Annotated in this window: 46 protein-coding genes (1 of these 46 cut by a window edge); 26 read left to right on the plus strand and 20 right to left on the minus strand. The window is 61.3% G+C overall.

What is annotated here, in order from left to right; all coding sequences use genetic code 11:
* The 3 genes in view from exbD to ACQ4V8_RS01320 are tightly spaced (at most 51 nt apart) and all read left to right on the plus strand, a layout consistent with a single transcriptional unit that may run on beyond the window.
* A protein-coding gene (exbD, locus tag ACQ4V8_RS01310; protein ID WP_010400541.1) for a TonB system transport protein ExbD crosses the window boundary here: on the plus strand, window positions 1–420 show its 3' portion. It extends 6 nt beyond the left edge of the window; 420 of the gene's 426 nt are visible here — the last part of the coding sequence; the start codon falls outside the window, past its left edge; it ends in the stop codon at window positions 418–420.
* Window positions 417–1,211 (plus strand): energy transducer TonB family protein, encoded by a 795-nt coding sequence (locus tag ACQ4V8_RS01315; RefSeq protein WP_436570768.1) that lies wholly within the window; start codon window positions 417–419, stop codon window positions 1,209–1,211. The genes exbD and ACQ4V8_RS01315 overlap by 4 nt, the downstream gene beginning before the upstream one ends.
* A gap of 51 nt (window positions 1,212–1,262) precedes the next feature.
* Window positions 1,263–3,518: a TonB-dependent receptor domain-containing protein gene (locus ACQ4V8_RS01320; protein ID WP_436570769.1), complete on the plus strand. Its 2,256-nt coding sequence runs from the start codon at window positions 1,263–1,265 to the stop codon at window positions 3,516–3,518.
* 68 nt (window positions 3,519–3,586) lie between these two features.
* Here the strand turns inward: ACQ4V8_RS01320 and ACQ4V8_RS01325 are convergent, their stop codons facing one another.
* Window positions 3,587–3,994, minus strand: a complete 408-nt coding sequence (locus ACQ4V8_RS01325; protein WP_010400538.1) for a PRC-barrel domain-containing protein — start codon at window positions 3,992–3,994, stop codon at window positions 3,587–3,589.
* Between the two features lie 246 nt (window positions 3,995–4,240).
* Between ACQ4V8_RS01325 and pyrG the strand changes: the two genes are divergently transcribed.
* The 3 genes from pyrG (at window position 4,241) to ftsB (ending at window position 7,703) form a co-directional block, all read left to right on the plus strand.
* Window positions 4,241–5,893 carry a CTP synthase gene (gene pyrG, locus ACQ4V8_RS01330; RefSeq protein WP_010400537.1) on the plus strand — a complete coding sequence of 551 codons (1,653 nt, stop codon included), beginning with the start codon at window positions 4,241–4,243 and terminating at the stop codon, window positions 5,891–5,893.
* A gap of 141 nt (window positions 5,894–6,034) precedes the next feature.
* Window positions 6,035–7,318, plus strand: a complete 1,284-nt coding sequence (gene eno / locus ACQ4V8_RS01335) for a phosphopyruvate hydratase (protein WP_010400536.1) — start codon at window positions 6,035–6,037, stop codon at window positions 7,316–7,318.
* A gap of 61 nt (window positions 7,319–7,379) precedes the next feature.
* Window positions 7,380–7,703, plus strand: coding sequence for a cell division protein FtsB (ftsB, locus tag ACQ4V8_RS01340; protein WP_010400534.1), 324 nt, complete (start codon window positions 7,380–7,382; stop codon window positions 7,701–7,703).
* A gap of 65 nt (window positions 7,704–7,768) precedes the next feature.
* Here the strand turns inward: ftsB and ACQ4V8_RS01345 are convergent, their stop codons facing one another.
* The 6 genes from ACQ4V8_RS01345 to ACQ4V8_RS01370 form a co-directional block, all read right to left on the minus strand.
* A complete protein-coding gene (locus tag ACQ4V8_RS01345; protein WP_436570770.1) occupies window positions 7,769–9,883 on the minus strand; it encodes a hypothetical protein in 2,115 nt (704 codons plus the stop codon).
* Window positions 9,884–10,388: 505 nt separating this feature from the next.
* Window positions 10,389–10,664 carry a hypothetical protein gene (locus ACQ4V8_RS01350; protein WP_196854796.1) on the minus strand — a complete coding sequence of 92 codons (276 nt, stop codon included), beginning with the start codon at window positions 10,662–10,664 and terminating at the stop codon, window positions 10,389–10,391.
* A 152-nt stretch (window positions 10,665–10,816) separates the two neighbouring features.
* On the minus strand, window positions 10,817–11,947 hold the full coding sequence (locus ACQ4V8_RS01355; RefSeq protein WP_010400528.1) for a glycerophosphodiester phosphodiesterase: 1,131 nt from the start codon (window positions 11,945–11,947) through the stop codon (window positions 10,817–10,819).
* Entirely contained in the window at window positions 11,947–14,358 is a 2,412-nt protein-coding gene (locus tag ACQ4V8_RS01360; RefSeq protein WP_436570771.1) for a TonB-dependent receptor, read from the minus strand. Before ACQ4V8_RS01360 ends, ACQ4V8_RS01355 begins: the two co-directional genes overlap by 1 nt.
* Before the next feature lie 171 nt (window positions 14,359–14,529).
* Window positions 14,530–15,507, minus strand: coding sequence for an Hsp33 family molecular chaperone HslO (hslO, locus tag ACQ4V8_RS01365; protein ID WP_196854799.1), 978 nt, complete (start codon window positions 15,505–15,507; stop codon window positions 14,530–14,532).
* Between the two features lie 4 nt (window positions 15,508–15,511).
* Window positions 15,512–16,036: a gamma carbonic anhydrase family protein gene (locus tag ACQ4V8_RS01370; RefSeq protein ID WP_436570772.1), complete on the minus strand. Its 525-nt coding sequence runs from the start codon at window positions 16,034–16,036 to the stop codon at window positions 15,512–15,514.
* A 227-nt stretch (window positions 16,037–16,263) separates the two neighbouring features.
* On the opposite strand from ACQ4V8_RS01370, the gene ACQ4V8_RS01375 reads away from it, so the two are divergent.
* The 8 genes from ACQ4V8_RS01375 (at window position 16,264) to bamC (ending at window position 23,517) form a co-directional block, all read left to right on the plus strand.
* Window positions 16,264–17,142, plus strand: a complete 879-nt coding sequence (locus ACQ4V8_RS01375; RefSeq protein WP_029496584.1) for an alpha/beta fold hydrolase — start codon at window positions 16,264–16,266, stop codon at window positions 17,140–17,142.
* A 102-nt stretch (window positions 17,143–17,244) separates the two neighbouring features.
* Window positions 17,245–18,078, plus strand: a complete 834-nt coding sequence (locus tag ACQ4V8_RS01380) for a 3',5'-nucleoside bisphosphate phosphatase (RefSeq protein ID WP_010400517.1) — start codon at window positions 17,245–17,247, stop codon at window positions 18,076–18,078.
* 200 nt (window positions 18,079–18,278) lie between these two features.
* Complete coding sequence (gene htpX, locus ACQ4V8_RS01385) at window positions 18,279–19,163, plus strand: protease HtpX (protein ID WP_010400516.1); 885 nt, start codon at window positions 18,279–18,281, stop codon at window positions 19,161–19,163.
* Window positions 19,164–19,201: 38 nt separating this feature from the next.
* The gene (locus ACQ4V8_RS01390; RefSeq protein WP_010400515.1) at window positions 19,202–19,825 is read left to right on the plus strand and encodes an L-threonylcarbamoyladenylate synthase; all 624 of its coding nucleotides are present in this window, start codon (window positions 19,202–19,204) and stop codon (window positions 19,823–19,825) included.
* A 161-nt stretch (window positions 19,826–19,986) separates the two neighbouring features.
* Window positions 19,987–20,664 carry a site-2 protease family protein gene (locus tag ACQ4V8_RS01395; protein WP_436570773.1) on the plus strand — a complete coding sequence of 226 codons (678 nt, stop codon included), beginning with the start codon at window positions 19,987–19,989 and terminating at the stop codon, window positions 20,662–20,664.
* Between the two features lie 42 nt (window positions 20,665–20,706).
* A complete protein-coding gene (locus ACQ4V8_RS01400) occupies window positions 20,707–21,279 on the plus strand; it encodes a class I SAM-dependent methyltransferase (RefSeq protein WP_010400513.1) in 573 nt (190 codons plus the stop codon).
* An 84-nt stretch (window positions 21,280–21,363) separates the two neighbouring features.
* Window positions 21,364–22,242, plus strand: coding sequence for a 4-hydroxy-tetrahydrodipicolinate synthase (dapA, locus tag ACQ4V8_RS01405; protein ID WP_010400512.1), 879 nt, complete (start codon window positions 21,364–21,366; stop codon window positions 22,240–22,242).
* 81 nt (window positions 22,243–22,323) lie between these two features.
* Window positions 22,324–23,517 (plus strand): NlpB/DapX family lipoprotein, encoded by a 1,194-nt coding sequence (bamC, locus tag ACQ4V8_RS01410; protein ID WP_010400510.1) that lies wholly within the window; start codon window positions 22,324–22,326, stop codon window positions 23,515–23,517.
* Between the two features lie 171 nt (window positions 23,518–23,688).
* Here the strand turns inward: bamC and ACQ4V8_RS01415 are convergent, their stop codons facing one another.
* Together ACQ4V8_RS01415 and ACQ4V8_RS01420 are read right to left on the minus strand one after the other, a co-directional pair.
* Window positions 23,689–23,931 carry a hypothetical protein gene (locus tag ACQ4V8_RS01415; RefSeq protein WP_436570774.1) on the minus strand — a complete coding sequence of 81 codons (243 nt, stop codon included), beginning with the start codon at window positions 23,929–23,931 and terminating at the stop codon, window positions 23,689–23,691.
* 353 nt (window positions 23,932–24,284) lie between these two features.
* The gene (locus ACQ4V8_RS01420) at window positions 24,285–25,406 is read right to left on the minus strand and encodes a JmjC domain-containing protein (RefSeq protein ID WP_010400508.1); all 1,122 of its coding nucleotides are present in this window, start codon (window positions 25,404–25,406) and stop codon (window positions 24,285–24,287) included.
* 93 nt (window positions 25,407–25,499) lie between these two features.
* Here ACQ4V8_RS01420 and ACQ4V8_RS01425 point away from each other — a divergent pair, with 93 nt between their 5' ends.
* On the plus strand, window positions 25,500–26,051 hold the full coding sequence (locus ACQ4V8_RS01425; RefSeq protein WP_196854806.1) for an FKBP-type peptidyl-prolyl cis-trans isomerase: 552 nt from the start codon (window positions 25,500–25,502) through the stop codon (window positions 26,049–26,051).
* A gap of 403 nt (window positions 26,052–26,454) precedes the next feature.
* Here ACQ4V8_RS01425 and ACQ4V8_RS01430 read toward each other — a convergent pair whose 3' ends face one another.
* From ACQ4V8_RS01430 to ACQ4V8_RS01445, 4 genes are all read right to left on the minus strand, one after another.
* The gene (locus ACQ4V8_RS01430) at window positions 26,455–27,507 is read right to left on the minus strand and encodes a hypothetical protein (RefSeq protein WP_010400502.1); all 1,053 of its coding nucleotides are present in this window, start codon (window positions 27,505–27,507) and stop codon (window positions 26,455–26,457) included.
* Entirely contained in the window at window positions 27,504–30,194 is a 2,691-nt protein-coding gene (mutS, locus tag ACQ4V8_RS01435) for a DNA mismatch repair protein MutS (protein ID WP_436570775.1), read from the minus strand. The genes ACQ4V8_RS01430 and mutS overlap by 4 nt, the downstream gene beginning before the upstream one ends.
* 239 nt (window positions 30,195–30,433) lie before the next feature.
* Complete coding sequence (locus tag ACQ4V8_RS01440; RefSeq protein WP_142303446.1) at window positions 30,434–30,958, minus strand: hypothetical protein; 525 nt, start codon at window positions 30,956–30,958, stop codon at window positions 30,434–30,436.
* Between the two features lie 29 nt (window positions 30,959–30,987).
* Window positions 30,988–33,228 (minus strand): serine/threonine-protein kinase, encoded by a 2,241-nt coding sequence (locus ACQ4V8_RS01445; RefSeq protein ID WP_010400493.1) that lies wholly within the window; start codon window positions 33,226–33,228, stop codon window positions 30,988–30,990.
* 295 nt (window positions 33,229–33,523) lie between these two features.
* On the opposite strand from ACQ4V8_RS01445, the gene tssF reads away from it, so the two are divergent.
* From tssF to ACQ4V8_RS01475, 6 genes are all read left to right on the plus strand, one after another.
* On the plus strand, window positions 33,524–35,356 hold the full coding sequence (gene tssF, locus ACQ4V8_RS01450) for a type VI secretion system baseplate subunit TssF (RefSeq protein ID WP_436570776.1): 1,833 nt from the start codon (window positions 33,524–33,526) through the stop codon (window positions 35,354–35,356).
* Window positions 35,317–36,345, plus strand: coding sequence for a type VI secretion system baseplate subunit TssG (gene tssG / locus ACQ4V8_RS01455; protein WP_436570777.1), 1,029 nt, complete (start codon window positions 35,317–35,319; stop codon window positions 36,343–36,345). Before tssF ends, tssG begins: the two co-directional genes overlap by 40 nt.
* Window positions 36,346–36,392: 47 nt before the next feature.
* The gene (locus ACQ4V8_RS01460) at window positions 36,393–39,137 is read left to right on the plus strand and encodes a type VI secretion system Vgr family protein (protein ID WP_436570778.1); all 2,745 of its coding nucleotides are present in this window, start codon (window positions 36,393–36,395) and stop codon (window positions 39,135–39,137) included.
* 23 nt (window positions 39,138–39,160) lie between these two features.
* On the plus strand, window positions 39,161–41,410 hold the full coding sequence (locus ACQ4V8_RS01465; RefSeq protein ID WP_436570779.1) for a T6SS effector phospholipase Tle3 domain-containing protein: 2,250 nt from the start codon (window positions 39,161–39,163) through the stop codon (window positions 41,408–41,410).
* 69 nt (window positions 41,411–41,479) lie between these two features.
* Complete coding sequence (locus tag ACQ4V8_RS01470; protein ID WP_436570780.1) at window positions 41,480–42,823, plus strand: hypothetical protein; 1,344 nt, start codon at window positions 41,480–41,482, stop codon at window positions 42,821–42,823.
* Between the two features lie 28 nt (window positions 42,824–42,851).
* Window positions 42,852–43,115: a PAAR domain-containing protein gene (locus ACQ4V8_RS01475; protein ID WP_436570781.1), complete on the plus strand. Its 264-nt coding sequence runs from the start codon at window positions 42,852–42,854 to the stop codon at window positions 43,113–43,115.
* Here the strand turns inward: ACQ4V8_RS01475 and ACQ4V8_RS01480 are convergent.
* From ACQ4V8_RS01480 to ACQ4V8_RS01500, 5 genes are all read right to left on the minus strand, one after another.
* A complete protein-coding gene (locus ACQ4V8_RS01480; RefSeq protein WP_436570782.1) occupies window positions 43,112–44,434 on the minus strand; it encodes an aspartate aminotransferase family protein in 1,323 nt (440 codons plus the stop codon). The two genes, ACQ4V8_RS01475 and ACQ4V8_RS01480, sit on opposite strands and share 4 nt — an antisense overlap.
* Before the next feature lie 44 nt (window positions 44,435–44,478).
* Complete coding sequence (locus tag ACQ4V8_RS01485; protein WP_261980908.1) at window positions 44,479–44,613, minus strand: hypothetical protein; 135 nt, start codon at window positions 44,611–44,613, stop codon at window positions 44,479–44,481.
* A gap of 45 nt (window positions 44,614–44,658) precedes the next feature.
* Window positions 44,659–44,943, minus strand: coding sequence for a hypothetical protein (locus ACQ4V8_RS01490; protein ID WP_157998759.1), 285 nt, complete (start codon window positions 44,941–44,943; stop codon window positions 44,659–44,661).
* A gap of 150 nt (window positions 44,944–45,093) precedes the next feature.
* A complete protein-coding gene (gene cphA / locus ACQ4V8_RS01495; RefSeq protein ID WP_070346452.1) occupies window positions 45,094–47,664 on the minus strand; it encodes a cyanophycin synthetase in 2,571 nt (856 codons plus the stop codon).
* Between the two features lie 84 nt (window positions 47,665–47,748).
* Window positions 47,749–49,926, minus strand: coding sequence for a cyanophycin synthetase (locus tag ACQ4V8_RS01500; protein ID WP_436570783.1), 2,178 nt, complete (start codon window positions 49,924–49,926; stop codon window positions 47,749–47,751).
* 512 nt (window positions 49,927–50,438) lie between these two features.
* Here ACQ4V8_RS01500 and ACQ4V8_RS01505 point away from each other — a divergent pair.
* On the plus strand, window positions 50,439–52,721 hold the full coding sequence (locus tag ACQ4V8_RS01505; protein WP_080570671.1) for a cyanophycin metabolism-associated ABC transporter: 2,283 nt from the start codon (window positions 50,439–50,441) through the stop codon (window positions 52,719–52,721).
* A gap of 2 nt (window positions 52,722–52,723) precedes the next feature.
* Window positions 52,724–53,194 (plus strand): cyanophycin metabolism-associated DUF1854 family protein, encoded by a 471-nt coding sequence (locus ACQ4V8_RS01510; RefSeq protein WP_010400467.1) that lies wholly within the window; start codon window positions 52,724–52,726, stop codon window positions 53,192–53,194.
* A gap of 57 nt (window positions 53,195–53,251) precedes the next feature.
* Here ACQ4V8_RS01510 and ACQ4V8_RS01515 read toward each other — a convergent pair whose 3' ends face one another.
* On the minus strand, window positions 53,252–54,766 hold the full coding sequence (locus ACQ4V8_RS01515; RefSeq protein WP_010400465.1) for an AMP nucleosidase: 1,515 nt from the start codon (window positions 54,764–54,766) through the stop codon (window positions 53,252–53,254).
* A 112-nt stretch (window positions 54,767–54,878) separates the two neighbouring features.
* On the opposite strand from ACQ4V8_RS01515, the gene ACQ4V8_RS01520 reads away from it, so the two are divergent.
* Together ACQ4V8_RS01520 and map are read left to right on the plus strand one after the other, a co-directional pair.
* Complete coding sequence (locus ACQ4V8_RS01520; protein WP_010400464.1) at window positions 54,879–55,481, plus strand: TetR/AcrR family transcriptional regulator; 603 nt, start codon at window positions 54,879–54,881, stop codon at window positions 55,479–55,481.
* Between the two features lie 11 nt (window positions 55,482–55,492).
* Window positions 55,493–56,305 carry a type I methionyl aminopeptidase gene (gene map, locus ACQ4V8_RS01525; protein ID WP_010400463.1) on the plus strand — a complete coding sequence of 271 codons (813 nt, stop codon included), beginning with the start codon at window positions 55,493–55,495 and terminating at the stop codon, window positions 56,303–56,305.
* Here map and ACQ4V8_RS01530 read toward each other — a convergent pair.
* Window positions 56,302–56,424, minus strand: a complete 123-nt coding sequence (locus ACQ4V8_RS01530; RefSeq protein ID WP_261980910.1) for a hypothetical protein — start codon at window positions 56,422–56,424, stop codon at window positions 56,302–56,304. The two genes, map and ACQ4V8_RS01530, sit on opposite strands and share 4 nt — an antisense overlap.
* A 327-nt stretch (window positions 56,425–56,751) precedes the next feature.
* Here ACQ4V8_RS01530 and ACQ4V8_RS01535 point away from each other — a divergent pair, with 327 nt between their 5' ends.
* Window positions 56,752–57,645: a DMT family transporter gene (locus ACQ4V8_RS01535; protein ID WP_436570784.1), complete on the plus strand. Its 894-nt coding sequence runs from the start codon at window positions 56,752–56,754 to the stop codon at window positions 57,643–57,645.
* The last annotated feature ends 26 nt before the right edge of the window (window positions 57,646–57,671 follow it).

Here is a 57,671-nt window from a genome sequence, read left to right on the forward strand (position 1 = left end):
TCCCTGTTTCCTTCGTCTGACGACGATACGGCCGACATGCCGGAACTCTGCGAGATCAATGTTACGCCCTTCATCGACGTGATGCTGGTGCTGCTGATCATCTTTATGGTGGTCTCGCCGCTGGCCACGGTCGACCTGAAAATCGACTTGCCTGCCGCCACGGCCAAGCCCGAGCCGCGTCCCGACCAGCCGCTGTTCGTGTCGCTGAAGGCCGACCACAGCCTGTACCTCGGGGAATCGCCCGTGGCGCGCGAGCAGTTGGGGCGTTTGCTTGATGTCGAGACGGGCGGCGACCGCCAACGCACGCTGTTTTTCCAGGCCGACAAGCAAGCCGCCTATGAAGACGTGCTGGGCGTGATGGATGCCCTGCGCCAGGCCGGTTATCTGAAAGTGGGACTGGTTGGCCGGGAGGGCGGGTGAGCGGGGTGGCCACGCTGGCGCTGCGTCCCGTCTTGAACTGGGGCATTGCCACGGCGCTGGTGCTGGCCACGGCGCTGGCGCTGCTGTTGTGGGCAGCCTGGCAGCCGGTCACCGGCGTGCTTGCACAACCGCCGGCCAGCGTGATGCTGGTCTTTGCTGCGCAGGCGATGTCGGCTGAAACGCAGCCGAGCTTGGCAGTGGGTGCGCGCCAGTCGGCCGCTTCCAGTGATTCCCGGCCGACAAAGAGTAGCACCCGGCAAGAGGCGGTGCCGCTGCTGGCGCGCGCCGCAGCGCCGCACATCGTCGCGGCGGAAAAAGAGGAAAAGGCGGCGGCCAGCCCGTCGTCGGAGCCGGCCAAGGATGTCGCCAAGGACGCCTCATCGGCGCCTGCGCAGGCCAGCAGCAGCGCCACGCCGGCGCCCGCCGCCGTGCGCGGCCCGCAGGCGGCGCCGTTCAACAGCGACACGCCGTCCGCCAGCGCGGCGCCGGCCAGTTGGCAAAGCCGGGTGCTCACTCACCTGGCCCATTTCAAGCGCTATCCTGGCGATGCACGCCAGCGCAAGCGCGCTGGCGCCGCCTGGGTGCGTTTCCAGGTCGACCGCGACGGCAAGCTGCTGGCCAGCGAGTTGATCACTTCATCGGGCACGGCGCTGCTCGACCGCGAAGCGCTGCAAGTGCTGCAGCGCGCGCAACCGTTGCCGGCGCCGCCCGACAAGGTCTTGCACCAGGGCACTGTGACCGTCACCTTGCCCGTCTCGTTCACGCTGGAAGCAGGGCAAGACCAGGCATGAGGATGCCGATTGTCGTTCATTAAAAATCTAAACATAAGAAATTGAGGGTGTATGCATATCAAGACAATGGCGCAAGCCGTGGGCGTTTGCATGGCGTTGCTGGCGCAGCAGGCTGGGGCGCAGTCACAGGAAAGCGGCAAGGTGGAATTTTCGCCGCTCAATGTGTCGGGTACAGCGCTGCCGGTGGAACAGCAAGCGCTGGAAAAGCCGGGTGCCGTCAGCGCGCGCGCAGCGGACACGCGTTTGCAACCCGTGGACCAGATCTTGCGCGGCATGCCGGGCACGTTTACGCAGATCGATCCGGCGCAAGGGGCCGTCAGCGTGAATATCCGCGGCCTGTCCGGCTTCGGCCGGGTCAACACCATGATCGATGGCGTGACGCAGAATTACTATGGCAGCGCACCGTCGGAAGTGTCGCATGGCGGCATGCCCAGCAGCCAGTTCGGCGCCCTGATCGACCCGAACTTCATCATCGGCGTCGATGTGTCGCGCGGTAATACGGTGGGCGGCGATGGCGTCAACGCGCTGGGCGGCAGCGCCAATTTGCGCACCATCGGCGTCGATGATGTGCTCTTCGCCGGTGAAAAAGTCGGCGCACGCGCGAAAATGTCTGCCGGTAATAATGGTGTCGGGCGCAGCGCCATGCTGGCCGTGGCCATGAAAAACCCGGCCTTCGATGGCGGCAGCGTGGGCTTCATGGCCGCCACCAGTGCGAGCGTGATCGGCAATAACTACAACAATGGCAATGGCACGGACAGCGAGCAATTCGGCTTCGGCTACAACCGCTTTTACCAACAGAAACCGAAGTCGCAGCTGCTCAAGCTGGACCTGAAATTGAGCGACTTCCACGCCCTGGAATTGGCGGCGCGCGATTATCGCAACACGTTTACGCGGCGCGACATGCAGAGTAATGATTACTCCGTCAAATATCATTACACGCCGTTTTCAGAGTTGATCGACCTCAATGTGCTCGTCAGCAGCAGCCGTGGGAATCAGAAATACATGCCCGAGGCGCTGACCAATTTCATCAACACGAATGCGGCCAACCGCGCCGATGCCCTCGATATCAATAACACCAGCAGCTTCAAGCTGGCAGGCGGTGATGTGCTGGTGACGCTGGGCGGCAAGCTGATGCGCAATCAGTACAGCAAGCACGTGGAAAGCCTGGTCGACGATCCCAACAATCCAGAGGCGAAGCAGCAATCGATTGAAAACAACCCGTTTGGCGCCGCCGGCAAGCAAAAGATCGACAGCCTGTATGCTAGCTTGCAATACAACCGCGGCATGTATCAAATCAATGCGGGCCTGAACTACACCGGCTTCGAGCTGACGGGCTACAAGCCGGCCTGCGATGCGCGCGTCAAATGTTTCCCGCAGGGTGGGGCGCAGATCGCGCTGAAGGAGCACGGCATCAACCCGTCGTTGCTCGTTTCCGCGCAAGTGACGCCGTGGTTCCAGCCTTTTGCCAGCGCCGAGCGCACCATGCGCGGCCCGAATCCGCAGGAAGTGTTCTTTTCCAACGATGGCGGGGCGTCGATGAATCCTTTCCTGAAGGGTGAAAAAGCGACGACTTATCAGCTGGGCTTCAATTCCAGCCTGCACGGCTTGCTGAGTGCCAACGATGCGCTGCACGTCAAGGCCCTGTATTTCAAGAGCAAGATCGACGGCTATATCACCAGCCAGTCCTTCCTCCTCTGCGATAACGGGCGCAAGTGCAATATCGCCGAAGTGCTGGCCACGGACGGAAAGAATGTGGATGAATACGTGACGAATATGTATATCTACATCAACTCGGCCACGCCCGTGCATACGCGCGGATGGGAGCTTGAAGCCCAGTACCAGTTGGGCCCGGCGTATGCGCGCCTGTCGTACACGCGCGAAAAGACCAGCCAGCCTACCTCGATCGCCAGTGCCTGGTTCGGCGCGTCCGACATCAGCGAGCTGCCCAGTACGTATTACAACCTCGACGTGGGCACGCGTTTGTTCGATAACAAAGTGGAGCTGGGCGCCATCATCAAGCACACGGGTTCAAACCGCCGCCTGTCGCCGGACAATGATGCCGATGCAGTGACGGGGGAAGTGGTGAAGGTAGACAATCCGAAGATCCCGGCCGTGATCGACCTGTACGCCAGCTATCAGGTGACGAAAAACCTGTTCCTGCGTCTGTCGGTGCAAAACGCCATGAACAAGAACTATTCGGAAGCCTTGAACCGCTTGAATTCGATGCCGTCGCAGTCGAGCGATAATACGCCGATGAGTACGGCGAAAGGACGTACCTATGTGGCGGGGTTGGAATACCGGTTTTAAGTAAACCCCAGTGCAAGACCGGGGTCGTACCCTGCAGGGTACGACCCCAGCCCTTCGTTTTGGGTTAATTAATACTCGCGCGGTGTCGTTCCATAGTAACTATGGACGGCATTGGCCCACGTGGTATCGGCCATGTCCGGCCAGTTATCGGAGTCGAAGCCGGGGGCGTTTTCGATACGCTCCTTGTCGACGTTGAGGGTGAAGCGCTTGTTGATGGTGTCGAGCAGCAGCGCTTCCCAAGGCACGGCAAACAGCTTTTCGCCGATGGTGAAGACACCGCCGTGCGACATGACGGCGTAGGCAATCTTGCCGCTGCGCATGTCAATCATGATTTCCTTGATTTCACCTAGGTGTTCTTCCTTGGCGTTGTGGACATGGTCGCCGATCAGGGTGTCGGCACCCATCAGTTCAGGGCCGGGACCTTTGTGACCTCGGTTGACATACATGCCATAGGCGTCGCGTTCTTCGTAGCTCATGATGGACCTCCGTTGAAAAATTTTAGTCTGCCGCCAGGGACTGGCAGGGTCTGTTCGCTTGCCCACACAACAGTGGGAATTGAATATATTTCAATGATTGCCATTGAGTAATTTTGTTGTATGTAGACAGCAGGAGCGGGGACGATGGTCGGCATTTGGCGCAAATTTCCGTGTGCGGGGAGCGCCGCAGGCAGGCTTTAGTGTATAATTTCAATTTCCCGCACGTGCCGTTCGGCACCATCTGCAATGACCAAATTTGTCTTCGTCACTGGTGGCGTTGTGTCTTCCCTTGGAAAAGGGATTGCCGCCGCCTCTCTCGCCGCGATCCTCGAATCGCGCGGCCTTAAAGTCACCATGCTCAAGCTCGACCCGTATATCAACGTCGATCCTGGCACGATGAGCCCTATGCAACACGGTGAAGTATTCGTTACCGACGACGGGGCCGAAACCGACCTCGACCTCGGTCACTACGAGCGCTTCATCTCCACCCGCATGAAAAAGGTGAATAACTTCACCACTGGCCAGATCTATGAATCGGTGATCCGCAAGGAACGCCGGGGCGAATATCTGGGCAAGACCGTGCAGGTGATTCCACATATCACCAATGAAATCCAGGATTACATCCGCCGTGGCGCCGAAGGCTACGACGTGGCCCTGTGCGAAATCGGCGGCACCGTCGGCGATATCGAATCGTTGCCATTCCTGGAAGCGGCGCGCCAGCTGAGCCTGCGCGCCGGTCGCAAGAACACGGCCTTCGTCCACTTGACCCTGGTGCCTTACATCGCCTCGGCCGGTGAGCTGAAGACCAAGCCGACCCAGCACTCGGTGCAAAAGCTGCGCGAAATCGGCATCATGCCCAATGCGCTGCTGTGCCGTGCTGACCGTGCCATCCCGGAAGACGAACGGGCGAAAATCTCGCTGTTCTCGAATATCGAAGAGCAGGCCGTCATTTCCGTATGGGACGTCGACACCATCTACAAAGTGCCGCAAATGCTGCATGACCAGGGCTTGGACAAGATCATCTGCGACGCGCTGGACCTCGATCCTGCGCCGGCCGACCTGTCGATCTGGAGCAAGCTGATCTACACGATGGAACACCCGAAGGCGGAAGTCACCGTCGGCATGGTCGGCAAGTACGTCGAGCTGACCGAATCGTACAAGTCGCTGATCGAAGCGTTGCGCCACGCTGGCATCCATACGGAAAGCCGCGTCAACATCGAGTACATCGATTCGGAAGAAATCGAAACGACCGGTTGCGACAACCTGGCCAAGTACGATGCCATCCTGGTACCGGGCGGCTTCGGCAAGCGCGGCGTGGAAGGCAAGATCAAGGCGGCCCAGTTTGCCCGTGAGCACAAGATCCCTTACCTGGGCATCTGCCTGGGCATGCAAGTGGCACTGATCGAATATGCGCGCAACAAGGCTGGCATGTCGAACGCGAATTCGACCGAGTTCGACCTGGATACGGATCAGCCTGTCGTTGCACTGATCAATGAGTGGCAAAACCACGATGGTAAAGTCGAGTTGCGCGATGAAAACTCGGACCTGGGCGGTACCATGCGCCTGGGCGCGCAAACCTGCGCCGTCAATCCGGGTACCCTCGCTGCCGAGATCTACGGCAGCGTGGTGACCGAGCGCCATCGCCATCGCTACGAAGCCAATAATCACTATCTGGCACGTGTCGAAGCGGCTGGCATGATTGTCTCGGCCCGCACGCCTAGCGAAGATTTGTGCGAAATCATGGAATTGCCACGCACGGGTGAGAATGCCCACCCATGGTATGTAGGCGTGCAATACCATCCCGAGTTCAAGTCGACGCCACGCACCGGCCATCCCTTGTTCACCTCGTTCATCAAGGCAGCGCTGGCGCATAAAGAAGCCAACGCCGCTGCCCAATAACGCGGCTCGATTGCGACAGTATTACCCGTAAGACAGCTCCCGGCCAGATCGTTCCCGCCGGGAGTTTCTTTGCCCCCTTTGTGCAATTGCGCATCAGAACGCAGTGTGCAGCCCCTGTTACGCTTAACTTTGGAGAATGACATGAGTGCTATTGTTGATATTATCGGTCGCGAGATCCTGGACTCGCGCGGCAATCCGACCGTCGAATGCGATGTGTTGCTGGAATCGGGCGTGATGGGCCGTGCGGCCGTGCCGTCGGGTGCCTCGACCGGTTCGCGCGAAGCGGTGGAATTGCGCGATGGCGACGCCAAGCGCTACTTCGGCAAGGGCGTGCTGCAAGCATGCGAAAACATCAATACCGAAATCTCCGAAGCCATCATGGGCCTGGACGCCAATGAACAAGCTTTCCTGGACCGTACCCTGATCGACCTGGACGGCACGGAAAACAAGTCGCGCCTGGGCGCCAACGCCATCCTGGCCGTCTCCATGGCCGTTGCCAAGGCTGCCGCTGAAGAAGCGGGCTTGCCGCTGTACCGCTATTTTGGCGGTTCGGGCGCCATGCAGATGCCAGTGCCGATGATGAACGTCATCAACGGTGGCGCGCACGCCGACAACAACCTGGACATCCAGGAATTCATGATCATTCCCGTGGGCGCGCCGTCGTTCAAGGAAGCCGTCCGCTACGGCGCGGAAGTGTTCCACACACTGAAAAAGATCTTGCACAAGAAGGGTCTGAACACCAACGTGGGCGACGAAGGCGGTTTCGCGCCATCGCTGGCCAATCATGAAGAAGCCATCAAGCTGATCATCCAGGCCATCGAAGAAGCAGGTTACGAGCCAGGCACGCAGATCGCCATCGGTCTCGATTGCGCCGCGTCCGAGTTCTACAAGAACGGCAAGTACGAAATGGCCGGCGAAGGCCTGAGCCTGACGGCAACCGAGTTCACCAATCTGCTGGCGACCTGGTGCGACAAGTACCCGATCATCTCGATCGAAGACGCGATGCATGAAGGCGACTGGGATGGCTGGGCGATCCTGACTGCGGAACTGGGCAAGAAAGTGCAACTGGTCGGCGACGATCTGTATGTCACCAACACCAAGATCCTGAAAGAAGGCATCTCGAAAGGCATCGCCAACTCGATCCTGATCAAGATCAACCAGATCGGCACGCTGACGGAAACCTTCGCCGCCATCGAAATGGCCAAGCGCGCTGGCTACACGGCCGTCATTTCGCACCGCTCGGGCGAAACGGAAGACTCGACCATCGCCGATATCGCCGTGGCCACGAACGCCCTGCAGATCAAGACCGGCTCGATGTCGCGTTCGGACCGCATGGCCAAGTACAACCAGTTGCTGCGTATCGAAGAAGACCTCGGTGATATCGCCAGCTACCCAGGCCGCGATGCGTTCTATAATCTGAAGTAAGTTGTTGTAAAACCCACTGGCCGGCCGGAGATATCCGGCCGGTTTTTTAACTGAATACCCCATGCGCCTGATTACGCTCGCCCTGGCAGCCCTGTTGCTGCTGATCCAATTTCCCCTCTGGCTGGGTAAAGGCGGTTGGCTGCGTGTTGCCGACATGGAAGCCCAAGTGGCGGTGGCCAACAAGAAAAACGTGGAATTGAAGGCGCGCAACGCCAAGCTCGAATCCGAAGTGCGCGACCTGAAAGATGGCACGGGTGCCGTCGAAGAGCGTGCCCGCTATGAGCTGGGCATGGTCAAACAGAATGAGATTTTCGTGCAGATCGTGCGCAAGGGCCAGACCCCGCCGCTGCTGGAAACGCCGGTGGACGCTGCTGCGCCCCACTAATATTGCTCCGCCTGCCAAGCTGCAGGCGCCGGCTGCCCGGCGCCCCACGCGCGGCGCGGCCCGCCTTATTCTTCCCCATCAAGATATACATAGCCGCCATGGCCACCCAGAGTGCAGTCGGCACCGGTGATGCGCAATTCGATTTCATCGCCCGCGCTGGCGCCCAGCCCCTTGAGTATCACCGGTTGCCAGGGAATAGCTTTCCAGTTGCCGCCTTGATAGTCTTTCCAGCCTTGGAAGCTGGGATCGCTGGTAAAGAAGCGTCGGCGGTACAGGTCCTGGCCTTTGCTGAGGTTGCGCACGACGACATCGACATACGGTTGCTCTGATGGCTCGTGGCGCGGATCCTCCAGCACCGCCGCCCATTGAAACACCAGTTGCGGATTGCTGGCCGCCGCCGGCACGATCGCCTTTTGCGCGACATAGGTCGTGTGGTAGTTCGGCGTCTGGTCGTTGATCTTGGCGGCATGCATGCCAAAGATGCTGGTCGTCAGGTCAGTTGCGATCGGATCGAAGCCGACGCCGACCACTTCGACTTTTGTCGGCGTCAACACGGCGCCGCTGTTGAGCAGAGAGGTCTGGCTGTTCCAGCCGCTGAGGTCACCTGATTCAAAGCCGAAATTGACAAAGAAATTTTCCCCCGCAGACTGCACGCTGAATTTTCCAAAGGCCGAGAAGCCGTGCTCGGTGCTGCGCGGATGTTCCGACACCAGCAGCATCACATCGATTTTGTTTTCCAGTTTGGTGGGAAAGTTCAGCATATAGTTGCCTGCCGTATCAAGGAGCACGCCCGTCGCACCCTGGCGCACGCCATCGTAGAACACGTGCAGATAGACATCCTTTTTGCTGCCGACGGGACGGTTGAAGCGTCCTTGCAGGCTTTGCCCGTCTTGATGGGTGATCTGCACGCGCACGGGCCGTGCGTACTCGAGCGCCTGTACCTTGCCTTGCTGGTCTGTCACTTGCAGATGCGAAAAATAGTCTTGCAGCTTGCCGCTTTCCCACTCGGCGATGATTTTCTGGAACTGCGCCGGGGCGCCGAAAGTGTCGTCGCTGGCGTAGCCGATATGGTCGAACATCGAGGGTGGATAGGAGGCTGCGCGTGAATACGTGCCAAAGCCCGTCAGCATGTTCCAGTCGTAGTTGGCTTCGACATCGGGGGCGTTCGAATCGTAGATACGAAAGCGCGCCTGATCCGCGTCATAGGCAAAGACCGTCACGGAATGGCCGCCATCCTTGGTGCCGCTATGCATGACCAGATGCAGTGGATCGCCCGTGGCGATCATCGACTCCAGCATCAGGCGGCCGGTGTCGATGGCTTGCGGAATGAGGATGCTTGATGCCACGCTGTTCCACTTGCCGGCGATGACAGCGTAGGTCATGGCCATGGCTGTGCGGGTCAGTTCATCGTCCACCGGCTGCCCCGGCATGCCTTCGTTGGACAGGTCATACAGCCGCTTTGACTTGTTCAAGGAGAAATAATGCGTGGAGAGCGAGGCGAAAGCGGCGCAGTGGCCGCCGTATAGATAGGAGCCGAAGTTACGGTGCAGGACGGAATCCGTGCCGAGCCGAAATCCCGTGTCGACCGCCGGCATGCCCAGGTTGAGTGCGCGCACGACGATCGCCATGAAGCGCGAGAAGTGCGAGGTACGGAAGGTGACCGTGCCCTTGCTCCTGTCGACGCCAATGACGGAGACGGTACGGTAGCGGCTCGCGGCTTCGTCCCAGTAGAGTACTGCGGGCGGCAAGTCGCCGGCTGCGGCAAGGTCATAGGGCATGGTGACGGTAATGGGCAGCTTGAATTGCGTCGGCCCGCCGCCGGCTACCTTCAAGAGCAGGGTTTTCGAGACAGCCAGCGTGCCGGCCGCAATCGCCTCTGCGCGGAAGGGACCGGGCGGCGCGTTTTCGTAGCCCACCTGGACTTGCAGGTCGTCGATGGCGGCATCAGGCGGGATATCGATGAGTGTGCCCGGTACGCCTGGGGCGCTGGCGGGCACGCTGAGCCGAGCACCGGCGCCGGCGGTGAATGCGCTGCGCAATACTTCATTTTGTACTTCCGACGGCAGTTCTTCGACCGGTGGCGGCACATCCTGCGCCGTGCGTCCACCGCCGCATGCCGTCAGCGCTACGCATACCACGAGGGGCGCCAGCCATGCGCGCCAGTATCTGGAGTGTTTCATTGCATTCTCCCTTGACTTGCCTGGTTTGCTTGCTGGCGGGATGCCAGATGGGCATGGCGTTAGGAGAGCAAGAAGCAGTCCAGGAGAATTTTATGTTGGAGAATCAAGGGCTTGAGCTTGTCCAGTTGCCTGAGAAGGGCATGACTGTCAAAAAAAGCGACACGGCTGGGGGAGGAGGGCTTGCCCTGTCAGCCTGGGCCAATTGCCAGGCTGACGCACTGCACCTTGGCTTGGCGTCGTATTGCCGCGCTGCTGCCAGGGGTGTTTTTTCCTGCGGTTCTTTGCTGCTGACTGATCAGAAACGGGCTTTGCCGGTCGAGATCAGGTAGAAATGGATGCCGGTGACCACGATGGCCACGGTGATCAGTGCGGTTTCGAGAAATATCATCAAAATTCCAGGTAAGCTGTTGATACAGAGTTGGCTTAAAAAATGTCCAGGGCCAGGCGCCACGTCGAAGACAGTAGGAACGTACGGCGAGGTGTGGGCAAAGCTGCCTTGGACGTTTTAGCCGCGTGTAGCGAGGAAACGCAGTTCCGAGGCCAGATTCGGCATCAGGTGTTCGTAACGCGCCGCTTCCGAGTTCAGCAGCGCGATATCGCGTTGGCTTGGGCGCACATAGCGTTGCTCTTGCTCGGTGCCGCTGTTGGCGATGACTTCCTTCTGCGCCAGTTCGCTGTACGGCTTGGTAGCGAGCAGGGCGCCCAGGAAGGCGCGCGTGGCGCGGCCCAGGTTGCTGAAATAGTTGTCGTCGTTGCTGTAGGTAGTGGTAAAAGTGGACATATGCCCTCCATGAATAGTCTGTTGTTGCATTGCACAATAATGGAGTTCGCGATATATGTCTAATTTCAAGATCCAATTTCAGTAATTCAAAAAACGAATAATAAGGGCGTAGCCGTCGGCTACGCCCTGGAAACGATTTTGTTACGAAATGTCTATCCGGCAGCGATGCGTCCCAAGCCCGGATCGTCGCTAAAAAAGCCATCCAATCCCGTTTCGATATAGCGGCGCATTTCTGCCACGGAACCGGCTTCGTTGCGCGCGTTTTCACCATTGCCATCGCGGAAGTCGGCCGCCAGGAAACGATTTTCCGGGCGGAAGGTCCAGGTGTGCAGCAGCAAGCCTGCCTGGTGCGCATCGTCGACGATGGAGGAGGGCTTGGCCAGGCGCTGATCGGCATCGAGCGCGATGACGCTGCGCGTAGGCGGCGCCACCACGTCCGCGTAGGCGGCGATATCGCGCAAGCCGGCCGGCGTCGTCATCTGGCCGAAGGTCAGCTTGCCACCGGCCTTGGCGACGTCCATCGGGCGCACGTCGCCGCCCACCACCAACTGCATCAGGCGCACGTTGGCGCGCCGTCCTAGCTTCTCGCGCAGGTACTTCAGGTTCGCCACTTCGAAGGACTGGATTTCGATGGGCGCGCGGCGCGTGTACTCATGCGCCAGCATGGTCGACAGGAAACGGTCTTCCAGCGCCAGGCCCGCATCGCGGAAGTAGGTCGAGCTTTTCAGCTCCGGCACGAGGCCAATGATGCGTCCGCTGGCGGCCGATTGCGCTGCAACAAAATCGATGATTTCTTCCCAGGTGGGAATCTGGAACTGTCCATCATACAAGGTGTTGCCGGGACGTACTTTCGGCAGCCGTTCGATGGCGCGCAGGGTTTTCAGTTCTGCCAGCGTGAAATCGTCGACAAACCAGCCATCGTGCCAAGCGCCGTCGAGCATCTTCTTGCTGCGCCGGCTGGCAAATTCAGGCCGGCGCGCCACGTCCGTGGTGTCGATCAGGTTGCTTTCGTGGCGCGCCACGAGGATGCCGTCGCGCGTCACCACCAGGTCCGGCTCGATGTAGTCGGCACCGTCGACGATAGCCTTGGCGTACGACGCCAGCGTATGCTCGGGGCGCAGAGCGCTGGCGCCCCGGTGGGCAAACACCAGCGGGCGGGCCGGGGGCGTGGCCAGCAGACCGGCGGCAAAGCCGGGTGCCGCCGCCAGGGCCAGGCCTCCCACGGCCGCCTGGACGAAGCTGCGCCGCGAAAAGTGCCGTTGTGGGAGGCTAGGCGTGCGCATCAAAAGTCTGCCGTCAGGGTCAGGAAGCCCTGGCGCGGGGCGATCGGGAAGGTGTTGTACGTCTTCTCGGCAGCGCCTACCACCACGTTCTGCGCACCTTGGCGGTTGGCCAGGTTGCTGACATTCAAGCGCCAACGGGGATTTTTCAGCCAGCTGGCCATGGCCGGCAGTTTGCCCGACACGCCCAGGCTCATCAGGAAATAGCTGGGCACGGACAAATCGTTGGTGTACGTCGCGTAGCGCTTGCCCACATAGTCACCCGTCAGTTGTACTTCGATATCGCCCAGCGTGGCGGAAGCAACAAACTTGTTCAACCATTCCGGCGAGCCCGGCACGTTCTTGCCCGCCGTCAATACCAGCGCGGCGCCATTGTTGTAATTGTCCGCGTACTGCGAGCGGTTGTACGACAGGGCATTGTAGAACGAGAAATTGTTGCCAAAGTGTACGGTACCGGCGATGTCGATGCCATCCGTGCGCACGCTGCCCACGTTGGCCAGCACGGGGTTGCCACCGATGATGGAGGAAATCACCGGCGTCGGGCTGATCTGCAGCAAACGGTTGCTGAAATCGACGTGGTAGACATTGACTTGCCCATCGATGGCGGTGATGGCGCCCAGATTCAAGGCATGACTGCCACGCACGCCCACTTCATAGGTGAGGGCCGTTTCCGGCTTGGCGTCGCGCTTGAACAAATCAAAAGCGGCCTGGCTCGACAAGCTCCATGGCGAAGCGCCGCCGCCGCCGTAGGTGACGAACTGGCGCATGTTTTTCTGGATATTGAAGTACAACTGGTCTTGCGGCGTGAAGTCCCAGCGCGCGCCTACTTGCGGCAACAGCCATTTCTTCGTGTTGATGGTACCGACCGGCAAGGCCGTCGAGCCACCGGAAATGGCGCCCTTGGCCGGCTGCACGGGGAATTTGCCATCGGCAAACTGCAGGCTGGACTTGAAACCGGCCTGCAGGGCGATATCTGGACGGATGCGCCATTCATCCTGCAGGTGCAATTGCACCACCTTGTTGTTGATTTCGCTGCCGTACTGCGTGATCAAGGGATTGCTGGGGCGGTCATACGGCGAGGTGGGGTTGTTGACATCCAGCGCATACCAGCGGCGGTAGGCGGACGAGCGGTTCTGTTCCAGCCACAGGCCCGCTTCCAGTTGGTGCTCGCCGATTTCCTTGCGCACAGTGGAAATGAAGCCGCCCCGCTTGATGTCGTATTCCGTGGTGCGCACGGCGTAGCCCGAGTTGCCGAATACCTGTTTCAGGTTCTGCTTCGGGTAGTACACGCTGAACAAACCAGGCAAGCCGGCCACGCCGATGGGGCCGGCTACCACGCCCACGCCGTCATCCTTGTGGTAATACACTTGGTTGGCCCAAGTCGTACCTTCGCCCAGGTTGGCGTCGAACTTGGCATAGGCCAGGTAATCGGTGCGCTGCGCATCGCTGTAATAATTGCGGTAATTATTGCCGTCGGCGGCCGGCGTGGCACCGGTAGGCGACAGATAATTCAGGGCTGCCTTGAAGTCCGGGTACAGGAAGGGGCGCGTGTAGGGCGAGCTCGTTTCCCCGGCCAGGTGCACGGTGCTGTCTTCGTTCGGCTCGATCTTGTCCGAGTAATTAAAGAACAGCGTCAGCTTGCCCGCTTCGCTGCGGTTGACGTACTTGGCGTTGAACTGGTCACCGCCCTGGCGTGCGTCAAAATCCCAGGCCCGTGCTTCGTGGTGCAGGATGGAAAAATAGGCGCTGCTGCCGTCGCCAAAGGCGCCCGTGTCGTAGCGGGCAAATGTGCGCGAGGTGCGGTGGCTGCCCACCGTTTGCTGCACGCTGGCGCCTTGCGTGGCCAGCGGGTCGCTGGAGTAGGTTTCGATGGTGCCGCCCAGGTTGCTGGTCGAGGCCGTGGCCAGGTCGCCCGCGCCCGAGGACAGCACCACGCTGCGCACGTTTTCGCTGATGACGGCGCGCTGCGGCGACAGGCCGTTGTAGTTGCCGTACTGCTGGTCGCCCAGCGGCACGCCATCCATGGTGTAGCCGAGTTGCTGACCGGAAAAGCCATGCACAAACAGCGACAGGTTTTGTTCGTTGTTACCCCACGGATCGGCCGTCTGGAAGCTGACGCCAGGCAAGGTTTGCAGGGCTTTCAGGGGATTCGTGCCGGGCAGGATTTTCTGGATTTCATTCTTGCTCAAGGCCACGGAGGAACGCGTCTTGCGCGAAGAAATCTCTACGCTAGCCATCGGGGCATGCTCGTCAGCGGCAGCCGGGCCAGCAGCGGCCATGTCGGTGGCGGCGGATGCCACAGCGGCGGCCACTGCCGTTTGAGCCAGCGCCGGCAGGGACAGGCCTGCGGCGCAGGCGCTCAGCAAAACATGGAAGGAATGGCGGCGCAGGGCCAGCGTCAAGTGGGAATTCATATCAGCCTGTGTAAAGTTGGAAGTAAGACAAGCTGCGCAGCGTAACGGCCGCGCGTTACGGGCTGATGACGAACTGATGACGGGAAGATGACAGTAGAAAAAAAGCGCCGCCTGAGCGGCGGCGCGGGGACTATTGCAATTAATTAATTGGTTAATTAGTTAATTAATTAGTTAGTTAATACTTGCTGCGGGGGGTATCAACACCTCGGCCGGCGCATCCGTGATGAATAGCTGCGCGCAATCGACCTTGTCGAAGGCATAATGCTGGCCGCAGAAATCGCAGTTCACGCCCACTTCTTCCACTTCGTCCAAGGTGCTGTTGACTTCTTCCTGGCCCAGCATCTTGAGCATATTGCCGACTTTTTCGCGCGTGCAGCTGCAATGGAAGCTTGGGTGCAGCGGCTCGAAGACGCGGATTGTTTCTTCCCAGAACAAGCGCTGCATCAGGGTCTCGATATCGGTGGCGAGGATTTCTTCCTCTTTCAAGGTCGACGCCAGCATCACGGCGCGGTGCCAGGTGTCCAGTGCATCTTCTTCCGAGACGGGCGTCGCTTCGGCCTTGCCGCCATGGTGGGGCAGCTTTTGCAGCAGCAGGCCGCGCGAGACGCTGTCATCTGTGGCCAGCCACAAACGCGTGTCGAGTTGTTCCGAACGCAACATGTAGTTTTCAATCACGGTGGCCATGTCGTCGCCGTCCAGCGGCACGATGCCCTGGTACGGTTGCTGGCCTGGCACCTTGTCGGCCGGATCCAGGGTGATGATGAAGCGGCCCTTGCCCGTGGCGTTGAGCAATTGCGGCACGGTGGCGACATCGGCAATGGTGGCGTCCGGGTCCAGCTTGGCCGTGGCGCGCAGGCGCAGGTCGGAATCGCACTCGACGACCATCAGGCGCACGGGACCGTCACCATGGATTTGCATGATGATGGAGCCGTTGAATTTCAGGTTGGCTGACAGCAGGGCGGCCGCAGCGACCATTTCGCCCAGCACTTTTTTCACGGCCGTCGGGTAGGCGTGGCGCGATACCACTTCCTGCCAGGCATGGGAAACGTCGATGAACTGGCCGCGCACGGCGGCGTTATCGAAAATAAATTTTTGCAGCGTATCCTCGGTGGTGGCAGCGCTGACGGCGCCCGTGGTTTCAGTCGTCATTCTCTTATCCAATCTTCGTGAGTTGCGTATTAAATAGCTGGCCGCGTTGCACATAGCTTACGGCGTTGCCTTGTAGTCTGGTGATATCGTCTGCCGTCAGGGCCCGCACGGCTTTCGCCGGTGAACCGATGATGAGCATATTGTCGGGAAATTGCTTGCCTTCCGTGACCAGGGCGCCTGCGCCGACCAGGCAGCCTTTGCCTATCTTTGCACCATTCAGGATCACCGCCTGGATGCCGATCAGGGCGCCATCGCCTATCGTGCAGCCGTGTAACATCGCCTGGTGGCCGATGGTCACGTTCTGGCCGATGACCAGCGGGTAGCCAGGGTCTGTGTGCAGCACGGCGCCTTCCTGTACATTGCTGTTGGCGCCCACGGTGATACGTTCATTGTCGCCGCGAATCGTGGCGCCGAACCAGACGGACGTATTCGCTGCCAGTGTCACCTTGCCGATCACGTTGGCCGTGTCGGCAACAAAAGCGGAAGCGTCAATCTGCGGCGCATCGGCGCCCAATTGGTAGAGTGTCATCGTTAGCCTGTGGCGGTGGTGGAAGCGCCGGGCTGGGCCGGACGCGGAAGTTTTGCTTGGCTTACCTGTTATGTACGCTATTTTACGCTGTTGCAGGACAAATCCTGGTACCAAGCGCCAATCCGGTATAATTATCGAACGCTCGTACTTTTATATCCCTACTATTGACAGAGACAGCATGTGGCGCCATCGGCGTCACTTTCAAGGCAGGCAATCAGATGAAATCCATGAAACTTTCCCGTTCCGAATTCATCCATATCCGCGGCGCCCGTACGCATGTGCGCCATTGGGGCCGCGAAGGTGCCCCTATCCTGTTCATGCTGCACGGTTGGATGGACGTGGCCGCTTCGTTTCAGTTCGTCGTCGACGAGTTAGCTGGCGACTGGCACGTGATCGCGCCCGACTGGCGCGGTTTTGGCCTCAGTGATTACACGCAGTCCGATACCTATTGGTTCCCCGACTACCTGGCCGACCTGGATGCCATGCTGCTGCATTATTCGCCGGAGGCGCCCGTTAAACTGCTCGGCCACAGCATGGGCGCCAACGTGGCCGGCCTGTACGCGGGCGTGCGGCCCGAGCGCATCAGCCGTTTCATCAACCTGGAAGGCTTCGGTATGATGGCGACCCGGCCCGAGCAGGCCCCCGGCCGCTACGCCAAGTGGCTGGACGAATTGCGCGAGCCGCCCGCCATGCGCGGCTATCCTAGCCAAAAGGCGGTGGCGGAACGCCTGCAAAAGACCAATCCGCGCTTGTCCGATGAGCGCGCGGCTTTTCTGGCCGAGCACTGGTCGGCGCAGAACGAGGCGGGCGAGTGGGACATCCTGGGCGACCCGCAGCACAAGCGCGTCCATCCCATCTTGTACCAGGTGGAAGAAGTGATGGCATGCTGGCGCCGCATCACGGCGCCCGTGCTGTGGGTGGAAGCCGATGATACGAATATGTGGCAATGGATGGGACCCAAGCAAGAGGCGCGCATCGAAATCGACCGTCGTTTGGCCTGTATCGAGAATGTGCGCTGCGAGATGATGCTGGACGCGGGCCACATGCTGCACCATGACCAGCCAGCGCAGCTGGCGCGCCTGGTGGAAACTTTTCTGGCGCAGTAATGCGCTGGCGCCACTGTGTCTTTAAGGCGACTTCCTTATCTGGCAAGCAGCGTACAATAAAAACTTCTTTCATGTTGAGCTCTTGCGGGGTATTGTTTTCGTATGCTTAAAGTCGACCTGCATTGTCATTCGAATATTTCCGATGGCGTACTCGCGCCCGCTGCCGTGGCCGCGTATGCGCGCAAGGCGGGCGTCGACGTGTGGGCGCTGACCGACCACGACGAAGTGTCCGGCGTCGCCGCCGCGCGCACGGCCGCGCTGGACCTGGGCATGCGTTTCGTGGCCGGCGTGGAGATCTCCATTACCTGGGCCGGCCAGACCGTGCACATCGTCGGCTTGCAAGTCGATGAAAACAATCCTGGCCTGGTACAGGGCTTGCACCAGACACGCTCGGGGCGCGACGCGCGTGGTCGCGAAATCGCCCGCCAGCTCGACCTGGCCGGTATCCCTGATGCCTATGAAGGGGCCTTGAAATTTGTCGGCAATCCCGATTTGATGTCGCGCACGCATTTTGCCCGCTACATCGTGGAAATGGGGAAATGCGCGAATATCGCTGATGTGTTCAAGAAATACTTGTCGGAAGGCAAGCCCGGCTATGTCGAGCACCGCTGGGCTACCCTGGCCCAGGCGGTGGGCTGGATACGCGGCGCGGGCGGCGTGGCTGTCATCGCCCATCCGGGACGCTACCGCTTCAGCGACATGGCGCAAGGCGTGCTGTTCGATGAATTCAAGCAGCTTGGCGGCGTGGCTATCGAAGTCGTCACGGGCAGTCACAGCCCGGACCAGTATCCGCAATACGCACAGCTGGCCAACGCTTACGGTTTCCTCGCCTCGCGCGGCACGGATTTCCATGCACCAGGCGAGGCGCGCGTGGATTTTGCCATGCTGCCGCCGCTGCCGGCCAACGTCACGCCCATCTGGCACGACTGGTTTTAATGCCGTCGAAAATCTACTGCGCGGCGCGACTTGCGGCCTGCGATGCTCACTGTGCTAAAGCACAGCTCCGCTTCTCGGCCACAATTCACATCCGCTCGCGACGATTTTTTTAGGCATTAAGTGCAGGATGTGCGCAGGCTTGAAATTCGCCACTGCATGCTTATCTTTTAGCCATTACTCTCTTTCCGGAGACATCGCCCATGAAACGTATCGTCCTTTTTATCGTCACCAACCTGGCCGTGATGCTGGTGCTCTCGCTCGTCCTGAGCTTGCTGGGCGTGGGCAATCCGGCACGCGGCAGCACCCTTAACCTGGGCAGCCTGCTGGTGTTTTCGCTGGTGGTGGGCTTCACGGGCTCGATCTTTTCGCTGCTGATCAGCAAACCCATGGCCAAGTGGAGCACGGGCGCGCGCGTGATCGACAACCCGACGTCGTCGACGGAATTGTGGCTGGTCAATACCGTGCGTGCCCTGTCCGAGCGCGCCGGTATCGGCATGCCGGAAGTGGCCGTGTATGAAGGCGATGCGAATGCGTTCGCCACGGGCGCCTTCAAAAATTCGGCCCTGGTGGCCGTCTCCACCGGCTTGCTGCAGAACATGAATCGCGATGAAGTCGAAGCCGTGCTGGGCCATGAAATCGCCCACGTCGCCAATGGCGACATGGTGACGCTGACCCTGATACAGGGCGTGGTCAATACCTTTGTCGTCTTCATGGCCCGCGTGGTGGGTTTCTTTGTCGACAATGTGCTGTTGAAAAATAATAACCGCGAAGGCGGCGGGCGCGGCATCGGCTATGTCGTCACCGTCATGGTGTGCGAAGTCATCTTCGGCTTGCTCGCTTCCATCATCGTGGCCTGGTTTTCGCGCCAGCGCGAATTTCGCGCCGATGCCGGCTCCGCCAAGCTGCTGGGCAGCCCGACGCCGATGATGCATGCGCTGGCCCGCCTGGGTGGCGTAGCGCCGGGCGAACTGCCGCAATCGATGCAGGCACTGGGCATCAGTGGCGGCAATGGCGGCTGGGGCGCACTGTTTGCCACGCATCCGCCTCTCGAACAACGCATTGCCGCGCTGCGCGGCGTACAATGATGCTAACTTAATAAGCTGGTTCGCCAGAACGCTTACACATGAGTCAATTTTTTCATATCCACCCTGAGAATCCGCAATTGCGTCTGATCAAGCAGGCAGTGCAGATCATCCAGTCCGGCGGCGTGGTGGCCTTGCCCACCGATTCCTGCTACGCGCTCGTATGCCAGCTCGACGACAAGGGCGCCGTCGAGCGCCTGCGCCGCATCCGTGGCGTCGATGAAAAGCATCACCTAACCTTGTTGTGCCGCGACTTGAGCGAGCTGGGCGTGTACGCCCGCGTGGACAACCGCCAGTTCCGCCTGCTCAAGGCGGCCACGCCGGGCGCTTACACCTTCATCCTGGAAGCGACCAAGGAAGTGCCGCGCCGCCTCAGCCATCCTTCGCGCAAGACCATCGGCCTGCGCGTGCCGCAGCACCGTATCGTGCAATGCCTGCTGGAAGAGCTGGGCCAGCCGCTGCTCGGTGCGACATTGACCCTGCCCGGCGACGAAGACAGTCTGACCGATGCCGATACCATCCGCGAGCGCCTGGAAAAACTGGTCGACCTGATCATCGATGGTGGCGTTTGCGCGCACGGCCCCAGCACGGTGATCGACCTGACGGGGGCCGAGCCGGAAGTGGTGCGCGTGGGACGCGGCGACCCGGCCGTGCTGGGTTTGTAAGTCGATGCGGCAGACCAGCATGGCCTGCCCCAATTTACCTAACGTTGCCAGGCCTGACAAAACCGCAGCGAGCGCAAGTGACGACGCCCAGCAGGTTTTGACAGCTGCCTTTAATTGCCGTCTAAGAAAGCCATCTGCACGCCTCTGGTAGAATCGCGGTCATGAGCGATTTCAATACGATAGTCCAGACCGTTGCCGTGTACCTGGTGCCGGTGCTGTTTGCCATTTCCCTGCATGAGGCAGCGCACGGCTACGCCGCCCGCTATTTCGGCGACCCGACGGCCTCGAACGAGGGCAGGCTGAGCCTCAATCCGATCCGACATATCGATCCTTTCGGCACTATATTGCTGCCCTTGATACTCTTTTTTACGATCCAGGTGCCGTTTGGCTATGCCAAGCCGGTGCCCGTCGATTTCAGCCGCCTGCGCAATCCGAAGAATCAGATGGCCTGGGTGGCGTTTGCCGGTCCTGGCGCCAATTTCCTCATGGGCTTGGGCTGGATGATCGCCTTTGTCGTCCTCAGCGTCCTGCCGCCGACGGAGATGGGCATGTTTTTGCGCAAGATGGCCGGTGCTGGCGTCAGCGTGAATGCGGCCATGTTCGTCTTTAACCTGATTCCCGTGCCGCCCCTCGATGGCGGGCGCATCATGACGGGCTTGCTGCCGATGTCGCTGGCGCGTCCCTACGCCAGCATCGAGCGCCACAGCCTGTATGTGTTTGGCGCCTTGGTGCTGCTGATGTACACGGGCATATTGAACCGCGCCTTGCTGGTGGCGATCGAATTTGTCATTGGCATTTTTGTCACCCTGGTCACGCCACTGACGGCGTTATTGACTTGATGCACGCCACTGGATGGACGCACATAATCGATGGAAGTAACGATGCAAGTAACTGAAGCAATACTGGAAACTGAGACGATTTCGGGCTGGCTGCGCCGCTGGGCACCCCTGATCCCGGGCGGCGAAGTGCTGGACCTGGCCTGCGGCGCCGGCCGCCATGCGCGCCACCTGGTGAGCCTGGGCCATCCTGTGATCGCACTTGACCACGATCCTGAAATGCTGGAAAAGGCTGCTGGCACGGGTATCACCACCTCGCTGGTGGACCTGGAGGCACCGGGCGCCGTGTGGCCCTTCGCTGCCGGCCGCTTTGCCGGCATCGTCGTCACCAATTATCTGCATCGGCCCCTGCTCGAAGCCATGCTCGCCAGCCTGGCAGTCGATGGCGTACTGCTGTATGAAACGTTTGCGGAAGGCAATGAGCAGTTCGGCAAGCCGTCGAATCCGAAATTCCTGTTGCAGGAAGGCGAAATGCTGACTTGGGCGGTGCAGCACGGCCTGCGCGTGGTGGCGTACGAGGATGGGCGCGTGGAACAGCCAAAAGCTGCTCTGGTGCAACGAATTTGTGCCGTTCGGCCGGATTTTCCACGGCTGGCGGCCCTGCTGCCGACGTTTTGAGCGGCCATACTATGTCAGAATGCACCACAGGCGCGGGCTATCCGCTACAATCGTTGTTTTATTTATCGGCGCTATAAACTTACTATGATCAAGGGCAGCATTGTAGCAATCGTCACCCCGATGCACGCAGACGGCAGTCTGGACTTTCCAGGTCTGCGCAAGCTGATCGACTGGCATATCGCCGAGGGTACGGACGGCATCGTCATCGTTGGCACGACGGGCGAATCGGCAACAGTCAGCGTGGAAGAACACTGCGAACTGATACGCTTGACCGTCGAACATGCCAAGGGACGCATTCCTATCATCGCCGGCGCCGGTGGCAACTCCACGGCCGAGGCCATCAAATTGACGCGCTACGCGAAAGAAGCGGGCGCCGATGCTGTCTTGCAAGTGGTGCCGTACTACAACCGTCCTACCCAGGAAGGCATGTACCAGCACTTCAAGGCCATCGCCGAAGCCGTCGACATTCCCGTCATCCTGTACAACGTGCCTGGCCGCACGGTTGCCGACATGAGCAACGACACCATCGTGCGCCTGTCCGCCATCGCCAATATCGTCGGCGTGAAAGATGCAACCGGCAACATCGGCCGTGGTATCGACTTGCTGCGCCTCGTGCCGGCCGACTTCGCCGTGTACTCGGGCGATGATCCGACGGCCATGGCGCTGATGTTCTGCGGCGGCCACGGCAACATCTCCGTGACGGCCAACGTGGCGCCGCGCGCCATGCACGAACTGTGCGTTGCAGCCATGGCGGGCGAGCGCGCCACGGCGATCGCCATCAATAACAAAGTTTTTCCTCTGCACCAGAAATTGTTTGTCGAGCCCAACCCGGTGCCCGTCAAATGGGCGCTGGCCGAAATGGGCCTGATGCCGGCTGGCTTGCGCTTGCCACTGGTGCCACTGGCTGAAAATTGCCATGCTACCGTACGCGATGCCTTGCGCGACGCCGGCCTCCTATCCTAAGGCCGAACCTCAAGCCCGGACTCGACCAGTCCGGACCTTCCCTGATTCCAGCTGCTACTTAGCTTCTTATCCAGTTACGACATGACTAATTGCAAGAAAAACCAATCGGCGCCTGCCACCATCGCCATCCGTGGCATCGTCATCGGCACCATCGCAGCGAGCCTCGCCGGCTGCGGCATGATCAGTTCGGTAGTCGGCGGCGACAAGGTCGATTACAAATCGGTCAAGAAAGCCAGCACTCTGGACGTGCCGCCTGACTTGACGCAATTGCAGCAGGACAACCGCTACTCCTTGCCGGACGCGAAAAACGGCGTGGCGACGGCTTCCGGTTACAACGCGCAGCGCAACGCCGCGGCAGGTACGCCTGTCGTCGTGGGTGCCGACGGCGTGGTGGGCGTCGTCCCTGTCACGGCCGGTGGCGTGAAGGTCGAGCGCGCAGGCAACCAGCGCTGGCTGGTCGTCAAGCAGTCGCCTGAAGTGCTGTGGCCGCAACTGAAGCAGTTCTGGGAAGATTCCGGCTTCAGCGTCGCCATCGACCAGCCGACGGCTGGCATCATGGAAACCGAGTGGAATGAAAACCGTGCCAAGGTGCCGCAGGACATTATCCGCAGCACGATAGGCAAGGCTTTCGATGCGCTGTACTCGACGGGTGAAAAAGACAAGTTCCGTACCCGCGTGGAGCGCCTGGCCGACGGTTCGACCGAGATCTACATCAGCCACCGTGGCGTGGAAGAGGTTGTCACCGGCCGCGACAAGGAAAGCACCACCTGGACCGCGCGTGCTAACGATCCTGGCCTGGAAGCGCAATTCCTGGCCAAGCTGATGACGCGCCTGGGCGCGGCCAGCGACGATGCGCAAGCGAAGACGGCCGTCGATGCCGCCATCGTGCAGCCGCAGCACGCCAAGCTGGTGGGTGACGCCGCTACGCCAGCGCGCGCCATCGAAGTCGATGAAGGTTTCGACCGCGCCTGGCGCCGTGTCGGCCTGGCACTGGACCGCGTTGGCTTTACCGTGGAAGACCGCGACCGCACGCAAGGCACGTATTTCGTGCGTTATGTCGATCCGGACGCGGTCAAGAAAGATGGTTTCTTCTCGAAACTGTTCAGCTGGGGCTCGTCATCGGACAAGGATAAGGAAGCGCAGCGCTACCGCGTCCTGGTCAAGGCCGGTAACGGTTCGACCAGTTTGGTCAGCATCTTCAGCAATGAAGGTAAGCCTGACGTTTCGCCAGTGGCAGAAAAGATCCTGGGCTTGCTGAACGAGCAGTTGAAATAAGTGCCGCGACAGCGGCAGGTTTGAAAAACTTGCCGCGTATTAAGAAGGCTGGCCCGGGAAACCGCGTCAGCCTTTTTTGATGCTGACTGCCGCAGTTTTATCTTGTGGATAAAACTGCGGACGCAAAAAAGCCGGCCCGAAGGCCGGCTTTCTTTAGTGCAGGGTGCTAAATTACTTAGCAGCCGATGCAGCAGCCGAAGCAGCCGAAGCAGCGTCGGTAGCGGCCGAAGCGGCAGCAGCAGCGTCGGTAGCGGCCGAAGCAGCAGCGTCAGCAGCAGCGGCTGGAGCAGCTTCAACTACTGGTGCTGGTGCTGGGGTTTCAACTACTGGTGCTGGTGCAGGAGCTTCTTCTTTTTTGCTGCAAGCAGCCAGAGCAACAACCATCAGGGAGGCGATCAGCAGGGATTTTTTCATTTGTTTTCCTTAATTATTTCAAAAATTAAATCAATATTGTTGCGATGAATAATTACCGGTAATTATCGCTCGTTAGGTCGTCTTCGAAGGCTTTTCGTACCAGGTGGTGCCTGCCAGACAACGGAAACTTCCTAACCGAATATTATAGCGATTTTTGGTGCGTCGCAATAGGAGCAAGAGGCAAATTCGCAACTATTTTGTGATATCGCAATATTTGCCGAAGCAAATTGCAAGCAAGTGTAAGCGATTTGCGCAAGCACGACAAAACGATATAAAAATAATATTTTTCATTGCGCTAGCGCAGATGTTGCCATTTCATCTGTCGCCATACCACTTTGCTGCGTCACGATCATTCAGGCCAGTTCGATCCAGCCATCCTGATACCAGGTATACAAGGCATCCATCACGTCATCGGAAGCCTGTGCCACGGCGGCGCCATCGAGCGCGCGTTCGTTGGCTAGGGTTTCCAGGGCTGTTTTATCAGCCTTGCCAATGGCAAACGATTCGCCATTGATGAAGACATTCTTGCCACGATACAGCATCAGCGTCTTGCGCGACAACACGACACCCTTTTTCTGTGCGGCATCCGCGAAGCGGCCCACCGTCAGCGGCTTGGACAGCGGCGTGAAAAACACATTGTGCTTCGGTTCCGACAGGTGTTCACCGAGGAAAATGGTCACGTCTTCTTCCGTGAAGCGCACCTTGTTGATTTCTTCCGTGATGGTGCTGAGCATTTCACGCGGTATTTCCGCTGGCTTGCCCGATGCTTTCAAGTCGGGATCGCTGTAAATGCCCGGCAAGTCGATCGAGTCGGCCATGAATTGCAGGAACGCTTCGCCCAGTTCCTGGAACGTGGGCGAGCGGAAGCCGATCGAATACGTTTGGCAGTCGCCGATGGCCACGCCGTCGTGCGCGTAGTGGGGTGGCAAATACAGCATGTCGCCCGGTTCCAGCGTGAATTCTTCGTCGGGCGTGAAGTTGCTGAGGATTTTCAGCGGCAAACCGTCGATCAGGCTCAGGTCTTTTTGCGCGCCGATGCGCCAGTGGCGCTTGCCCTGGCCTTGCAGCAGGAACACGTCATAGGAATCGAAATGCGGGCCTACGCCGCCGCCATCGGTGGCGAAGCTGACCATCAAGTCGTCCAGGCGCGCATCTGGCAGGAAGCGGAACTGGCGCAGCAGGGCGTCGGCCTTGGCGCTGTGCAGGTTGGCGCCCTGCACCAGCAGGGTCCATTCCTTCTGTTTCAGCGAAGGCAGGCTGGTCAACGGACCTTGCTGCATATTCCAGTGGCCGTCCGCATGGCTGACCAGGCGCGATTCGACGTGATCGAGGGTGGCCAGTTCGGCCAGGGCCTTGAAATCGAACAGCGCCTTGAAGCCAGGCACGGCTTGACGGATCAATAAGGGTTTTTTATGCCAGTAGTCGCGCAGGAATTGCGCCGGCGTGATGTCGCCGAGGAGAGTTAATTTTTTCATGCGCCCATTATAACAACCGGAAATGCAGGAATGCGCCTGCCGTGGGCGGCGTGAAGGTATAATTTGTCAGCTTATACAATGAAAGGAAGCATAATGAAGATTGCCAAAAATACGGTCGTGACTGTCAACTACAAACTGTCAGACGCGCAAGACAATCTGATCGAAGATGGCCGTCAGCCTATGGTCTACCTGCATGGTGATTATGAAAACACCCTGCCGAAGATCGAAGAAGAACTCGATGGCAAGGAAGTTGGCTACGCCAACACGATCCAGATCGAACCGGATGATGCTTTCGGTGAATACGATCCAGCCCTGGTGAAGGTCGAGCCGCGCAATCGCCTGCCTGAGCCGCTGGAAGTGGGCATGCAGTTCGAAGGCATGCCGGAAAGCGATTCGCCGGACGAAGAGGCGATGATCTTCACGGTGACCGATATCGCCGACGACAAGGTTGTGCTGGACGGTAACCATCCACTGGCCGGTATCGCGCTGCGCTTCTCGCTGACCGTCGCTGACGTGCGCGCAGCCACCGACGAAGAAATCGCCCATGGCCACGTGCATGGCGCACACGGCCATGACCATGGCGATGAAGATGATGAAGGCGAAGGCGACGAAGGCGATCACTTCCGCACTCACCCCATCCACTAATCTGAAGACGCCTGACTAAACCTACTGCGCGCAGCGGGACGCGGCCGGCGATGCTCACCGTACTAGAGTACGGTTGCGCTTCTCGGCCACGCCGCGCAGCTGCTCGCTACGGTTTTGTCAGGCGTCGTGACGTTTGTTGGTCGTGACGCCTGTTGTTCGATAAATAAAGGCTGGCCTTGCGCCTAATGCCGTTCAGTTAGTGTGTTAGTGATGCTATTTTTAGCCCAAGAACCAGGACAGGGGTCGGACCCTGAGGGGGAATGTGCTTCAATGGAGCACATTCCGATCACGGAGTGACCGACCCCAGCTCTTTGCCTCTGGGGTTAGCGAATTTACTGGCGCTCATCAATCACGCCAAAATCCTTAACTGAACGGCACTATGGCCTTGCGCCAGCCTTTATGTTTACCTGCGTACAGTAGACGCCTTGACGCGCGCTTGCCTTGATGGCCGCGTGGCCCGTTGACGTACCTCAAAGAATGGCGTCTTGCCGGGCCGTACGGCGATGGCGGACCAGTCGTTGTCGATACTGACGTGGCCCAGGTTGCCTTTCCAGTTGATAGTCGGCCCGCCGGCCCTGGCGGTAGCCTTTCCAATCTTGCCCTCCTTGCCGTCCTTGCCGTTCGCCTCGCCTGCGCGCTGCGTATCGACCAGCAAAACCTTGCCGCCAAATTTCTTCGCCAGGGTGCGGACTTGCTTGCGCGGTCCGGCAAAGCCATCCTGCTTCGCGCTGAAGCTGGGCAGCAGCGAATTGTCGTCTTCGTCCAGCACGCCCACGTCGCCATCGGAAAACAGCACGATGCCGTCGAGTTTCTTGCGCTGCGCCATGGCGAACAGGCGCTGCAGCCAGGAGCGGTTGGCGACCAGCCGGTCTTCGAATTCGCTGTTGCGTCCCGCTTCTGGCAAGAAATGGTTGTTATTCGCGGGCAGGTTGACGGTGGCAAACAGCACGCCGCCGTATTCCCAGTGGGCGTTTTCCGCATAGCTGCGAAACTTCGCCGTCGAGGACAGCCGCGACAGGGTCAGCTTGTGCTGGCCCAGGCTTTGGTCGTCGGCGAAATAAACGTCGCGCAAGCGGTTCAGGCGTTCGATGGCGTTGACCCTGCCGCGCGAATTGCGGCAGTTGGCCCAGTCGCTGGCCGACAGCGAGACGATCAGCGGCGGGCCGCTGGCGTCCAGCACATCCTTGCGCTGGCCATACAGCTTGTCGCTGCACGATTCGCTGGCAGCCTTGATGCCGGTGGCCACCACGAAGGAGGCATTGAAGGCGCTGGTGTCGGCGATGGCTTTTTTCAGGGGGCCATCGTCCGGCCCCGCGTTGAATGAGTGGCCCAGCACGGCGAACTCGAAGCCGGCCTGCCCGCCCGGGGCGGCCAGCGCCGCTTGCCAGGGCAGGCTGGCGACCAGCAGGCCGGCAGCGAGCAGGCGTAGGCTGGCCATGCTGCGCCGCATGGTCATGCGGCAGCCAGCCGTTTCAACTGATACAGCTGTTCCAGCGCGTCGCGCGGCGTGAGCGCATCGGGATCGAGGTCGGCGATCGCGTCGAGCAAGGCTTGCTGCGCTGTATTGAGCACGGCCAGCGGTGCCGCTTCCTCTTCTTCCTCTTGCGCATATGGATCGGCGGAGGGCAGCGAGAACAGGTCGCGCTGCGGCGTGGCGTCCAGCGCCTGCGCTTCCAGGCGCGCCAAGTGCTTGCGCGCGGCCTTGATCACCGGCTGCGGCACGCCAGCCAGCTGCGCCACCTGCAAGCCATAGCTTTGCGAGGCGGGGCCGGCTTGCACGGCGTGCAGGAAGACGATGCTGTCCTTGTGCTCGACGGCGGACAAATGTACGTTGGCCGCGCTCGGGTGACTGTCCGGCAATTGCGTCAGCTCAAAATAATGCGTGGCAAACAAGGTAAAGCTGCGGCTGCTGTCGATCAGATGGCGCGCGATCGCCCAGGCCAGGGCCAGGCCGTCGAAGGTCGAGGTGCCACGGCCCACTTCATCCATCAGCACCAGCGAGTGCTCGGTGGCACCGTTCAAAATGGCGGCCGATTCCGTCATTTCCACCATGAAGGTCGAGCGTCCGCCCGCCAGGTCGTCGGTGGCGCCGATACGCGTGAAGATGCGGTCGATGGGACCGATGGTGGCGGATGCGGCCGGCACGTAGCTGCCCACGTAAGCCAGCAGGGTAATCAATGCCACCTGGCGCATGAAGGTCGACTTACCGCCCATGTTCGGGCCGGTAATCAGCAGCAGCCGGCGCTCGTTGACGAGGCGGCAATCGTTGGCGATGAAGCGCTCGATCTGCTTTTCCACCACCGGGTGGCGGCCTTCGACAATGTTGATGCACGGCTCGTCGACCAGTTGCGGCGCGGCCCAGTTGTGCTGCTGCGCATGTTCCGTCAGCGCATTCAGGGTGTCGAGCTGGGCCAGGCCCTGCGAAATGGTCTGCAAGCTGCCGATGTGCGGCGCCAGCTCGGCCAGCAACAGGTCGTACAGCATTTTTTCGCGCACCAGGGCCTTGTCTTGCGCCGACAGGGCCTTGTCTTCGAACACTTTCAGTTCCGGCGTGATGTAGCGCTCGGCGTTTTTCAGGGTCTGGCGGCGGCGGTAGTCGTCCGGCACCTTGTCCGTCTGGCCGTGCGTGACTTCAATATAGAAGCCGTGTACCTTGTTGTATTCGACGCGCAGGTTGGCGATGCCCGTGCGTGCGCGTTCGCGCGTTTCCAGGTCGAGCAGGAACTGGCCCGCGTTTTCCGACAGCGCGCGCAACTCGTCCAGTTCGGCGTCGAAGCCGGTGGCAAACACGCCGCCGTCGCGCACCATGGCGGCTGGCTCCTGCGCCACCGCGCGCACCAGCAAGTCCAGGCAGGCGGTCGGTGTTGCCAGAGCCGCGTGGATGGCGGCCAGCAAACCGGTTTCGCCGCCTTGGCCAGGTCCATAACAACGGACTACGTCGCCGCGCAGGGCCGGCAGTTGCAGCAGGCCGTCACGCAGGGCGGCCAGGTCGCGCGGACGTGCCGACAGCAAGGCGATGCGCGTGGTGATGCGTTCGATATCGGGCACTTGCGCCAAGGTGGCGGCCAATGGCCCCGCCGCTTCGCTTTGCGCCAGCGCGGCAATGGCTTCATGGCGCGCGCGCGCCACGTTCTGGTCGCGCCGCGCATGGTGCAGCCAGTGGCGCAGCATGCGCGAACCCATGGCCGTGCGGCAATGATCCAGCAAAGAGAACAAGGTTGGCGATTCCTGGCCGCGGATGGTTTCCGTCAATTCCAGGTTGCGCCGCGTGGCCGCGTCCAGGCCGATGAATTCGCTTTCCGTTTCCGTCGTCAGGGAGCGCACGTGCTGCAAGCCCCGTCCCTGCGTCGACTGCGCATAGCGCAGTAGCGCGCCGGCCGCGCCAAACGCGGCGCCGAGGCCATCGGCGCCAAAGCCGGTGAGTGTCGCCACGCCCAGCTGGTCGAGCAGGGCCTTGTGGCCGCCCACCACGTCAAAATGCCAGTCCGGCACGCGGTTGATGTGCGTGCCCGCGTAGTCGTCAAACAGGTTGCCATTGTCGCCGCTCAAGATTTCGGCAGGCACGATGCGTTCCAGTTCCTGCTGCAGGCGCGCGGCCACGGTGCTGCTGTCGCCGGAAAACTCCATCAGTTTTAGTGCACCGCTGGCCAGCGACAGCCAGGCCAGGCCCGTGGTGACCGTCTTGCGCTGCGTGATGCTGCACATGGCCAGCAGCGGGCGCTCGGCCTTCTCGGGCAGCAAGTCGGCATCCGTCAGGGTGCCCGGCGTGACCACGCGCATGACCTTGCGCTCGACAGGCCCCTTGCTGGTGGCCGGGTCGCCGATCTGTTCGCAAATGGCCACCGACTCGCCCAGCTTGACCAGCTTGGCCAGGTAACCATCGAGCGAATGAAACGGCACGCCGCACATCTTGATCGGGTTGCCACTGGCCACGCCGCGCGCCGTCAGGGTAATGCCCAGCAGGCGTGAGGCTTTTTCCGCATCCTCGAAAAACAGCTCGTAGAAATCGCCCATGCGGTAGAACACCAGCATCGTCGGATGGTTTTCCTTAATGCCCAGATATTGTTGCATCATGGGTGTGAGCTTTTCAGCCGAATTTTTCTTTGCCGCGGCGGCGTTGATTTCTTTTGGGACGGTGGTCATGTGTTCTTTGTCGTTGGTCCGGCGGCAGGAAAACGCTTGCCTGCCGGGCTATGGGGGGTGCTATGTGCGCTCAAGGCCGCGCTGCTAGGCGATGCTTGAGTCCAAGGCCGTCATTTTACCGCTTTCGGCAGGCGAGGCGGCGTATTGCGTGCGGATGTGAAAAAGCCGCGCCGACAGAGGTCGGGGCGGCTTGGAATCTTATGCGACTGCAAGCAATTGCCTGTCAGTGAGCGTACGGACTACGTCTCGACGTTACCCCCCACAGATGCTTCCGGATCAAAACTGAAGACGCGCAATTCCGGCAAGTCTTGCTCGCCTCGAATGATGCGCACGGTCAGTACGAACGAGAGTTCCCAGCGGCCCTTGCTCTGACCCACGTCAAGGTTGTGTTTCCATTCCTGGCGGATGCGGCGCAGATCGGGCAGGGCAGGGTCTGGCGGCAGTAAATGGGACTCGAAATCCAGGGGCACCTGATAGGTGGCGCCGGCGGCTTGCAGAAAGGGCGACGGCAGCGAATAGCGGGTGGGTACATCGGGGCCGATTTGGGTCAGCTGGGGTACGCTGATGAGGCAACAATCGACGATTTGGAACCCAGTAAAACCACTCGCCTTGGTGCCACAGCAATTGACTTCCAGGTAGACGTGCTGGCCTTGCTGAAAATGCACACCGCCCATGTAGGGGCCGTGGCGCGGGTCAGCACTGCCGTCGCAGGAGGTAAACGCATAGTCGAGCTGGTTGGTGATTTGGTCTGCATCAAAATGCACGGATAACTTCATCCAAGGGCTTGCAGGCGTCATTTTTTATTGTCTCTTTCTAGGTTGATGAGAAATTGTTGGTAGCGAGCATCTCGCCGTAGTGTCAATAGATCAGGTGCCGATTCGATCAGGTTGATGGGGTAGCCACGCTCCATCGCCTGTTTTAATGCCGCCATCGCTTCGTTGCGCTTGCCTATCAGCTCATAGGTCAGCGCTGCCCTGAAATGGATATCGGGCAATGTGGGCGCTAGCCGAACAGCTTGCGCTACGTGCCTTAGCGCATCGTCTGGTAAGCCTGCATAAGCCGCATACAATGCCAGCCGGGAGTTGACCTTTGGGTCGTCCGGAGAGTGTTGCAGCATGACTTTGATCAGTGTAATGGCACGACGGTAGGAGTCGCGCGATAATTCCATCTGGCCGGGGACCCAGCGTTGAGCGTCCGCCAGGTTTGCCCATAGCAGGTAATTGCCAGGATTGCCTTTGTTTTCCGAGACGGCATTTTTAAAGGCCTGGACTGCTCCCAGATAGTCGCCCCTGTTAAACAGGGCGTTGCCCAGGTTGGTATACAGTTCCCAGTCGGGATGAACCTGCAATCCTCGCTGCAATACTTGCAGGGCTTCATCGCTTCGATTCAAGCGTTCAAGCGTCGCGCTGAGCTGGGCATACGCATTGGCCACCTGTGGGTTCATTTGTATGGCTTTCCGAAAGAGCTTTTCAGCTTCCGTGTAATTGCCCTGGTTGTAGTGCATCCTGCCCAACATCGAAATGAATGGGCGATCACGGGGATACAAGGCGATGGCCTTGTCAAGCACGTCCCTGGCTTGATCAAATTTTTGTGCGTGGATGAGCAGGCGTGCTTTGCCGTACATGCCCAGCGGATTGTTTGGTTCCAGATTCAGTGCCGTAGTAATTTCCTGCATTGCTTGCCGACGGTCGCCATGATGTTCAATAGCCCAGGCTTGCGCCACATGGGCAAGAGCCAACTGATCGTCTGCTGCCAATGCTTGTTTCGCAGCGACATCCGCGCGTTGCAGCCAGGTTTCATCCCGGTTGCTGCCTAAATAGCGCAATGTGAAAACCAGCGACAGGCAGGCATTTGCCGCAGCGTGTTCAGGATTGTGTTTAAGTACGGTACTGAAATATTCAACTGCCTGTTTCTGTGCGCTTTCTTGGTCAAACGAACGCAACGCCTCCATCCCTGCCGCCATGCTGGCCATTTCCGAATACGGCGCGGGCGCCTTTTCGCCCGTGACGAACGATTTGACGGCAGGAAGGATATTGGGCAGCTGCCATCCTGCCAGCACCGCCAGCAGCGCCACGCCTGCGCCCCACTGCAGGGTGCGCTTGCGGGGCAGAGGCAGGCGGATGGAGACGCTGGCGGGTGGTTCTTCCTTCGCGGGCGTCTCGTCAGCAAGGGGCGCAGCCACGGTCAGTGGGTCGCCGCGCTGGCCACCTATCGCCTCGCGCACGTCGCGCATGGTGCGTGGCCGTTCGGCCGGGTCGTGCGCCGTCATCGCGCGTACGAGGGCGTTGATGGTGGGCGGCACCGATTCCGGCAGGTCGGGCCACGGTTCCGTCGCCTGAATGTGGGCTGAGGCCAGGGCCAGGCCGTTCAGGTGGGCGAAGTGGCGCTGGCCGGCCAGCATTTCGTACAGCATGGCGCCCAAGGCATACACGTCGCCGCGCGTGTCGGGCAGGCGGCCCATCAGACGCTCGGGCGCCATGTAGGCGATGGTGCCCTGCAAGTCGCACAGGGTGGTCGTTTGCGTCGCTTGCGGGTCGATGTGGCGCGCCAGGCCGAAGTCGAGGATGCGCACCTTGCCGTTCGCCTCCAGCATCAGGTTCGACGGTTTCAAGTCGCCATGGACGAGGTCCATGGCGTGCGCCTCGTCCATGGCGTCAGCGATCTGGTAGGCGATGTCGAGCGCGGCTTGCAGGTCAGCCTTGCCGCTGTGCATGAACTGGCCCAGGGTCTGGCCTTCGACCAGTTCCATGACGATGGACTGGCTCGTGCCTTGGCCCTCGATGGCGAAAATGCGTACGAAGGCGGCATGCTTGAGCGAGGCGGCCAGGCGCGCTTCATTGATGAGTTTTTCCGGATGCAGCACGTCGGCTTGCGGTTTCAAGCGCTTGAGCGCCACGCTACGGCACAGCTTGGCATCCCAGGCTTCGAATACATGGCCGAAACCGCCTTCGCCCAGCAAGCGACGCACTTCGTAGTGCCCGCCGATCGTGTCGTCTTGCGACGGGGTTTGACGCAGGGAGTCTAGCAGTTCCATATTCCTTGGCTTCGGAGTGCATCACCGTGGGCATCCATCATCGAAAGGGTCAATGCGATGTTTGAGTGCCCAAGATGATTGATTTTGAGTAACCTTCTGATTTAAAACTATTGTTTCGCATAAGTCAATTAATATTGGCAAAGATAGAACAAAAGTTGCTTAATCGGAAGCGAAATGGTATTCCTTGCTGACGCATGCAGGCAATCTTGTTCAAACTCATATTCCTCGTTCCCGCTTCCCCAATAATGCAGACGGGGCTGTACCGGCATGTGTCGACCAGGCAATGGGAGCGGGCATGGATGAGTTGCTACAGTATTACGAGCGCGAACTAGGCACCTTGCATGCGCACAATCAGGCGTTTGCCCGGCGCTACCCAGCCATCGCTGGCGCCTTGGGCATCCTGGGCGGCGATATGGGCGACCCGCATCTGGCGCGCATGCTACAGGCGTTTGCCATGTTCAATGCGCGCACGGCGAAGCGGCTGGCCGATGGCTTCGGCACTTTCAGCGAAACCTTGTTAGAAGTCAATTTCCCCCATTGTTTGCGCCCGTTTCCTGCCTGCGCCATTGCCCGCATCGACAACGACGCGGGCACGGTGAGTGAGCTGGCCACCATTCCACGCGGCACGCTCATGCATGCGGCCGAGCACCAGGGTATCAACTGCAAGTTCACCACCACCTACGATGTCGCCGTGGCGCCGCTGCGCCTGGCTGATGTGCGCTTTCAGTCTATCGTGGCGACGCCGCCGGTAGTGCGCCTGGCGCCTGACTTGGGGGCGGCGATCAGCATCACGCTTGAAGCGACGGGCGCCACGTCCACGCTATCCGGGCTCGCGCTGCCGGCGCTGCGCCTGTTCCTCGACGGCGAGCCCGCCTTTTGCGCCACCTTGCGCGACAGCCTGTTCCTGCGTGCGCGTTGTGCCTATGTGGAAGTCGATGGCGTATGGCAGGCGCTGGCCGCAGTGCCCTTGCATCCGGTCGGCTTTGCTGCCGAGGATGCCTTGATGCCGGCCATGGCCGCCTCGCATCGCGCTTACCGACTGCTGGGCGAATGGTTTGCCTTTCCGGATAAATTCAATTTTGTCGACCTCGACCTGGCCGCGCTGCATCCGCTGTTGCCGCCAGCCTGCCGGCGCTGCACCGTGCACCTGTTGCTGGCCGACGTGCAGGCCGATGCGGATATCGCGCGCATTTTGCGGCCCCTGTCCGCCAGGCATCTGCTGACGGGATGCACGCCCGTCGTCAACCTGTTTCGCCAGCCGGCCAATCCCATTCGGCTGACGCACGCGAGCGCCGAGCATGTGCTGCTGCCATCGGTGCGGCAGGCGCATTGCTACGATATTTACAATGTCGATAGCGTGCACATCCTTAGTGAAACGCAGAACGGCGGCGCACTCGATGCGTTTCACCCGTTCTATTCGATGCGCCATGGCGAAGCGGGCGGACGCCAGGGGCGTTACTGGGTGACGCGGCGCGACGAAGACATGGCGCTGAGTAATCCCGGCTACGACATGCGTATCGCCTTTGTCGACGGCGCCATGCAGCCGCTGCACGACGCCACGCAAACGGTGTCCATCATGCTCACCTGCAGCAATCGCGATTTGCCAAGCCGCCTGGCGTTCGGCAATGCCGCGGGCGATTTGCACCATGATGGCGTGGCCAGCGCCTTGCCGGTGCGCCTGCTGCGCAAACCCGGCGCGCCGTGCCGCTTCCCTGTGGGTGCGGCGTCACACTGGCGGCTGATCGCGCAATTGTCCCTGAACCATCAGTCGCTCAATGAACAGGGCTTGCCGCTCTTTAAGCAAATACTCGAGTTGTACAACTTGCCCGGTTCGGCCAGCGCCGCGCGCCAGATCGCGGGCGTGACGGGACTGCGCCAGCGCGCCGCCAGTACCTGGCTGCACGATGAGGCGGGCGGCAGCCTGGTCTTCGGCATCGACGTCCTGCTGTCCGTCGATGAAGAAGCCTTTGTCGGCAGCGGCTTGCATGCCTTTGCCCAGGTCATCGAACGCTTTCTCGGGCTGTATGTGCACCTGGCCTCGTTTACCCGCCTGATCGTCTTATCGCAGAAGACTGGAAAGGAGTTGTTGTGCTGCCTGCCACGCAATGGAAACCAGACGCTGGTGTAGTCGCGCGCCTGCTGGCCGATCCGTCCGGCACCGGCTTCTTTCAAGCGGTGCGCCTGTTGTCGGGCTGGCTGATGCAGCAGGGTATTTCGCAAGAGCAGGTGTTTGAGGATTACCTGCGCCTGCATGGCAGCGCATCGCTGTCGTTTGCGCCGGGAGAAATCGAACAGCTGTGGCTGGAGCCGAAGGCGGACGGCGATATGCAGGTGCATGTGCGAGCAGCGATGCTGGGTTTTTTAGGCGTGCATGGCAGTTTGCCGCTGCATTACACGGTAATGCTCGCCCGCCACGAGCGGCAGACGGGCGATGGTGGTCCCCGTGCCTGGCTCGATACCTTGTCGCACCGCGCGCTGGTGCAGTTTTATCAGGCCTGGGCCCGCTACCGTATCGAATGCCAGCAAGATGCCGACGGCGGCGATTTCCTGCCCTTGCAACTGGCACTGGCGGGTGCCTGGCCTACCGAGGTGGCCAGGCAGGACGATGGGCTGCCTGCGCATGTGCTGGCCCATTATGCGGCCCTGTTGCGGCATCGGCCCGTGGCGGCCGACGTGATGCAGGCGGTGCTGTCCGAGTATTTCGGCGTGCCCGTGCACATACAGCGTTTTGTGGGGGCCTGGTTCCGGCGCGCGCCGCAAGAGCGGACCTTGCTGGCCACCGCCCATGCCCGGCTGGGGCACGGCGCCATGCTGGGCGAGCGCTGCCGGCGCGCAGACTTGCGCGTGCGTCTGGTGCTGGGGCCGCTGGAGCGCCGTGTCTACGAGGATTTTTTGCCCGGCCGGCCAGGCGCGCTGGCCCTGCGCCAGATGCTGGCGCTGTTTGGCTTGCCCGGCATGAGTTTTGAAATACGCCTGGTGCTGCGCCGGGAAGACGTGCGCACCTGTGTTCTGGGCATGGGCGCCTGCCTGGCGGAGGATGCCTTCCTGGCCGACCAGCTGCCCGCCCGCGAGCGTGACGACATGCATTACGACATTCGATTCGATGGCTCCGCCTGAGACCGCCTTATTGATGGACCCCGCTGAATGCTGGAAGGAAAAAAATCATGGAAGACTACACGCAATGGCTGGTCGTGAACAAGGCCTTGACTGCCAGCAACCGCGCTCTGCGGCTACGCCTTGCTTACCCGGAAGGCATCAATGACGATATCTTGCTGCCACAACGTATCAGCGGTAGCGAGGCCATCTGCGGCGCGATTGAGTACCGCATCCTGTGCGTGGCTACCGAGGTGCAGCTGCCGCTGAAACAGTTCATCGCCGTGCCGGCCGAATTGCAGATCGTCACCGACGATGGGCAGCTGCGCAGGGTCTGCGGCATCGTCGCCGAAGCGAGCGCCGGGCAAAGCGACGGCGGCTTGGCGACCTATCAGCTGGTGCTGCGTGACGGTCTGGCGTTGATGGAAAAACGCATCAACACGCGCGTGTTTCGCAATAAAAATGAATTGCAGATTGTGCAGCTCCTGTTTGATGAGTGGCGGCAGGGTAATAGCGTACTGGCCGCCAGCCTGGATTTCGCCATCGATGCGGCGCTGGCGGCGCGCAGCTTGCCCGCGCGCGAATTCACGATGCAGCACAATGAATCCGATGCTGCCTTCATCCGCCGCCTGCTCAGGCGCTGCGGCATCGCCTGGTGCTTCCAGGCGGCAGCGCCGTCCAGTGCGAACGCCGCGCACGTGCTTGTACATACCCTGCTGCTGTTCGACGACGCCAGCCGTCTGCCGCAAAACGCAGCTGGCACGGTGCGCTATCACCGCGATGACGCCACCGAGGAAAGCGATAGCGTGACGGCCTGGAGCGCCGTGCGCCGCTTGCAAGCGGGAAAGTCCGAACGTTACAGCTGGGACGATGGTCATCCGCACAGCCCGCAGTTCATGGCCACGCAGTCGCACGGCGACGTGGATCAGGGCGCTAATGGCAATCGCCTGGCGGCCAGTCTCGACGACTATATCGTGGAGCCGCCGCTAGCCGCTGCTAGCCACGACGCATTGCGGCAACTGGGCCAGCTGGCGATGGCGCGCCACGATATGGACAGCAAGTGCTTCCAGGGCGAAGGCTGCGTGCGCGACTTTTGCGCGGGCCAGTGGTTCAGCCTGGAAGGCCATGCCGACATCGACACTCACCCGTTGGCCGAGCGCAGTTTCGTCATCACAGCCTTGAGCGTATGGGCCAGCAATAACTTGCCGACAGCGCTAGATGCGCGAGTCGGGCGCCTGTTTGCGCAGAGCGGCTGGCAGTACGATGCCGGCCCGGCGCACGGTCCTGGCGCCGATGGCCAGCCGGCCTTGCGCTACCGCAACCATTTTACTTGCGTGCGGCGCGGCATCGCCATCGTGCCTGCCTTTGATCCGCGCAGCGATTTCCCCGTCGTCCGACTGCAAAGCGCGCTGGTCGTCGGGCCTGCTGGCGAGGAAGTGCATTGCGATGCGCAGGGACGTGTCAGGGTGCGTTTTGGCGCCACGCGCGCGCCGGACCACGCGCATGCCAACGGTTCCGGTGCCTCCGATACGGAGCGCGATTCGGCCTGGGTGCGCGTGGCATCGAGCTGGACCGGCAATGGCCCGGGTAGCGGCAAACAATGCGGCACCTTGAGCTTGCCACGTATCGGCGCGGAAGTGCTGATCGATTTTCTCGGCGGCGACCCGGACCGGCCCATCATCGTCGGCCAGCTGTACAACGCCGTGGGCGCGCCGCCGAGCTTGAGCGCGCGTGGCAGCTTGCCTGGCAACCGCTATCTGTCCGGTATGCGCAGCCGCGAAGTGCACGGCGGGCGCGGCAACCAGCTGTGCTTTGACGATACACCAGCGCAAATCAGCGCCCAGCTGGCCAGCGACCAGGCGGCCACGCAATTGAACCTCGGCTATCTGACCGAGCCGCGCAGCGACGGTGCAGGGCGGCAGCGCGGCGACGGCTTTGAATTGCGCAGCGACGCCAGCGGCAGCGTGCGCACGGCCCGTTCGCTGTTGATTTCGGCCTGGAAACAGCTGGGCGCCAGCGGCAAGCAGCTCGACGGCAGCGAGCATGCCGCCGTGATGAAAGAGTGTCTGGAATTGTTTAGCTCTCTGGGGGAGTTTGCCGCCCAGCACCAAGCGCTAGCGTTGGACATGGCCGGTAGCCAGGCGCTGGGAGCGGCCATTGCCGCCGACCAGCCCGCCATTAGCATCACGGCGCCCGAGGGCGTGGCGCTGAGCACGCCCAAGACCATCGCCGTCAATGCGGGCGCGAACATCGACCTGGTGGCCCAGCAGCATCTGCAACTTAGCGCGGCCCAGCGCTGCAACGTCAACGCGGGCAAGGGCATTTCCCTGTTCGCGCACCAGGACGGCATCGTGCAGGTGGCCCATTTCGGCAAGTTTTTGCTGCAAAGCCAGCACGATCTTCTGCAGGCGGACGCCGCCAAGGACATCCGCCTGACGGCCGGCACGCGCCTGGTCGGCGTGGCGCAGGACGAAATCACTTTCATGACGGCGGGCGGCGCCTACCTGAAACTGTCGGGCGGTGCTGTGGAACTGGGCGGCCCGGGCGCCCTGACGGTGAAGACCAACGGCCATCACTGGAACGGCCCGGCCAGCATGAAGGCGGAACTGCCCACCTTCGGCGAAGGCGAACTGGGTCGCGTGCCACGCTTGCTGCGTCCCACCGACGGCATGCCGGTCGAAGGCGTGGAAGTGCACATCGAGCGCGAAGGCGATAGTCCCTTGACGGGCGCCAGCGGCGCGGACGGGCGCGGGCCGAAGGTGGTCACCGATCATTTGCAGCGGCTGAAGGGCTTCTTCTTCCGCCGCCGTTCCTGAAACCCGACCTCGGAGAACACACCATGCAGTTCGATCCCCACCCGCCGCTGTGCGACGACCCCACAATCGACATCCTCGGTCAATTCTCCTGCAGCGCCAATTTCCAGAGCAGCGACAGGGACACGCTGCAGCAGTTGCCACTGCCCGGCATCATTATCTTCGTGCACGGCGTCAATTCCGATGGCGAGTGGTACGCGGCAGCTGAAGAGGGCTTGTGTCAGGGACTGAACCAGCGCCTCAAGCGTTCCTGCTATCACCTGCAGCACCGTGGCGTGGAAGGCGGCGAACTGACGGCGGTCAGCTATGGCGCCGAGATCACGGCCGAAGGCTTTCTCCATCCGGAAATGTCGGCCGATACCTTGATCCGCGATGCTGGTACTTTTTCTCCCGTGATCCGCTTTCGCTGGGGCTACAAGGCTACCGGCGAGGAACTGCAAAAGTATGGCAAGGGCATCTACCTGAATGAAGAAGATTACTGGGGTGGCGGCCCGTTTGCCAATGGCTGCAGCGCGCTGGCGGACCTGTGGAAGGAAGGGCTGAGCGAGGATCTATTCTTGTGGAACAAGATACAGCACATGAATCCCTTTTCGGAACGGCAAGTGTACAGCTGCCCGCCGCGCCCGTATTTCGTGCTGGCCGCCTATCGTCTGGCCCGGCTAGTCGAGTCCATTCGCCAACAGCAGGCCGATGTGCCCGTCACCATCGTTTGCCACAGCCAGGGCACGATGGTGGCGATGGCGGCCGCCTTTCTGGGCGCAAAGCTGCCCAAGGTAAAGGGCAGCTTTCCCTGCGTGGCCGATAACTATGTGATTTGCAATTCGCCGTACAGCCTGGCGAAACGCAATAGGGCCGAGAACTGGGTAGCCAGCAATCTGCGCGCGGCGGACGGCAGCACGGGCAGGGTGACGGTGCAGGCGCGCATCGCCACCTTGAAAAACTTCTTTGCCATCATCGGCCACCGCGCCAGCCTAGGCGAGGCGCAGACAGACGAGGAAATCGACCGTTGCATGGCTAATCTAGAGCACGGTTTTTCGGCCGCTGCGGACCGCGAGCAATATGGGATTGCCGGTGCCGCACGCGGCGGCAAGAAATCATCGTATGGCAGGGTGACCATCTATTGCAATCCGCACGACGTGGTGGTGTCATCCGTCGCCATCGAGGGCATTGGCTGGCGCGGCCTATCGGGCTCGTTGCAAGCGGACAGCAAGGACGGCGGCGAACTGGCGGCCACCGAGGCCGCAGGCGTGTGCGTGCAGCGCGTGTTTGCCCAGGGTTTTGAGGTGGGCAAGCAGGGCAGCTATCACTACTGGAGCGATCACTGGCGCAAGCCTGCGCCGGACGGCAAGGACTTCTGGTTTCCGGCACAGAAATATGCGTCGTATTCCATCAAGCAGGGCGTCGAGGCCAGCCAAGGCTTCTTTTCCACCATCCTGACGGTCGGGTTTGCGCCCTTGTTTATCGTGGCAACAGGCCTGGCCCGCAGCCCCTGCAATGTCTCGCCCCACAAAGATTGGAAAATCGAACTGAGCGCACCCGACTTGCTGCCGCCCTTCAAGCCGCAGTCCTTGCGCTTTGGTCAGACCAGCGAGCAATTCGACGAAGGCTACGATCCACCCGGCGAATCGCGCCAGGCGGGCAAGCAGCGCGCGCCCGGCGACGATTACTTCGCCAATCATGAAATTCCTCCCGGTGGCTTGCAGGGGCAGGCGGCAAAAGACGAAGCCAAACGCATGGACATTGCCCGGGGCACGGCCGACGACGAGGCGCGCCTGCGATTCGAGCAGCGCGCGGTGATACGCGCGCAAGCCTTACGGCAAGGAAAAAGTCCCGCAGGCCAAAAAGTGCAGCAGGAAATGCCCAACGCCACCCCTGACGCCGCCTACCAGCAATGGCGCAGCACGCGGATAGCGGAATCGATGTCCAGCCAGGCCGGCGCCTACGCCACCGACCATTCCAGCATCTTGAGCAACCCCATGCACGCGGAGCGGGCACTCGCATATGACGTGGCGATAGGCGTGTGTCGCATCAAGCCGGAGCAGCTGCGCAAGTTGAGGGTGGCGGCGGATTGGCGGTTGTTGAAGTGGGTGGATGACGATAATTCTGCCATCGAATTCCTGGAATATTTTAATAAAGGAGAGCTCCATCGGAAAACTATTTCTGCTTGGGTAATGCAGTCCGGATGTGAGGCTGGTATGCCGACTTTAATCATCGATAGGCGTGAAAATTCGCCACCAGATCCGAGGCCGACGTCCGGTGAAATGGCGCATGGGTAACTCCATGTCGATTGATTCCCTTTATTAAGAATGTTACTCACAAGTTGTTTCCACCATGGAGAATCTCGCATGTCGAAATCCATTTTTTTGTATGCATTACTTGTGTTTTTGGCGCTAATTTTTCTGACGGCCTGCGCGCGTCTTCGTGCATCGCCTGTTACGCCGGAAAATGCCGTTGCCGCCTCACCTGATACCGTCAAGCGACCGTACATGGCACAAGTGGTAGCCGTGCAATGGCTGAACCCTTTGCAACGGCGGGATTACCCCACGGAATGGCAATTGCTGTGGACTATGGGACTGGTGCAACCAAATCCTGCCGATGACATGGTCAAGGAAAACCCTATCAAGTATTCTAGTTTACAGGCTGTTTCACCTGTCGTCGCTGGAAATGAAGGTGAGGAAACGTTTCGTGGCTATCATCGGAAGTACATTCGTGAAGTTATGAATTTATTCCGTAGCCCGTATTTTTCAGATCCCGAGTATTTCTATAACGTCCATTCATCCAAGGACAGGTCGCGTTGGCGTGAGTTGGCCGGCATCCATGTTGAGTATGCGATTCCTGAAGGAAAGCTGGATCTTGCCGATGCGACGGATTTTGTGCGCGAGTACATTGGTGATATCTTTGATATTGGCAATCCCAACTTCCCCACTCTCTGGACCCGCGCCACCCCACCAGACGTCCGCGTCACCATGGGCGGCCCCAACGCCGGTTTTACTTCACTTTCTGCCGCGCTCGACTACCTGCAAACCCACCCCAAAGAAACCGTCTGGGCCATGAACTGGGATGCGCCCAGCCGGCCGCTGGACCGGCAGATCAACGAGAACTTGGTACTGCTGGTACTGGCCGGCCCTGACTACAAGACGCAGCGAGCGCCGCTGGCGTGGCTAGGCTATCCGAGCACGAAACAGGCGGCGGATTTCGAGTCGAAGAAGGGCGAACCTCCGCGCTTGGTGCAGGCGTGGACGGCGGCCATCGAAGACGCGGCGGCTAAGGCCAATCAAGACGAGACCGGGATCGGCTATCTCATCCACGACGCCGGCAATACGCACCACGATTCGTCCGCACGCCTCGGTGCGCTGGCGCAGACACTCACCCTGCAATTGCCGGAATTCGACTTTCTCAAGCAAAGCTTCAATTTGACCGCCGTGCTGGGCGAGACTGGCGCAGGCACGGCGCTGACGAATGTGGCGCTGGGCATCGCTTACGCGCACCATTTCGGCAAGGCCGTGCTGGTGGCTGGCACCAGCGACCTGTCTGCCCCCGTGGCGCTGGTGGTGGCGCCGCCGGCGGTGGTGCGGCCGATACAGTCCGGTAAACCGTGGTTCCGCGCGCGCAGCGGCAACCACGCTTACTTGCCGTGGTGGGGCTTGCGCCACGATGCGCGCGAGTATTACCAAGGATTCTCGCAATGAAGCGCTGTCATTATCCAAGGAGAAGAGCATGCGTGGTGTAATCCGTTTGAATGACCCCACCAGCCATGGCGGCAAGGTGGTGGGGGCGGCGCCGAACAGTACGGTGCTGGGCGTGGCTGTGGCGCGCAAGGGCGACCCTTGCGCGTGTCCGATAAAAGGTCATGTGCGCTGTGTGATCGCCGAGGGCGATCCGCAGGTGCTGATCGATGGCGTGCCCGTGGCGTTTGACGTGCACAAGACCAGCTGCGGTGCCAGCCTGATTTCCACCGTGGGCAACAGCGGGCGAGGCTAGCCCACGCAAGCGTCGATAGCCGCGCCAAGCTTGTCGACGATTTCATCGACGTGGCTGGCGTTGATGATGTAGGGCGGCGCCAGCAGGATGTGGTCTCCATGCAGGCCGTCGATGGTGCCGCCCATGGGGTAGCACATCAGTCCGCCCTGCATGGCTTGCGCCTTGATATGCGCGTGCAGACGGCGGGCCGGGTCGAACGGCTGCTTGCTGGCACGCTCTTGCACCAGTTCCAGCCCCAGGAACAGGCCGCGGCCGCGGATGTCGCCCACGTGCGCATGGCCATCGAAGCGCTGGCGCAAGCGCTCTTGCAGCAAGCCACCCATGGCGCGCACATTGGCCAGCAAATCGCGTTCCTCGATTTGCCGCTGTACGGCCAGGGCGGCGGCGCAGGCGGTGGCGTGGCCGATATAGGTGTGGCCATGCTGGAAAAAGCCCGTTCCGGCGCGGATGGTGTCGCGGATGTCTTTGGATACCATCACGGCGCCGATGGGTTGGTAGCCGGCACCGAGGCCCTTGGCGATGCAGATCAGGTCGGCCGTGATGCCTTCTTGCTCGCAGGCGAACAAGCTGCCCGTGCGGCCCATGCCGCACATGACTTCGTCGAGGATCAAGAGGATGCCGTGGCGCTGGCAGATGTCGCGCATGCGCGCAAAATAGCCGGTGACGGCGGGCAGGGCGCCGGCCGTGGCGCCGACGACGGGTTCGGCGATGAAGGCCATGACGTTCTCTGCGCCCAGTGCGGCGATATTGTCTTCCAGTTCCTGGCCCAGGCGCGCCACGTAGTCAGCATCCGTTTCATGCGCCAGCTGCTCGCGCCAAGCGTAGCAGGGCGACACATGCGTCACGTCGACTAGCAGCGGCTCGAACTGCTGGCGGCGCCAGGCATTGCCGCCCGCAGCCAGCGCGCCCAGGGTGTTGCCGTGGTAGCTCTGGCGACGCGCGATGATGTGGCGGCGCTGCGGCTGACCCCGTTCGACGAAATACTGGCGCGCCAGCTTGAGCGCGCTTTCCACCGCTTCCGAGCCGCCCGAGACGAAATACGCGCTGTCGATGCGGGCTGGTGCCCGCGCGACGAGGAAGTCGGCCAGCTGCTCCATCGGTTCGCTGGTAAAGAATGCGCTGTGCGCATACGCCATGCTGGCAAGCTGCTGCTGCACGGCGGCGATGACGGCCGCATTTGCATGGCCAAGGCAAGAGACTGCCGCGCCGCCGCAGGCATCGAGGTAGCGCTTGCCATCTGCATCGATCAGGTAAGGGCCATCGCCGCCCGTGGCGATGGGGTAATTGGCCGTCAGGCTGCGGTGGAAGACATGGCTCATGGCATCGCTTTCTTATCGGCTGGGGAGAGGGCCGCAGAGTGGGCCTATTCTGCGCGCAGGCGTTCGACAAAAATGGTGGTGAGTTCCTGCCAGCGGGCAAAGCGCAGTTGCTGCGCCAGATGCACCTTGGTCAGGTTCATCGGTGCGGCGTAGCGGGCGTGGGGTGTCGCTGCCTGCATGGCCGTGCCTCAGATTAATAGCTTGCGGCGACGGAACAGGATTGGTCAGCACGCCGGTAGCGGCAAGCCCTGCGCCAGCGTCGTCGTGCGCGGACGCAGGCGGGCAAACTGATGCGGCCCTGCCGGCTGGCGGCGCGCTGCCGTGGTCAGCACGCGCAAGGCGATGGGCAGCGGCACGTCGTGGCAGTGCAGGAACAGGGCGGCGGCGGCCGTGCCGGCCATTTTCTGCAAGGCCAGTGCATGCTCGAGCAGCGCCGTCGTGCGCATGTCGAGCCGCACCGGGATATCGGGCTGGAATAATTGTGCATCAAGCTGTCGTGCATCGCGCATGCTGTCCCCGCCGCGTTCGCTAGTCAAGTTGCCAGCATAAAAGTGTCCCGGCGGCGGCACCTTGCGCCACATCACTGCACTGACGGATAGATTCCATCAGGCAAAAAAAGGGCGGCCCGCAGGCCGCCCTCGTGCTCACTGATGCAGTGCTTAGGCTTCGGCGACGCGCTTGGCGATGTGCGCCAGCGCTTCTTCCACCTGGTCGATCAGGATCAGGCACAGATCGCCTTCGTTCAAGCGTGCCAGGGCCTTGTCGATGGCGACGAATTCGCCGTTGATTTCATCGATATGGCTGGTGCGCTTGGCGCCGTTCAAGCCCTGGCGCAGCAGCGCCACGACTTCGCCGTCGGCGCGGCCGCGCTGGCACTGGTCCTGGTACAGCAGCACGTCATCGAAGGCGGCGCCGAGGATTTCCGTTTGCTGGCGGATATCTTCGTCGCGGCGGTCGCCGGCACCGCTGATCACCACCAAACGGCGCTTGGCCGGCATGCTCTCCACGGCCTGCACCAGCGCCAGGATGGCGTCCGGATTGTGGCCGTAGTCGGCGATCAAGGTGGCGCCACGATAGTCAAACACGTTGAAGCGGCCCGGTGCATTGTCGGCTTCATTGGCAAAGGTTTTCAGGCCCAGCGCGATGGTTTTCCAGTCCAGGCCCACGGCCCAGGCGGCGGCGAGCGAAGCCATGACGTTGTCGACCTGGAAGCCAATGGCGCCATTGCGCGTGATCGGCACCTGCGACAGGGCGATCTCGTGGCGTTCCTGGCCTTGCGCCGCGACCAGCTTGCCGTCTTCCACGTACACCACGCGGTTGCCCTGCGCGCGGTGCGTGGCCATCACGGGATGCGTCTTGTCGGCGGCGAAGAAGGTCACCGTGCCGTTGCAATTCTTGGCCATGCGCGCGACGGCGGGGTCGGTGGCGTTCAGCACGGCGACGCCGCTGTCGGCCACGTTCTGCACGATCACGCGTTTCAGCACGGCCAGGTCTTCCACGGTGGTGATGTAGTTCAGGCCCAGGTGGTCGCCTGCGCCGATATTCGTCACCACGGCAACCTGGCAGCGGTCAAAAGCCAGGCCTTCGCGCAGCATGCCGCCGCGCGCCGTCTCGAACACGGCCGCGTCGACGTCAGGGTGCAGCAGCACGTTGCGCGCGCTGCGCGGGCCGCTGCAGTCGCCACTGTCGATCTGGCGGCCTTCGATGTACACGCCATCGGTGTTGGTCATGCCCGTGCGCAGGCCGGACGTGGTGAGCAGGTGGGCGATCAGGCGCACAGTGGTGGTCTTGCCGTTGGTGCCGGTGACGGCGACAACGGGGATGCGGCCATCGTCGCCCTCGGCGAACATGGCGGCGATGATGGCTTCGCCCACAGGGCGCGGCTTGCCGAACGACGGCGCCAGGTGCATGCGCAGGCCCGGCGCGGCGTTCACTTCGACGATGCCGGCGTTCTGCTCTTCCAGTGGTTTTAAAATGCTTTCGGAAACCACGTCCACGCCGCAGATATCGAGGCCCACCATGTGCGCGGCGGCGACGGCGCGCGCCGCCACTTCCGGGTGCACGTCGACGGTGACGTCGGTGGCCGAGCCGCCCGTCGACAGGTTGGCGTTATTGCGCAAAATCACGCGCTGGCCCACGGGTGGTACCGATTCGGCCACATAGCCTTGCTTGGCCAGGCTGGCCAGGGCGATATCGTCAAAGCGGATTTTCGTCAGCGAGGTGGCGTGGCCGCTGCCGCGGCGCGGGTCCAGGTTGACCTGCTCGACCAGTTGGCGCACCGTGTGCTGGCCGTCGCCCACCACTTGCGGCGGGTCGCGGCGGGCAGCTGCCACCATCTTGTTGCCGATGACGAGCAAACGGAAATCGTGGCCCGGCAGATAGCGCTCGACGAGGATGTCGTCGCGGAACTCCTGCGCTGCAATGAAGCCGGCCGTCAGCTGTTCGCGCGTGGTGACATTGACGGTGACGCCCTTGCCCTGATTGCCATCCTTGGGCTTGACGACGACGGGCAAGCCGATCTCGCAGGCGGCGGCCCAGGCGTCATCCGCATCGATGACGACGCGACCTTGCGGCACCGGCACGCCGGCCGAGTCCAGCAGCTTCTTGGTCAGTTCCTTGTCTTGCGCGATGGCTTCGGCAATCGCGCTGGTGCCATCCATTTCGGCGGCCTGGATCTTGCGCTGCTTGCTGCCCCAGCCGAACGTCACCAGGCTGCCTTCGGTCAGGCGGCGAAACGGGATATTGCGTGCCACGGCGGCGTTGACGATGGCGCCCGTCGAAGGGCCCAGGCGCACGTCTTCATCGAGTTCCTGCAACTGATGCAGGGCGCCGGCCAGGTCGAACGGCGCGTCGTCGAGTGCAGCCTGACACATTTTTTGCGCAAGTTCCAGGGCCAGGCGGCCGACCGCTTCTTCCGAATATTCGACGACGACCTGGAAGATGCCCGTTTCCAGTGTCGGCGTGGTGCGGCTGAACGTGACGGGGCAGCCGGCTTGCGCCTGCAGGCCCAGCGCCGCCAGTTCCAGCACCTGCGCCATCGGCGCGGCGTTGTAATTGCCCAGCGGTTGCAGCGGGCTCAGTTGCGGAAAGAGCGACCGCAGGCGGGCTTCGAAGCCGGGCAGCTGGGCGATGTCGAGTTCCTGCGCGGTGCAGGAAACAATGGCTTCCACGGCGGTGTCGTGGCTCCAGAGGTTAGGGCCCCGCAAGGCCCGTACGCGAGATACTTCCATAATTAAACCGTAATCCTGTTGTGTTCTTGTGGGCCCGGCCGTCATGACCGGGCTTCGGTCTTAGCTTAGGTTTTAGCTTGAGTATTAGTTGCCGATGCAGCCGGGGGCAGCGTCAAACGTGCGCAAACCGGCGCAGATAAGGTCGACGGGCAGGTTCAGGGCCCACGCGGCGGCCGCAACGGCCAGCACGCTGTCGACATTGCCGACCGTGGCCGGTTTCAGCAGGTCCAGGCACAGCAAGACCGTTTCGCTGCCGCCTTCGGCCAGTACAATGTGCTTGTCGCGCACGAACACGGCGCGCTGGCCGGCAGCCAGTTGCGCTGCGATGGCGGCCAGGCTGCCGTCCTGCGCATACAGGGTCACGCTGCCGTCGCACAGCTCGGCCAGTTCCAGCACTTGCGCGTTGGCGGCGTTCAACACGGCCACGCCCGTTGGCATCACCACGTCGACCTGGCTGCGCACTGCCTTGTACAGGCCGGCATCGTCCAGCACGTCGAAATCCTTGACGCTTTCAAGGCTGCCCATGTCGGTGACGACGCCGATCTGGCACTTGTCATAGGCCAGTCCTTCGGCCAGGATCATGCGTGGATTGCTCTCGAACAGAGCCGTCTGCACGGTGCGGTTGAGCAGCAGGCGCTGGCCCGCGTCCCAGTTCACGCAATCGCTGCTGACGACGCGGCGCTGGTCCAGGTACATGCCTTCGCTGCAGACGGCGCCCGTGTGCAGACCAGACAGGTTGAGCAGTTTGCACAGCATGCGTACGATCAGGCTGGCGCCGCGCGTGCCCGTCACGCCGATCAGCGGAATGCGGCCCGTTTCTGCTGGCGCGAACAGGTGCTCGACGATGGCCGCGCCGACAGGGCGGCTCTGGCCTACGCCGGGCTTGATGTGCGCCAGCAGGCCGGGGCTGGCATTGACTTCGATGATGGCGCCGCGCTGCTCTTCCAGCGGACGCGTGATGTCTGTCGTGACCAGGTCGATGCCGGCAATATCGAGGCCGACGACTCTGGCCGCCAGCAGGGCTGCATGCACGACGGACGGGTGCACGTCGTCCGTGACGTCGATGGCCACGTTGCCGTTCGGCTGGATCAGCACTTTCTGGCCCGCTTGCGGCACGGACAGGGCGGTCATGCCCTGGCGCTGCAGTTCCAGCACGATTTCGCCCGATTCATGCGGCTTGACGGTGCCCAGCGGGAAATCCTCGCCTTCGCCGCGGCGCGGGTCGATATTGATCTGCGTGTTCACCAGTTCCAGCACGCTCGACACGCCGTCGCCGTCAACCCACAGGGATTCGCCCTTGGCGGCGGCGATCAGCTTGTTGCCGACCACCAGCAGACGGTGTTCGTCGCCGGTGATGAAGCTTTCTACCAGCACGGCCGAGCTGTCGCCCTTGCGCGCTGCCAGTTCGTAGGCCGCCTTGACGTCGCTTTCGGTCATCAGATTGAGCGACACGCCGCGGCCGTGATTGCCGTCATACGGTTTGACGACGACGGGCACGCCGATGTCCTGTGCTTCTTCCCAGGCCGCTTCGGCGCTGCGCACCAGGCTGCCTTCGGGCACGCGCACGCCGCACGATTTGAGCAGGAATTTGGTCAGGTCCTTGTCGCTGGCGATGCCTTCGGCAATCGCGCTGGTGCGGTCCGTTTCGGCCGTCCAGATGCGGCGCTGCGCGGCGCCGTGGCCCAGTTGCACCAGGTTGCCGTCGTTCAGGCGCAGCGAAGGGATGCTGCGCTCGGTGGCGGCATCGACGATGCTGGCCGTGCTCGGACCGAGGCAGCGCGAGTCGACCATGTCGCGCAGGGGGGCCAGCGCCGCTTCGAGATCGTAGGCTTCATCATTGATGGCAGCCATCAGCAGTTCGCGCGCGGTGGCCAGGGCGGCGCGGCCCACCTGTTCTTCGCGGGTGCGGAAAGCCATCTTGTAGACGCCGCGCTGGCTGGTCGAGCGCGTCTGGCCGAAGCCCGTGCGCATGCCTGCCAGGTTTTGCAATTCCAGCACCACGTGTTCGAGGATGTGGGCCGACCACGTGCCTTCACGCAGGCGCTCGAAAAAGCCGCCCCGTTCGCCCACGCCGCAGCGGTGTTCGATCATGCCCGGCAGCCACGCCACCAGACGCTCGTACAGGCCGGGCAGGGTATTGGATGGATAGTCTTCCAGTTCGCCGATGTCGACCCAGGCCTCAATCACGGGACGATAGGTCCAGATGTTGGGGCCGCGCAAATGAGTGACGCGGACAAATTCGATGTTCTTCTTCTTGATCATGTAAGTGGTTTCTTGATAACAGGCCAGGCGTCTGGGCGCCAGATACTTTATGTAGGCTCTACAGAGTCTTTTCAGGCTCGTGCTTGGTTCTTTATCCCGGGTATGCGCAGTGTGCCACTTTTAGTGGTCTCTTGTCGCGTTTGCTGCTCGTATTCTGCTGGTGTTGTCATTCTAATTGATACTATTTGTTGCCTTACTTGTTATAAAGATACCGACTCAGGGCTAAGCCGGGGCATTTGCGCAACAGCGAGCTGTTGTATACTTGCCCATGCTCAGGGCCGCGTTGCATACGCGCCGCGCCTGCCTGGCACTGCGCGCGACGGTCGCCAATTTTTTTGCGTCATTTTGCCATCCATTGCCTACTTGCAGGCATCCATTCGATACAATACAGGAAATTGCCACTGGTGCATCTACCTCGCCATCGCGCAATACACAAACATTGATCGGGCGTCTGCCCTATCCCCCAAATCCCGCCCTGAAGGGCTTGGCCTCGAGCCGGAGTATGCTTTACGATGACAACTGAACAGAGTGTTCCTGCAACAACTATTCCCCTCAACTCGCTGCCCGCGCCTGTAGCACAAGCCTGGCTGGCGGAGGTGGAAAGCAAGCTTTCTCCAGGGGAGAACGTTTTAAGTAGCGTTGAGGTTGACCTCGATGCGCGATTACGTTTCACAAAAGGCATAATTGTTGTTACCGAGCAGCGTTTGCTGGCCCGTTCACCGGGTGATACTGCCTGGAAAAGCTGGTCTTTCCGCGCTGGACTGCGCCTCACGCACCACGACCATGCCGGTGTCGGTCACATGGAATTGTTCGATGACCACGGCCGCCTGGCCTCGTGGCGCTTCACGCTGGGCCAGAATTTGCACGCCATCCGCGTGCTGGAGCAGTTCGTCGAGCGCCTCGACAGCCACCTGACGGGTCAACCCGTGCTGCAAGCGGAGCAGGAAGTGTGTCCGAGCTGCAAGGCCCCTTTGGAGCCGGAGCAGGAAGAATGCCCGATCTGCGCCAAGGTGCTGTACACGCCGCCGTCTACCTGGACCCTGTTCCGCCTGTGGCGCTTCGCCCATCCCTACCGTGGCCAACTGGCCCTGGGCTTCATGCTGATGCTGCTGAGTACCGCTGCGCACATGATTCCGCCTTACCTGACGGCGCCGTTGATGGATAATGTGCTGATTCCATATCAAAACGGCAAGCAGATCGACCCGTGGCTGGTGGTGTACTACATGAGTGGCTTGCTGGGCTCGGCCCTGCTGGCCTGGCTGCTGGGCTGGGGCAAGACCTATGTGCTGGCGCTGGTGTCCGAACGCATGGGCGCCGATTTGCGCTCTGCCACGTATGAACACTTGATGAAACTGTCGCTGGAATTCTTTGGCGGCAAACGCACGGGCGACCTGATGTCGCGCATCGGCAGCGGCAGCGATCGCATCTGCGTCTTCCTCTCGCTGCACTTGCTCGATTTTGCCTCCGACGTACTGATGATCATCATGACGGGCGTGATCCTGTGGTCGATGAACCCGTGGCTGGCCATCATGACGCTGGCGCCATTGCCCTTCATCGCCTGGATGATCCACCTGGTGCGCGACCGTTTGCGCACCGGTTTTGAAAAAATCGACCGCGTCTGGAGCGAGGTGACCAACGTGTTGGCCGACACCATACCCGGCATCCGCGTGGTCAAGGCGTTTGCGCAGGAAAAACGCGAAGCGGCCCGCTTCCGCGACGCCAATGCGCACAACTTGGCCGTCAACGACAAGTTGAACAAAGTTTGGTCGCTGTTTTCGCCCACCGTGTCCTTCCTGACGGAAATGGGTTTGCTCGTCATCTGGTGCTTCGGTATCTGGCAACTGTCGCGTGGCGAAATCACCGTCGGCGTGCTGACCGCCTTCATCGCCTACAGCACGCGCTTCTACAGCCGCCTCGACTCGATGAGCCGCATCGTCTCCGTGACGCAGAAATCGGCGTCCGCCGCCAAGCGCATCTTCGACATCCTCGACCATGTGTCGAGCGTGCCGGAACCGGCGCAACCGGTCAAACTGGAGAAGATCGAAGGCAGGATCGATTTGCGCGAAGTCGGTTTCCGCTATGGCAACCGGGCCGTCAACCGTGGCATCACCTTGAACATCAAGGCGGGCGAAATGATCGGCCTGGTCGGTCACAGCGGTTCTGGCAAGAGCACCCTGGTCAACCTGATCTGCCGTTTCTATGATGTGTCGGAAGGCGCGATTTTGCTCGACGGCGTCGACATCCGCTCGTTCGCCGTGTCCGACTACCGCCGCAATATCGGCCTGGTGCTGCAGGAGCCGTTCCTGTTCTTCGGTACCATCGCGGAAAATATCGCCTACGGCAAGCCGCACGCGACGCGCCAGGAGATCATCGCCGCTGCGCGCGCCGCGCATGCCCACGAATTCATCCTGCGCCTGCCGCAAGGCTACGATTCGATGGTGGGCGAGCGTGGCCAGGGCTTGTCCGGCGGCGAACGCCAGCGCATCTCGATTGCGCGCGCCCTGCTGATCGACCCGCGCATCCTGATCATGGATGAAGCGACATCGTCGGTCGACTCGGAAACGGAAAAAGAAATCCAGAAGGCGCTCGACAACCTGGTGCAGGGCCGCACGACGATCGCCATCGCGCACCGCCTGTCAACCTTGCACCGGGCCGACCGCCTGGTGGTGCTGGACCGTGGCCAGGTCGTCGAAGTGGGCAGTCACGATGAACTGATGGCGAAAGAGGGCGCCTATTTCCGCCTCTACGAAGCACAGGCGCGCAACAACGAACTCGCCCTGGATGACAAGGAATAAGCATGGCCAGTACAATTTTTACATTAAGCCGTGACAGCTTCGGCAAGCTGCTGATGACGGACGCCGATGGCCAGGTCTTTGAAGGCGTGGTGCCTGTGCGCGCCTTCCCCATCCAGTCGCCCGACGAAGGCATTTCGCTGGTGCTGGGCAATGGCAAGGAAGTGGCGTGGATCGACCGCCTCGATGCCTTGCCGGAACCGGCGCGCAGCCTGCTGCAGGAAGAGCTGGAAGGGCGCGAATTCATGCCCGAGATCGCGCGCGTGAAAAGCGTTTCCAGCTTTGCCACGCCGTGCACCTGGCACGTCGATACGGACCGTGGCGAGACGCAGTTCGTGCTGAAAGGCGAGGAAGACATCCGTCGCATCGGCGCCACCTCGCTCTTGATCGCCGACAACCACGGCATCCATTTCCTGATCCGCGATATGTTCAATATCGACAAGACGACGCGCAAGATACTCGACCGCTTCCTGTAAGCGGCAGTCACTGAAGTTGAAAAACGGCGCCTGCATTTTGCTGCAGGCGCCGTTTTTTTATTGGAACGCCACCTCCGCAAAGCTGCGCAGCTTGCGGCTGTGCAGCCGGTCCACGCCCTGGCGGCGCAGCAATTCCACGGCGCGTATGCCGATGCGCAGGTGCTGGTCGACCCGTTCTCGGTAAAAGTGGTTGGCCATGCCGGGCAGCTTGATTTCGCCGTGCAGCGGCTTGTCGCTGACGCACAGCAAAGTGCCATACGGGACGCGGAAGCGGAAGCCGTTGGCGGCGATCGTTGCGCTTTCCATGTCCAGCGCGATGGCGCGGCTCTGGCTGAAGCGGCGCTCCGGCGTGCGCTGCGGCAGCAGTTCCCAGTTGCGGTTGTCGGTGCTGGCCACGGTCCCCGTGCGCATGATGTGTTTCAGGTCATGCCCCGTCAGCTGGGTGATTTCCGCCACCGCCGTTTGCAGCGCCTGCTGGATTTCTGCCAGCGGCGGGATCGGCACCCATAGCGGCAAGTCTTCGTCGAGCACATGGTCTTCGCGCACATAGGCGTGCGCCAGCACGTAGTCGCCCAGGCTTTGCGTGGTGCGCAAACCGGCGCAGTGGCCCAGCATCAGCCAGGCGTGCGGGCGCAGCACGGCGATATGGTCAGTGATGGTCTTGGCATTGGCCGGTCCGACGCCGATATTGACCATGGTGATGCCGCTGCCATCGGCGCGCAGCAGGTGGTAGGCCGGCATCTGCGGCAGGCGTGGTGGCGCGGCGCCCAGCGCATCTTCGCTTTCGACCGCTTGTCCGACCCGGCGCGTGACCACATTGCCCGGTTCGATAAAGGCGATGTAGCCGTCGTCGTCCGAGGGCGCGGTGGCGTCGGGCGTACGTTCCATCATGGCGTGGCCCAGGCGGATGAATTCGTCGATATAGAACTGGTAATTGGTAAACAGCACGAAGTTCTGGAAATGCTGCGGCGAAGTACCGCTGTAGTGGCGCAGGCGCTGCAGCGAATAATCCACGCGCGGAGCGGTGAACAGGGCCAGCGGCTGCGCTTCGCCGTGCGCCGGTTCGTGCGTGCCGTTGGCGATGCCGTCGTCCATGGCCGACAAGTCGGGCAGGTCGAACAGGTCGCGCATGGCCATGCGACGACCCGCATCCATATTGCCTTCGATGTGGTCATGCTCGGCGAACGAGAAATGTACGGGGATCGGTTGGGCGCTGACGCCCACTTCCAGTTGCACCTTCTGGCCGCTGTTATGGTTTTTCAGCAGCAGGGTGAACTGGTCGAGGTAATAGTCGCCGAACAGGTCGGGGCGCGTCAGGGTGGTTTCAAACACGCCGGGACCGGCGACAAAGCCATAGGCCAGCGGCGAGTCGGCGCGCGCCACGGTGTCGGTCTGGATGCGCACGAAGGGGTAGCAGGCGCGTATGCGTTCGTGCATGTCCGCGCCGGCGACAAAGCGCTGCAGCGCGTCGCGCAGGTGTTCGATGCTGCTGCGGTAAATGGCTTGCACCTGTTCTAACGCCAGGCGTGGATCGTCGAAGCGGGAGGAGGCGATGAAGGGGGGCGTAAGCAAGCGGATTCTCCTTGTAGCGGTTCGTGCATACCATTGTAAGGCAGCGGGGCAACTCTTGTCGGTGCGTGCACGGCCGCTTGACGGATTCAAATAGAATCTGTATTCTATTTGAATGGTCAGACTAGCAAAATTTAACGAAAATAACTTCATCGATGGCGCCATCGCCATCGCCGCCCAGTGCGGCGTGGCCGCCGTGTCGATGGCGGCCATCGCCGTCAAGGCCGGCGCGCCCATCGGCTCCGTGTATCACCGCTTCGATTCGCGCAATGCTATCCTGGCACGCGCCTGGCTGCGCGTGAAAGGCGACTTCCGCGAGGAAGTGGCCAGCCGCTGGCTCGGCGGCGATACCTGGGCTGGCGTGCATGGCTTGCTGGACTGGTGCCGGCGCAAGCCCGTGTATGCGCGCTTCCTGCTGCAATGCGCCGACAACCCCGATTTCAGCAGTGGTCTCAGCGAGCAATTGCTGGCCGCCGTGGAGGAAGAGCAGGCGGCGCTCGATGCCTGCTTTGTGCGCTGCGCCGAAGCCATGCCCGCCGCCGCGCAGCCGGACCTGGACCACATGCTGCTCAAATTTGTCCTGATCGATGCCCCCGTGGCCGTCGTCAAGCCCTACCTGACCCAAGAGCGGCCGATACCTGCCACTGTCGACGCCATGCTGCGCGCCTCGCATGACGCGGTGCGCGGCTGGGCCTTACACACCACATCACACTCATAAAGAAGAAATCCATGCGCTATTCCACCCAGCTTGAACACGGCAAGAAAATCCCCCTGCACGACGAAGAAGGCTTCATCGGCATGCGCGCGGCTGGCCGCATCGCCGCCGACACGCTCGACTACATCACGCCCTTCATCAAGCCTGGCGTATCGACGGCCAAGCTCGACGCCTTGTGCGAGGAATTCATGCGCGCCGCCGGCGCCATCCCCGGCACCATCGACTACCACGGCTACAAGCATGCCAGCTGCATCTCCGTCAATCACGTGGTCACGCACGGCATCCCGTCCGAGACCAAGATCTTGAAAGTGGGCGATATCCTCAACATCGACGTGACGCCGAAGTTCCAGGGCTGGTTTGGCGACACCAGCCGCACTTTCAAGGTCGGTGCCGTGTCCATCCTGGCCAACCGCCTGGTCAACACGGCGTATGAAGCCATGATGGCCGGCATTCATACCGTGCGCCCGGGCGCGACCTTGGGCGACGTGGGCGCCGCCATCGAAGCGGTGGCCAAGGCGCAGGGCTTTTCCTCCGTGCGCGACTTTTGCGGCCATGGCGTGGGCCAGGTCTTCCACGACACGCCGCAAGTGCTCCATTACGGCCGCGCCGGCACGGGCATCGTGCTCGAACCGGGCATGATCTTTACCATCGAGCCTATGCTCAACGTGGGCAGCTACCAGGTCAAGGTCTTGCCCGATAAATGGACCACGGTGACGAAAGACCGTTCGCTGTCGGCGCAGTTCGAGCATTCGCTGGCCGTGACGGAAACGGGCTTTGAAATCTTCACCCTGACCGGCTTGCCCGATACGCTGGCGTCAGCCGCTTAAGGCTGTCCCTGCGCGACGGCCTTGATCGCGCGCTCCTCGCCCATGTCGGAGGCGATCTTCCAGCGCTGCATGGCGCTGGCGTGGTCCGCGCGCGTCAAGCCCGCGCCGTCCCAATCCATTAGCCCCAGGTGATAGATATCGCCCGCGCAGCAGCTTTTCCACGATATCGTCCAGGGTCAGCCAGCGCAAGTGCGTGCCGTACGCCACCAGATGATGCTTTTCTGCGTCCAGCGTGGGCGGCGGCGCAACTATTACCGCGGCAGGCATCGCTGGCCACTCGGATGGCACTGCTCAGCGCACTGCTGGTCCGACTGTGCTGTTTCTTCCTGCTTTTTGCTGTTTTTTTCTGTTTTTTTCTGTTCTTTACAGCGCTTGTCCGGTGCGCCTTGTCTGCCTCGATACCTAGCATGCGAAAATGGCCGCCATTCAATCATGGAGTTCTCCGCATGCAAGCCAAGCAGTATCTGTTTCCCGTGATCGCCGTGCTGATCTGGGCCATCAACACCATCGTCAGCAAGATGGCCGTCGGCGTGATCGATCCTGCCGCCATCTCGTTCTACCGCTGGCTGCTCGCTGGCGTGCTGCTGGCGCTGGTCTTTGGTCGCGGCGTGTGGAAGCAGCGGGCCGTGGTGAAACCTTATATGGGGAAACTGTTCGTGCTCGGTATGCTGGGCATGGTGATGTACCAGTGCCTGGCCTACATCGCCGCGCAAACGACGACGGCCACCAATATGGGCATCCTGGCCTCGTTGATGCCCTTGCTGGCTGTGGGCCTGTCTGTATTACTGCTGGGCGAGGCGCCCACCGTGGGCGGCGTACTGGGCGGCATGGTGTCGCTGCTGGGGCTAGGCTATCTGCTCAGCCATGGTGATCCGGCCGCGTTGATCTCCCACGGCGCGGCCATGGGCGACGCCCTGATGTTGCTCGCTTGCCTATCGTATGCGGCTTACGGCGTGCTGCTCAAACGCTGGAAGATTCCTCTCAATAACTGGCATTGCCTGCTGATTCAGGTCTGCTGCGCCGTGCCCGTGCTGTTTGTGTATTACCTGAGCCAGTCCGCGCCGCCCGTCACCAGCGCCGGTTTGCCGCTGGTACTGTTTGCCGGCATTCCCGCCTCTATCATCGCGCCGTTTTTGTGGATGCATGGCCTGGCCAAGCTCGGTCCCAGCCGTGCCACGACATTGATGAATTTGCTGCCGGTGTTTACCGTCATCATCGCCATGCTGTTTTTGGGGGAAGTCTTGCACGTCTATGATGTGATCGGTGGCGGTGTGACCTTGCTCGGTGTGGTGATGGTGCAAACCCTGAAACGCCCTCTGCGTCGTCGCGCCAGCGCCTAGTTTTTTTGCTATGCTGATGCTTTAAA

It is taken from the genome of Janthinobacterium paucivorans (assembly GCF_051380805.1).
Classification (GTDB): Bacteria; Pseudomonadota; Gammaproteobacteria; order Burkholderiales; family Burkholderiaceae_D; genus Janthinobacterium; species Janthinobacterium lividum_D.

Coding starts and splice junctions, on each gene's coding strand:
- ACQ4V8_RS01320 (WP_436570769.1), top strand. CDS start 1,263: ATGCATATCAAGACAATGGCGCAAGCCGTGGGCGTTTGCATGGCGTTG.
- ACQ4V8_RS01325 (WP_010400538.1), bottom strand. CDS start 3,994: ATGAGCTACGAAGAACGCGACGCCTATGGCATGTATGTCAACCGAGGT.
- pyrG (WP_010400537.1), top strand. CDS start 4,241: ATGACCAAATTTGTCTTCGTCACTGGTGGCGTTGTGTCTTCCCTTGGA.
- eno (WP_010400536.1), top strand. CDS start 6,035: ATGAGTGCTATTGTTGATATTATCGGTCGCGAGATCCTGGACTCGCGC.
- ftsB (WP_010400534.1), top strand. CDS start 7,380: ATGCGCCTGATTACGCTCGCCCTGGCAGCCCTGTTGCTGCTGATCCAA.
- ACQ4V8_RS01345 (WP_436570770.1), bottom strand. CDS start 9,883: ATGAAACACTCCAGATACTGGCGCGCATGGCTGGCGCCCCTCGTGGTA.
- ACQ4V8_RS01350 (WP_196854796.1), bottom strand. CDS start 10,664: ATGTCCACTTTTACCACTACCTACAGCAACGACGACAACTATTTCAGC.
- ACQ4V8_RS01355 (WP_010400528.1), bottom strand. CDS start 11,947: ATGCGCACGCCTAGCCTCCCACAACGGCACTTTTCGCGGCGCAGCTTC.
- ACQ4V8_RS01360 (WP_436570771.1), bottom strand. CDS start 14,358: ATGAATTCCCACTTGACGCTGGCCCTGCGCCGCCATTCCTTCCATGTT.
- hslO (WP_196854799.1), bottom strand. CDS start 15,507: ATGACGACTGAAACCACGGGCGCCGTCAGCGCTGCCACCACCGAGGAT.
- ACQ4V8_RS01370 (WP_436570772.1), bottom strand. CDS start 16,036: ATGACACTCTACCAATTGGGCGCCGATGCGCCGCAGATTGACGCTTCC.
- ACQ4V8_RS01375 (WP_029496584.1), top strand. CDS start 16,264: ATGAAACTTTCCCGTTCCGAATTCATCCATATCCGCGGCGCCCGTACG.
- ACQ4V8_RS01380 (WP_010400517.1), top strand. CDS start 17,245: ATGCTTAAAGTCGACCTGCATTGTCATTCGAATATTTCCGATGGCGTA.
- htpX (WP_010400516.1), top strand. CDS start 18,279: ATGAAACGTATCGTCCTTTTTATCGTCACCAACCTGGCCGTGATGCTG.
- ACQ4V8_RS01390 (WP_010400515.1), top strand. CDS start 19,202: ATGAGTCAATTTTTTCATATCCACCCTGAGAATCCGCAATTGCGTCTG.
- ACQ4V8_RS01395 (WP_436570773.1), top strand. CDS start 19,987: ATGAGCGATTTCAATACGATAGTCCAGACCGTTGCCGTGTACCTGGTG.
- ACQ4V8_RS01400 (WP_010400513.1), top strand. CDS start 20,707: ATGCAAGTAACTGAAGCAATACTGGAAACTGAGACGATTTCGGGCTGG.
- dapA (WP_010400512.1), top strand. CDS start 21,364: ATGATCAAGGGCAGCATTGTAGCAATCGTCACCCCGATGCACGCAGAC.
- bamC (WP_010400510.1), top strand. CDS start 22,324: ATGACTAATTGCAAGAAAAACCAATCGGCGCCTGCCACCATCGCCATC.
- ACQ4V8_RS01415 (WP_436570774.1), bottom strand. CDS start 23,931: ATGAAAAAATCCCTGCTGATCGCCTCCCTGATGGTTGTTGCTCTGGCT.
- ACQ4V8_RS01420 (WP_010400508.1), bottom strand. CDS start 25,406: ATGAAAAAATTAACTCTCCTCGGCGACATCACGCCGGCGCAATTCCTG.
- ACQ4V8_RS01425 (WP_196854806.1), top strand. CDS start 25,500: ATGAAGATTGCCAAAAATACGGTCGTGACTGTCAACTACAAACTGTCA.
- ACQ4V8_RS01430 (WP_010400502.1), bottom strand. CDS start 27,507: ATGACCATGCGGCGCAGCATGGCCAGCCTACGCCTGCTCGCTGCCGGC.
- mutS (WP_436570775.1), bottom strand. CDS start 30,194: ATGACCACCGTCCCAAAAGAAATCAACGCCGCCGCGGCAAAGAAAAAT.
- ACQ4V8_RS01445 (WP_010400493.1), bottom strand. CDS start 33,228: ATGGAACTGCTAGACTCCCTGCGTCAAACCCCGTCGCAAGACGACACG.
- tssF (WP_436570776.1), top strand. CDS start 33,524: ATGGATGAGTTGCTACAGTATTACGAGCGCGAACTAGGCACCTTGCAT.
- ACQ4V8_RS01460 (WP_436570778.1), top strand. CDS start 36,393: ATGGAAGACTACACGCAATGGCTGGTCGTGAACAAGGCCTTGACTGCC.
- ACQ4V8_RS01465 (WP_436570779.1), top strand. CDS start 39,161: ATGCAGTTCGATCCCCACCCGCCGCTGTGCGACGACCCCACAATCGAC.
- ACQ4V8_RS01470 (WP_436570780.1), top strand. CDS start 41,480: ATGTCGAAATCCATTTTTTTGTATGCATTACTTGTGTTTTTGGCGCTA.
- ACQ4V8_RS01475 (WP_436570781.1), top strand. CDS start 42,852: ATGCGTGGTGTAATCCGTTTGAATGACCCCACCAGCCATGGCGGCAAG.
- ACQ4V8_RS01480 (WP_436570782.1), bottom strand. CDS start 44,434: ATGAGCCATGTCTTCCACCGCAGCCTGACGGCCAATTACCCCATCGCC.
- ACQ4V8_RS01485 (WP_261980908.1), bottom strand. CDS start 44,613: ATGCAGGCAGCGACACCCCACGCCCGCTACGCCGCACCGATGAACCTG.
- ACQ4V8_RS01490 (WP_157998759.1), bottom strand. CDS start 44,943: ATGCGCGATGCACGACAGCTTGATGCACAATTATTCCAGCCCGATATC.
- cphA (WP_070346452.1), bottom strand. CDS start 47,664: ATGGAAGTATCTCGCGTACGGGCCTTGCGGGGCCCTAACCTCTGGAGC.
- ACQ4V8_RS01500 (WP_436570783.1), bottom strand. CDS start 49,926: ATGATCAAGAAGAAGAACATCGAATTTGTCCGCGTCACTCATTTGCGC.
- ACQ4V8_RS01505 (WP_080570671.1), top strand. CDS start 50,439: ATGACAACTGAACAGAGTGTTCCTGCAACAACTATTCCCCTCAACTCG.
- ACQ4V8_RS01510 (WP_010400467.1), top strand. CDS start 52,724: ATGGCCAGTACAATTTTTACATTAAGCCGTGACAGCTTCGGCAAGCTG.
- ACQ4V8_RS01520 (WP_010400464.1), top strand. CDS start 54,879: ATGGTCAGACTAGCAAAATTTAACGAAAATAACTTCATCGATGGCGCC.
- map (WP_010400463.1), top strand. CDS start 55,493: ATGCGCTATTCCACCCAGCTTGAACACGGCAAGAAAATCCCCCTGCAC.
- ACQ4V8_RS01530 (WP_261980910.1), bottom strand. CDS start 56,424: ATGGATTGGGACGGCGCGGGCTTGACGCGCGCGGACCACGCCAGCGCC.
- ACQ4V8_RS01535 (WP_436570784.1), top strand. CDS start 56,752: ATGCAAGCCAAGCAGTATCTGTTTCCCGTGATCGCCGTGCTGATCTGG.